Source organism: Ruegeria meonggei (genome assembly GCF_900172215.1).
Classification (GTDB): Bacteria; Pseudomonadota; Alphaproteobacteria; order Rhodobacterales; family Rhodobacteraceae; genus Ruegeria; species Ruegeria meonggei.
Genome location: NZ_FWFP01000005.1, coordinates 283,391 through 338,221, shown reverse-complemented (window position 1 = coordinate 338,221; position 54,831 = coordinate 283,391). Strand labels below are relative to the sequence as shown.

The following is a 54,831-nucleotide window of genomic DNA, read 5'->3' as shown; positions in this document are numbered from 1 at the left end:
CCGACACCACAACTGCGATCATTTCGCGTTCCAGTTTGCTCAGTCCGCTTTCGGCCAGCATCAGATCGTTATACATCGCCGTGAAACCGTTCAGCTTTTCGATGTCGAACGCATAAGCCCGCAGGACATTTGGCACAAAGCCCAGTTTTTCCACGCAGATATCAAAGTACTTTTGCGTCTCGGGCGGCAGGGTATCTGCCATGGGCAGATTCAGTGCGGTAGGCAGGGTTTGGTCGGTCACGTCGGGCTCTCTCCTTGGACAAGCTGACGGTAATGGTATTCTCCGGCGATCTCCATCCCGAGCGTGCGATAAAGCCCGTTGGCCCCCGCATTTGCCTTGGTGCAAATTACGCCAAGGGTGTGTGCGCCATTGTCTCGTGCCCAAAAGGCCGCGGCGCGCATCGCCCATTGCCCCAGCCCTTGACGGCGATGCGTGGGCAGAATTTCCAGCGCGTGTACCACGGCAACACCATCGTGCATGGCCACAAATCCTGTGCCTGCGGGGTGATCCTGATGGCGTATCAACAGGCCGGTTTTAGGACCCTGCACCCGTTCCATCACCGCGAGCCGTTGCGGACCTATACCGCCCTGCGCCCAGATTTCCCGCATGATCGACAACGGCTCCCAGGTGGTGAAAACGGTCACCGGGGGTAGTGGTAGATCGGTCAGGTGATCAACCGGGCAGGTATAGATATTGACCGGGTCCAGAATCTGATACCCGCGGTTTTTCAACTGATCATCCAGCCTCTCATCCCCGGGCCACAGGCAAAAGATGTGCTTTTGGCCCATCGCCTGCATCGCAGCCTCGGCCGTGTTGATATCATCGTTGGTCACCAAACCCTGCGCGTTCGCCGCAGACACGCGAGAGCCGCCGCCCTGCCCCTGGCGCAGTTTAAACGGACCCAGCCGCTGATACCGCGCCGCAGGCCAAGTAGCGTCGACAATGTCAGACCAGCTATCGGTCACAGATCAAGCTCTTTCGCAAGCCGGGTGGTCGCCGCATCAATGCGGGCGCCATCGGTGCCGCGTACGACCACATTGGCACCAAAGACACCGTTGATCTGGAACGGGTAGCAGCCAATGGAGAGGTCCGCGAACGCGTCTGCCACCGCCGAAAGGGTGGCAGCAATGTCGCCTTCACCCCGGTCCACCCGCAAAGTTTGCGACAAAAGAGGGCTGCCCCCAGTCAGGCCGGGCAGCACACTGGCAACCATCGCCTGAAACACCAGCGGAACCCCGGCCATTACATGGACGTTTTCAAGGGTGAACCCCGGCGCGGTCGAGACCGGATTGTCGATCAGCGCCGCCCCGTCGGGAATGCGCGCCATACGCAGGCGGGCGGCGTTCAGTTCCAGCCCCGATTTGTCGTAGTGCGCCTGCAGCAGGGCACGTGCATCGTCGCGGATACCGATATGCGCGCCAAAGGCACGTGCGATGCAATCGGCGGTGATATCGTCATGGGTCGGCCCGATGCCACCGCTGGTGAACACCGTGTCATGGGCCTGGGACAGCGCCTTTACAGCGGCCTCAATAGCAGGGGCATCGTCGCTGACAATCCGTACCTCTTGCAGGTCAATGCCGTGCTTGGTCAGTTCCTGCGCCAGGTAATGCATGTTCGCATCGCGGGTCCGCCCCGAGAGGATCTCATCCCCGATCACCAGCATTGCAGCGGTTGGATTGGCCATGGCGCGCTCTCCCCTTGATCGACCCTTGACGCAGGTATAGGCCCTGAGACATGCGCTTTGAAACCCCCCTTGTCCCCGCCCGCCTGATCCGCCGCTACAAACGCTTTCTGGCGGATTGCAGGCTGGAGGATGGGCAAGAGATCACCGCCCATTGCGCCAATCCCGGCAGCATGATGGGACTGGCCGAACCCGGCGAGAAAATCTGGCTGGAGCCCAACGACGATCCGAAGAAAAAGCTGAAATTCGGTTGGCGGCTCGTGGATCATGAAAACGGCCATTTCACCGGGGTGGATACCTCCGTTCCAAATCGGGCCTTGCGGGCAGCACTGATGGCGCAGGAAATCCCGGAACTGGCCGCCTATGAAACCGTCAAGCCCGAGGTGAAGTACGGCCAGAACAGCCGCATCGACTTTCTGCTGACGCAGCCCGGCCTGCCGGATACGTATGTCGAGGTCAAATGCGTGACCCTGTCACGCCAACCCGGTCTGGCCGAGTTCCCCGACAGCGTCACTGCCCGCGGCACCAAACATCTGGGCGAGCTTGTGTCGATGATAAAACAGGGCCACCGCGCGATCCTGCTGTATCTGGTCCAGCGCACCGACTGCGACCGCTTCGCGCTGGCCGCTGATATCGACCCGACCTATGCGGCGGCCTTTGAGGACGCGCAGGCGCAGGGGGTGGAAAAGCTGATCTATACGACACGGATTTCGCCCAAGGGGGTTTGGGTGAACCTGACCGAGACCGGAGCATTCAGGACGAAGTGAGTGGGGCGATTTTGCGCCCTTTTCTGACACTTTCCCAAAACAGAATTGGACCACAGGTTTGACGAAAATGGCTCGCCGGTTGGCCTTGGTCTCTAGGATTGCTATGCAACCAGAGGAGTATATTTTCGAGCAAAAATTTTGAAGGAGCGTGGCTTTGCGTATCGGAATTTTGTTGATCTTCGTGGTGGTATTGCCTTTGAGCGTCGTCGCCCAGCCACCTACTCTGGGTTGCGGGATTTTTACAGTTCCTCCCGAAAGCGAAGCTCTAGTTTTCGGCAAGGATGGGGGCATAAAGCGAAAGGTGCGCCCCGGCCGACATACATGTGTCCCATTTTTTGAAACCGTTTTGATCGAAAAAACAATACCGGAGAGACGCGAAGATATCGAAAGCTCGCGATCTATTGATGGTTGCAAAGCCACAGTTTCAGTAATCTGGAAAATATCCGATTTGGAGACTTACCATATTGAGGGAAGTGAAACTGCCGCAATCGCTAAAATACAGGATTTGATACAAGAAACTCTAGGATTCCCGGAGGCAGCAATGATTGACCGCGAGACTGTTTCAAGTCACCTGCAGTCTGCCTTTCGCGAAAGGAACCAAGAGTTTGAACAAGTTGGGGTGGATTACATTCGCTCTTTCGTGCGCCTTGAAAACTGTGCCCAAGAGTAGAATATTGATAGGAGCCAACGACAGCTTCGTCCCGCATAGCAGCCGTTTTTACTCCTGTCCTATTTAGCATAGTATTCAGTGAATGCCTCCGCCCGACCGCGACAATCCGACCAATCCTTGAAGTCGTGGCGAATATCCCCATCTAAACCCGCGACCCAACGCCCTCTGGTACTTTCTGCACAAGCAGCGTAAAAGAGGTGCTGCGCGAAATATTTGGAGCTCCGCACCGATGAAAGACCATCGTGGCCGTCTGACCAAGGACGGTATTCGCATCTATGAACAAAGTGACTTTGCTGGCATGCATGCCGCAGGGGCTTTGTCCGCGCGGATTCTTGACGATATCGCCGATCATGTCTTTGTCGGCCAGACCACGGGTGAGATCGACCGGCTGATCACGCAGATGGTCGAAGACGCCGGCGCGACGTCAGCGACCATTGGCTATAAGGGGTATGAGCACGCCAGTTGTATCAGCGTCAATCATGTGGTCTGCCACGGCATTCCCGGTGACAAAAAGCTGAAGGATGGTGATATCCTGAACATCGACGTCACCGCCATCGTGGACGGCTGGTTCGGCGATACGTCACGCATGTATGTGGCCGGAAAACTGCCGCGCAAGGCCGAACGGCTGGTTCAGGTCACCCATGACGCACTGTTCAAGGGCATCGAGATGGTCAAGCCGGGCAATACCTTCGGCGATATCGGCCACGCAATTCAGGCCTATGTCGAGGCGCAGCGGATGAGCGTTGTGCGCGATTTCTGCGGCCACGGTCTGGGTCGGGTGTTTCACGCGCCGCCAAATGTGCTGCATTATGGCCGTCCGGGCACCGGTGCCAAGCTGGAAGAGGGCATGTTCTTCACCATCGAACCCATGGTGAACCTCGGCCGCCCCGAAACCAAAACGCTGGCCGATGACTGGACCGCCGTGACCCGCGACAAGTCGCTGTCGGCACAGTTCGAACACTCGGTGGGTGTGACGGCAGATGGGGTTGAGATCTTTACCCTGTCACCAGGCAACAGGTTCCACCCGACCTATTCGTCCTGATCAGCGGCCTGATCGCGCAGCAGTTTCAGCAACAACGTCTCGTGACCCCATGGCGTGACCGCGTCGTGGATGAACACCGGCGCGCGCCGCGGCTTGGGCGGCGGTCCGGTAGAGGTGTCACTTTGTGGTTTGACGGCCCAGAACGGGCCCGGCAAGGCTCGGTCCATGCCCCGAGCCTAGCACAGATGGATCAACTCTCCAAAACTGTGGGGTATCAGACATCCCGACAGGCAGGCCACATCTTGCCATGTGACCCGCTGGCGCAAAACCTGACCCTCAAGCAACCGTGCATGTCCCCTTGTCGTTTTTCTGGACGGCACCCTTTATCCTCATGTCGTATTCCATTGTTGTGTAATCCACGACAAAGGTGACCACATCACTTCCCTGTATCAACAGGAACGTCATTGTGTTCAGGCCCGGAAAAATACTGGCTTCCCCTTCCAGTGTATCCGTCGCAATGAACCCTTTGTCGGATCCACCGGACCGAGAGAGGGTCACCCCTTTTTGGTCGACGTCGGACACGCAGTTGACGGAAAACTCGTCCAAATTGATTTCCGATTGGGCCAAGGCTGCCGAGGCAGAAAGCCCCCCGACCAACAGCATTGAGACAGTTCTGAGAAGCATTCGCGCACCTTGCAGTTGAGTTAAGTTCAGCGCGTCTAGATGCGAATCTGGTCCGAAATGTGACCGGAAATTGTTAAGAACGGTCTCGTCGGAAAGGCCATCCGGCAACCGGCTATCGCGGCCGGGCTCCAACTGTTGATCCAGATGAAATTACGCGGTCCACATCAGGGAAATATGCGTATCCCCATACTTTCGCGCGCTCTGCAGTGTGAACCCTTCCGGCGCGTCCATCGGGGCGTTTTCCTCCCAGACCAGCAGGGCATCGTCACCAATCCATTGCCCAGCCACCGCCCCTGAGATCGCCTTTTGGCCAAGCGACTTACCATAGGGTGGATCGAGGAAGATCAGATCATAGGGCGGGCCGGGATTGTCGCCCAATCGGGTTGCGTCGCGACGGATCAGATCGGTGCGGTCGGCACTGCGGGTCAGATCGATGTTCTTGAGGATCAACCCCTGCGCCACGCGGCCATCATCCACAAAAGTAACATGGGACGCACCGCGCGACAGGGCCTCAAGCCCCAGCGCGCCGGTGCCTGCAAACAGATCCAGCACGCGCAGACCATCAAAGTCGATCTGATGGGTCAGAACGTTGAACAGGCTTTCGCGCACCCGGTCGGTGGTCGGGCGCAAATGCGCCCCCACATCCCCTTTGCCAACCGAGGCCAAAGCACGGCCCCGGAACTCTCCGGCGATGATCCTCACGCTTTGAGCAGCGGTTTCAGGTCCGCCTCGGGGTCAGCGACAATCTCCGGATCAGCGGTTTTGCCCGCATCAATCAGGCGCTTTCCGACCATGTATGCCCGCGGATCATTCATCGCATCTACCGCGATCAACTGATCGCCCTTGTAGTACCAGAAGGATACGGTCTGGCCCGCGCCCCTGCGGGTCACAACGCGGTCATAGCCCGTGTTCAGGCCAGCGATCTGCAGTTTGACATCGTATTGATCCGACCAGAACCACGGCGTCGCTGTATAGTCCTTGGCCGCGCCCAGCATGTTCTGGGCCACGATCTCGGCCTGATCAATTGCATTGGGGACGCTTTCCAGACGGATGCGGTCGCCCGCGTGTGGGAACGATGCACAATCGCCCGCCGCCCAGATCGACGGATCAGACGTCCGTCCTTGCGCGTCGGTCTTGATGCCGTTCTCCAGCTCCAGCCCGGCCAGTTCAGCCAGATGGGTTGCGGGCGCAATGCCCACGCCGACAACAACGAAATCGACCTGCAATTCGGTGCCGTCGGTCAGCACCGCACCGGTGACTTTGCCCGCGTCACCCACCAGACGATCCAATCCGACGCCCTCGCGGATATCGGCCCCGTATTCCGAATGCAGGGCACGAAAGTAATCGCTGGTCTCGGGCGCAGCGACGCGTTGCAGGATACGGTCGGCCATCTCAACCAACGTGACTTTGACCCCGCGCTTTGCGCATACGGCAGCAGCCTCTAGCCCGATATAGCCGCCCCCTACGATCAACGCGCGGGCACCTTCGGTCACGGACGGCCCCATGTCATCGACATGGGCCAAATCGCGCACCACATGCACGCCGTCAAGATCGCCGCCAATCGCGCCCGGAAGGCGGCGTGGGTCGGATCCGGTGGTCAGGGCCAGCTCGTCATAAGAAATCACCTCATCGCCCAGCGTCACGGTCTTGGCTTGCGGATCAATCGCGGTGACGCGATCCCCAAGCCGCAGGGTGATGTTGTTCTCGGTGTAAAAACTCTCGGGCCGCAGGAACAGGCGTTCCAATTCCATCTCGCCCAACAGATAAGCCTTGGACAAAGGCGGGCGCTGATAAGGCAGATGCGGTTCGGCACCGATCAGGGTGATCTCGCCCTCAAACCCGTCCTTGCGCAGCTTTGCAACAAGCGACGACCCCGCCTGCCCTGCACCGATCACGACAATATGGCTCATGTTCCTCCCACCCTGTCGAATTCCCGTGGTCACATCCACCTGGTCACCTATATTGCGGCAGAGCCCGACTCTGCAAATCCAATCGACAGGAGCATAAAAATGATTTCAACAGGTGACACACTGCCCGATGCCACACTGATCCAGATGGGTGCGAATGGCCCCGAGGAGGTTCGGATTTCAAGCAAGACAAAGGGCCGTAAAGTCGTGGTTTTTGCGGTGCCCGGAGCGTTTACCGGCACCTGCACCACAGCGCATGTGCCCAGCTTCATGCGCACCAAGGATCAGTTCAACGCCAAAGGCGTGGACGAAATCATCTGCGTGGCCGTCAATGATCCGTTCGTAATGGGCGCCTGGGGCGAATCTACCGGTGCAACCGCTGCCGGGCTGACCATGCTATCGGATGCGGCATCGGAATTCACCAAAGCCCTCGGCATGGATTTCGACGCCCCGCCAGCGGGTCTGTTCGCGCGCTCAAAACGCTATGCCATGGTCGTTGAGAACGGCAAAGTGACCGCTCTGAACCTGGAAGAAAACCCCGGCACCTGCGAGATTTCCGCAGGCGAGGGTCTGCTGGACGCGATCTAGAAACGGGTGGCCCCGGTACACCCCGGGGCCATGACCGTTTATTAACTTGATGCACCGCCCTGATCTGCCAATAGTTGTGGCATACAGTCAGGGAGTTCATTTATGAAACAGAAATTAGTTATGCTTTTACTTGGAACTGCGGGGGCATTGGCTGCCTGCGGTCCGGCCCCGACACCGCAGCAGCAAGCCGCACGTCAGCATGAGATCGCCTGCCTAGGCGGCACATTGGGCGGCGCATTGATCGGCGGGGCCATCGGCAACCAGTTCGGTGGCGGCTCGGGCAAAACCATCCTGACGGCGGCAGGCGCTGCCGCGGGTGGTTTCGAAGGTCAGAGATACGCATGCTGAGGAGAACCGGAATGAAACGTGGATTTATCGCTGCTGCAGCCATTCTGCTGGCCGGTGTTGCCTCGGCTGAAACCGTGGCGGAGCTGCATGAGAACGAACTGAAAGCCATAGACACCAACAATGATGGATTTCTGTCGAAAGACGAGTTCAACGCCTTTTCCGATTACGCCTTTCAGACGATGGATGAGGACAAGAACGGAACGCTGGGTCTGGACGAGGCCAAGCCATTTCTGGACATAAAGCAGTTTCAAGGCATTGATCGCGACCGTGACAACGCTATTTCCAGAGCGGAATACGACGCACAGATGAACGATGATTTCCTGGCAGCCGACAAGAACGAGAACGGCCAGCTGGATTAAAACGGACGGCCCTGCATACAGCGGGGCCGGACCATTCAGACAGGGGCTTGCGATGACGAAATGGGCGTTTATTGGCGTTATGGGTATTTTGGCCGCTTGCGATGTGCCACAGGCCCCAGTGGTGACCGGCCCCGACGGTCAGCCACGCATTCAGATCAGTACCAGCGGACTAACCTGTTACAACAATCGCTGTCTGGACATTAACCCAGCCGCGCGCAGTGTCCGTCAGATCGGCAACCGCACGACCCGCATTCCCGGCAATATCGACGTCAGCAGTGGCAGTGTGACACCGGGCGAGTTCCGGCAGATGGCCACCACGGCATCTTTGGCGGGCGGCGAAGGGTCTCAGAGCGACCGCGGCTAAACCAGACTGTCCATCTTGCGCGCCAGCTTGGCATCCAGAGAAGACAGGCCACCCACATCATGGGTGGACAGCACAACCTTGACCGTGCGGTAAACGTTCGACCATTCAGGGTGGTGGTTCCACTTCTCAGCGAAAATCGCGACCTGCGTCATCCAGCCAAAAGCGTGGACGAAATCCTCGAAGATAAAGGTCTTGGTGATCGCGTCCCGGTCTTCGACCATGGTCCAGCCGTTCTTGAACAGCGGGTCCAACAGGGGGCCGCGGGTCTCGGTTGACAATAGTTCGGTCATTGCTGCTCCTCCGGGTTCGATTTTCTGAACGGTCCGTAATCCGTCAGAATCTCGATCTCTTCTCCCACTGCGTGGGCCTCGGCGTCCAGATAATTTTTAATCGCATCCGCAAAGCCCGGGTCGCCGACCCAATGCAAGCTATGCGTGCGTGTCGGTAAGTAGCCACGCGCCAGTTTGTGTTCACCCTGCGCGCCGGCCTCAACCCGGGACAGCCCTTCGGCAATGGCAAAGTCAATCGCCCTATAGTAGCACAGTTCGAAATGCAGACAGGGGTGGTGTTCGACGCAACCCCAATAGCGGCCAAAAAGCGTTTCACGCCCGATAAAGTTCAACGCGCCCGCAATAGGGTAGCCATTGCGCTCGGCCAACACCAGCGCCAAGTCATCCGCCATGGTTTCCTGTGCAATATCAAAGAATTGCCGCGTCAGATAAGGCGACCCCCATTTGCGCGCACCGGTATCCTGATAGAACTGCCAGAAGGCATCCCAATGTTCGGGGCGCAGTGTGGGGCCGGTATAGGTGCGAATCTCGCCGCCGAATGCACAGGCTTGGGCGCGTTCCTTGCGGATATTCTTGCGCTTGCGCGAAGATAGCACATCCAGAAACCCGTCAAAATCCGCATATCCGTCGTTGAGCCAGTGAAACTGTTGCGACGTACGCAGCATCAAGCCCATCTGTTCGCCCGCCAACGCCTCATCCTCGGTACAGAATGTTGCGTGCAGGGATGAGACCTGATTGTCCGCCGCCAGTTGCACCGCCCCCTGCACCAGCGCCGACATGCCGATCCCTTCATAGCCTGGGCGCACCAGAAAACGCCGCCCCGTGGCGGGTGTAAAAGGCACCGCGACTTGCAGTTTCGGATAATACCGCCCGCCTGCATTTTCGTAGGCATGGGCCCAGTTGTGGTCAAAGATATACTCACCCTGGCTGTGCGATTTGGCATACATCGGAGCCGCCGCAATCAGCATCCCGTCCAGATAGGTGGTCAGGTATTGCGGTTGCCAGCCGGTGCCGCGCCCAACCGACCCGCTTTCTTCAAGCGCCAACAGGAACCGGTGTGTGGTGAAGGGATCAAGCGGGCGGCCTCCATCGGCCACCTCAGGACAGGCGCAATTGTCCCACTCGGTCGCAGAAATCTGCGCCAGAGATGCCAGTACCTGAACCTCGATATGTGCCTGATCCATATACCCTCCGCCTGTGGTCTTTATCTGTGACTGCCGGGCGAGGGTTCAACCCGGATGAATGGCCAAATACCCCTCAAAAGTCACATTGTCGGCAATGGTGCGGGCTTCAGCCTCTTGTTTGGGCGAGCGCACGGTCCAGCACAGGATCGGCACGCCCTGCGCCTTTAACGCGGCCACGCGGGGCCGGGCCAGCTCCTTGACCTCATGACTGATGAAACTGGCACCAACGCGGTCGAAATCGGGGATCCCACGCAGGTGATCGCATACATCCTGCGGCAAAAGCTCGACCTTTGGCTGATAAGAGCCCGTCACGATGCCCCGCGGCAGATGAGGGGCCAGCCGTCCCAGTTCAGCCACCGAATGAGGGTTGAAAGACATCACAGCCACAGGGCCGTCATAGCCCTGCAAGGCGCGCACCGCGTCCTGTTCCAACGGGCCGACTGCCGGACCCATTGCGCCATCCTGATCCTTGAGTTCGATCAGCAGCGGCACTTTTCCAGCCACCATCTTAAGCACTTCGTCCAGCGCTGGAATGCCGTCATCCGCGTGCAGCAACGGCGTGTCCAGCGCTTGATCGGCAGTGATCTGCCGGATCGGGCCGGGTTGGCCGGTCAGGCGGGTCATGTCATAGTCATGAAACACCATCGCCCGGTTGTCCGATGTCAGTTGCAGGTCGATTTCAATCCCGTATCCGGCTGCAACGGCGGCCCGAATGGCCGCCCGGCTGTTTTCCGGGCGGTTATCCGAGATGTCGTGCAACGCCCGATGCGCGATCGGGATTTGCAGGAAAACGGATGGCAGGGACGGTGTCATTGAACCTCGAAAATACCTTCGATTTCCACTGCCACGCCCAAAGGCAGTGACGCCGCGCTGACAGCAGACCGTGAATGACGTCCGGCATCGCCCAGCGCTTCGACCAAGAAATCCGATGCACCGTTGATGACCTGTGGTTGCGCGGTGAAATCGGCGGTTGAGTTGACGAAACCGGTCAACTTGATCACCCGCACCAGCTTGTTGATATCACCGTCGCAGGCGGCCTTGACCTGTGCCAACAGGTTGATGGCACAGACTTTGGCTGCGGCCGCGCCAGCCTCGATCTCCATGTCATCGCCCAGCTTGCCGGTGATCAGATCGTCATCCTTCGAAATCTGTCCCGAGACATACACAATATTGCCGAGGCGTACGAAAGGCACATAGTTAGCCGCCGGTGCGGGGGCGTCCGGCAGGGCAACACCCAGGCCTTCTAATCTTGCAGCAATGCTCATCAGGTATCCTCCCAAGCTTTGAGTCGGGGTGAAGCTAACCGGGAAGACAGGGTTCGGAAAGTGCGAAAACGGCGAGGTATCTCGCCCATTTGGTGGGCATAACTCTTCTTATTCCGAAGTGTTGAACTTGTGTCACTTTACCTCTGCCTATCTGGCGGGTTAAACGCTAGCTGTTTCATAATGGCTGTGGAACAGCTATGGACATCGGATTGGGCCGCGTACAACGGCCGCAGGCAGTATTGATTGAAAGTTCGGAAAAACAGTATCCGAGCGGTTTGGAGTGGCAAAGACCGTGTTGAGCAGAATTAGCTTTAAGCACCTGATCGTCCTGTCCCTGATGACAGCTCTCAGCGCCTGCGCAACGCAGCCCACCGAAGAGGCCGCGCGGGGCGAAACCTTCGATCCCTATGAGAATACCAACCGGGGCATCCACAAGTTCAACCTCGGTGTTGACCGGTTCCTGTTCCGCCCGGCCTCGAAAGGCTATGTCAAGATCGTCCCCGATCCGATGGTGACCAGCTTCAACCATTTCGCAGAAAACCTGACGATGCCCGGCCAAGCGGTGGACTACCTGTTGCAGGGTAACATCAAGCAATCGGGCAACGCCTTGCTGCGGTTCCTGATCAACACGACCGTAGGTGGCGCCGGCCTGTCAGACCCGGCCAGCGAACTGAACCTGCCGCCCGTGGATACGGATTTTGGTGAAACCCTGCACGTTTGGGGTGTGGGTGAGGGCGCTTATGTCGAATTGCCCTTTTATGGCCCCTCGACCGCGCGGGATGCAGTGGGTGTTGTGGTGAACCTCTTTTCGAACCCCATCAATTTCAGCCCGGTCCGCCCGGTCGACAATATCGGTGTCTACGCCGAGGTTGTGCGCCGGATGGGCGATCGGGGCCGATTCTCGGACACGGTTGACTCGATCCTGTATGAAAGCGCCGACAGCTATGCGCAGGCACAAACAATTTACCTGCAAAACCGCCGCTTTGAACTGGCAAGGGACGATGAGGACGCCTATCTGGGTCTGTATGACGACCCTTATGCCGAAATTGGGACCGACCCTGTCAGGGACCCCTACCTAGACCCTTACGAGGACCCCTATGCAGAGTAACCATCTGAATCGACGCGGTTTTGTTGCGACCGGCATTGCTGGTTTGGCACTTTCCGCCCTTCCCCTGCCCGCGTTTGCGCAAACCGAAGCCAGCGCCAAGGCGCTGGTGGTCAGTGTTGTTGACGACATCAACCGCGTGATCGCCACAGGCAAATCCGAAAAATCCATGCTGCGCGACTTCGAGAAAATCTTCGTGCAATATGCCGATGTGCCTATCATGGCGCGCTATGTGCTGGGGGCAGACGGCCGCTCGGCCAGCCCCTCACAATTGAAACAGTTCACCAAGGCATTTCAGGGCTATATCTCAAACAAATACGGCCGGCGTTTCCGCGAATTTATCGGTGGCGAGGTTACGGTGCGCAATGCCCGCAAGATCAAGGCCGGTTACGAGGTTCGTACATCGGTCAAACTGCAGGGTTCCTCTCCGTTCGAGGTTACGTTCCTGGTTTCGGACAAGTCGGGGCGCGACAAGTTCTTCAACATGTTCATCGAAGGGGTGAATATGCTGCTGACCGAACGCACCGAGGTTGGCGCGATGCTGGACGCACGCGGTGGAGACCTGAACCGCCTGATCAAGGATATGAACCGAAACAAGGTCACCTGAACCGCTGACGATGGCACCAAGAAACCGCTGCGCAATTGTGTTACGCGGCGGTTTTTCAACCGCTTGGCTCTAGTACGGCTCAGACCAGCGGCCGAAACGCTTGACCAATACCTTCCGCGCTCGTTCGGCGTCCTGCTTGTAATCTCGTTCGAGAGGCAAAGTCAGCAACTTCTCTAAGCTTTTGAGTGGTCCATTCAGGGCCTAAAACTCTCCGTCGCATTCCACGGCCCGCTCCAGGTATTGTTCCATTTGCTCGTCAATCGAGCGAGACATGAAGTCGAAAAGACTGCTGCGTCAGCGGCCACGTTTATCTGAACTCCCAAGGTCACCTCCAGATAAAATTCTGATCCGCGGAACCTGCATTTTTGGCCAATTGGCAACTCAGGTCATATAGCTGCGCACAAGGGCTCCGGCGATCAGCGACCAGCCATCAGCGATGACAAAGAACGCCAGCTTGAACGGCAAAGAGACCGTTGCGGGCGGGACCATCATCATACCCATCGACATCAACACCGCCGCCACCACCAGATCGATGATCAGGAAAGGAAGAAAGATCAGAAAACCGATCTGAAAGGCACGGGCAATTTCGGACAGCATGAACGAGGGCATCAGAATCGACAGGGGTGCTTCTTCAGACAGCACGATCGCCTCTCCGCCCGGGCGTAAGGCAGCCATGGAATGAAACGTGTCGGCGTCCAGCCGTGCGGCCATAAAGGCGCGGAACGGTCGGATGGCGATTTCCAGCGCCGGTTCGACCTCCATGGTTTCTTCAACCATCGGCCTGATGCCGGTTGTCCAGGCCTCGGTAAAAACCGGTTCCATAATGAAATAGGTCAGGAACATCGCCAGGCTGACGATCAGCATATTGGGCGGTGATTGCTGCAACCCGATGCCTTGCCGCAAAATGGCCAGAACCGTGATCAGGAACGGAAAGCAGGTGATCATGATCGCCAGCCCCGGTGCCAGGCTGAGCACAGTAATCAGCAAGATCAACTGAATGCTTCGTGCCGAGATCGATCCCCCCTCACCCAGCGACAGCGACAAGTCCTGCGCCGCAACAAATGAGGGGGTCAGAGCCCCAAGCACCACGACCAGCCACAGCAGAGACCGCATCAACCTATCCCGTTCTGCAGGTCCGTAATTTCGGTCAGACGCACCGCAAGCTGCCCGGCCTGATCACCCTCCATCTCTTCCAGAAGGCCGCAAGCGACCAGTTGATCACCCACATACAGATCGACCGGGTCTTCGATCCTTTTGTCCAGCGTCAGCACGGCGTTTTCACCCATGTTCAGCAAATCACGAATCAACGGCCTTGCCCGTCCGACCGAGACCGTGACTTCGATCGGAACAGCCTCAAACGGGTTTGCCTTGTCGGGTTTCGGGGTCTGTGGATCACTCATCGTTCGCTGCCTCTTTTGCCTCAAATACATATGCGTCGAATGCCCCGGCGACCGAGGCCAGCAGACCACTGCAATCAACTTCTCGTTGGGAAGTGCCGACCTGTAGCCTGGCCTGCCCTGCCTCTAACGCAGGATCCTCGATCACTTGGGTGGGCGCGGACAGATCCTGGGGCACCATCGCCTCAACCTCACCCGCGCGGCCTATGGGAACGAAAATCTGCATCGGCTGACCCAGCTGGTCGCGCGCCATGTCGACCAGTTGTTCGACCAGCCGGGTGGCAAAGCCGCTCTCCAAAGTCTCAGGCAGGACTACGTTGACCAGGCTATTGAACATCGGTTCCAACGACAGGCTCATCCGGGTGACCGCTTCGTGGTAGGTAAAGGACATGTCCTCAAGCGACTTGGCCAGCTCGGCCGAGACCTGCCCGCGGCTTTGCTCCTGCGCCTGAACCGCGTCTTCCCAACCGGCGCTATATCCTTGTTCAAAGGAGGCCAGGCGCTGTTCCTCCAGCGCGTCTTCGTCCAGCAAGTGCAACTTGCCGCCTCCAGACTGCAGCGTGAAATCCTCAAGAAGATGGGCTATCGACATCACACACGCTCCTCACCTTCTTCGAGCCAACTGCGCAGGATCTCGACGGTCTCTTCCTGCTTGTCACCGATCATCGCCCGCAACCGATCAACCGGATCGGCACCGGATTGCGCGGCCAGCACCGGAACGGCCCCAGCGGCCGCACTTCCGGGCAAGGATGTGAATTGCCCGCTGTCCTCAGACGCAATTTCGCCGGTCAGGTAGGATTCGGGCTCGGGCGCATTGTCCGCAGGCAGTAGCGCTGGCGCCAAGGTCGGTTTCGTCAGTATTGGGCGGACCACGAACAGGCCCAGAACCAGCGAAACAATGGCCAGAACCGTGATCTGGATCAGGGACATTGCGTCGAAATGCATTTTTTGCCAGATCGACGATGATGCCACGGTGCCTTCCGGTTCGACCACCGGCAGGTCCAGTGATTTCAGGGTGATGACATCCCCCCGATCCGCATCAAACCCCACCGCCGAAGCGACCAGCTCTTTCAGAGCGCCCATCTCGGCCTTGGGCATCGGTACAAAAGTTTCGGCCCCGGCGGCATCTACTGCGCGCGTTCCGTTGACCAGAACCGCAACCGTCAGTCGTTTGATCGCGCCCGGAGCGTTATGCACCTCAAGCTCGGTTTCCGAGACCTCATAGTTTATCCGTTCGCGGGTTTCAGTGGCATTGGAATTGGACTCGTCCCCACCAGCCCCATCCCCATCAGGCAGGTTCGAGGCCACCGTGACATCCGAAGACTGGTTGCGGGCGCTGTCTGATCGCTCCTCGACATCGGTACTGATGGCGACACGCCCTTTTGGGTCAAAGCGACGTTCGCGGATCGATTCCGTCTTGGTCACGGTATCGACGCTGACCTCTACCACCGCATTTCCGGCCCCTAAGGGCGCTTGAGTTGTTAGGAGAGAAGACGTCCGAAACGGACCGGATTGCGGCCATTGCCCGGGTGCTGGATAAGGATCCATTGACAGACCATAACCCGTTCGCGGACCTCCAGCGTTGCGATAGCGACGTCGCGTTATGGGCCTCGTTGACTGAAGGCAACCTACGGGACGATGCCAACCTGATCGCTATTGAACAGGCATTTGCGCGCCTGCCGGATCATCTGCGTCGACACGTGGGGCCCGGGCTTTCGGACCTTTTCGTAAAAGCGCAAAAACTTGAGGCTGCCCGCCGTGTTTTGCGGTCGGTTGACCGGATCAAAACCCAGACCAGCCCGGCCGTAACCCAGTCCAAGGCCAAAGTTGCCAAGGTCGAGGGGAATGGCCCAAGGACCGAGGCCCTGCTAACCGAAGTACTTTCTGCATCAGGGGCGGCGCTGGAAGCCCCGCTGGCGCTGGCACGTCTGGTCGACAAGCGCTGGACCGACCGCGGTGCCGTGTCTGCGCAAGAGATCGACCTGGCCGAATCCTACACGGTTGAGTTTCGCAGATCCAACATTGGCCCGGTGATGCGGCGAACCCATACCCTTGCCCTGAGCCTGGGGCAGGAATTTGATGCCGCGATGGATTTGGCAACAGACCTGCCGATGGAAGCTGAAAACGCGGAGGCGCTGAATCGTGTGGTGCTGATCCTGACCGAACGGGCCGATGACGAGACGTTTCTGCGGCGTGTTTTGACTTTGCCGCCCAGGTCGTCTCAGGCACTGACGACAGATTCTGCCATTGCTGTGGCGGACAGGTTGTCGTCGCTGGGGTTCTCGAAACAGACCCTGTCTTTGGCAAAACGTCCACAAGACAGGCTCCGAAGGGGAGAGCGAGCCCGGCTGCGCGCAAAAGCGGCCCTGCTGGATCAGCGCCCGCATCAGGCCATCCTGGAACTGGACGATGACCTCTCGGCCACGGCGGTATCGATGCGTGTCGAAGCACTGATGGCGACGCGAGAGTTCAGTGCAGCGGGCGAATTGTTGCACAATTTGGGGCAATTGGATACGGCGAACAGGTTGTTCTGGCTGGCGGATCAGCCTGATCAGGGCGACGCGTTGGATGACCTGAAATACGGCCGGGTTATGCAGGCCACCCAAGGCCTGATGGCTTTGCCGTCTCGGCTACCTGAAAAGCCCTTGGCAGACGCGACGCAGCTGCTTCAGGACAGCGCGGAAACGCGACAAAGGATTGCCGACCTATTCGCGACACTGGGGCAGGAGTAACAGGGCAGATCTCCGCTAACCGGGGAGAGTGGCTTTGTCCGGGTCCAGGCAGCATCACACCTCTGGGCCGTCAAAGATCAAATTTGACAGGTCAGAATACCGCGTGTCGGGGTCGACCCAGCCGAGGATGGTCTTGCGGATCGCATCGGCACGGTTTGAACCGACCACCGGGGCCGCAAATTCTGTGTATTTGCCGATGACCTCATCGCGGTTCATCGGCGCTTCGGGACCGCCGCGCGCATTGACGTCGCCCGACTCAAACACGCGCCCATCGGTGGTGACAACGGTAACATCCGCCCAACGTCCCTGCGGAAAACGCCGGGTGTGGCGGTCGCTTTCGGCTACGCGAATACGAGTCAGCCAATCCGCCACTGCAGGGTCGGCCAAACCAGTGCCTGAGATATGTTCGACCCCGATCCGGCCATAAATGGCCTGAACCGCAACAGCAAAAGGCAGGGAATACTGGGCTTGCGAAGTTGTATCGGGCAGCCCTGCGTAAAGGCAGGCGGCCTGGTGGAAACTGTTGATGTCAACTGACCGGATCTGAGCGTGGGTCAAATCATTGTCGCGCATCACCGTGCGAACCCCGTCGATGGCGGCATGGGCCCAGCGACAGATTGGGTAAGGTTTCACATATTGATGTTCGACCTGCCAAAACTGACCCAGATCGTCCCAATGCGGGGCTGCCGCTGCGGCCTCTATGGTGATGGCGGGGGCGCCGGTAAACCCGCGCTCGGCCAGAATGGCAGAGGACACGCCCACCAGCGCACCCCATCCCGACCCATCATGCAGCATCGTCGGGTTCGCAATTTCGCGCATCATTTGGCTGCGCGGGCCGTGATATTCAGCAATCCCCATAGCCTGCCGCAATTGCTCGGGCGTGTGTCCGCGCAGCCGGGCCGCCATGGCCACAACGCCCAACGCATTCCACGCACCTGAGGTGTGATAGCCGCTAACGGAGGCATGCAGCGACAAGCCGGCTCGTCCGGCGATTTCATATCCTGTAATCACCGCGGCCAGCGCCTCGGGGCCGGTCAGGGCAGGACGATGTTCAGCAAGTGCGATCAGCGTCGGCAGAACCACAACGCCGATATGACCCTTGGTTGGGTTATAACCGTCATGCCCGTCCAGATTGTCGGTTTGCGTTGCCGCCGCATAGACCGCCCCCGCCAGACTGACCGCGCGACCATCAAACATCATCCGCGTGCCATAATTTGGATCAGTGCTGGCATATAGCAGCGCCGCTGTGTCGCGCGCGATCACTCCGGCCTGCATCGGACCCGAAGCGATCAAAATGCCCATCGTGTCCAGCATCATCAGCGCTGCGGCCTCTTTGGCGCTGTCGGGCATGGTATCCGCGGAACGGTTCAGAGCAAATTCGGCGACGCGGTCAAAAGTATCGGTCATTTGACAGGTTCCATCACCGGCGCGTTGATACCGCGCAGGCGATGGCCTGCCGGATCAAACGGCGGCTCAGCCAGTAATTTGGCCTTATGCGGCTTGCCCAGGATAAACACCTCAACGGTATCGCCGGACTGCGCGACCTTTGGATCGGCATAACCAATCGCCAGAGATTTCCCCACCGAGTACCCATACGCCCCTGATGTCACACGTCCGACCGGCGTGCCGTCAGGGGTGAAAATCGGTTCACCACCCGAGGCATCGGCCTCATTTACCGCAACCTCAAAGATCGACAAAACTTCGCGCGGGGGGGTGTCTTTGATGGCCAGATAAGCGTCCTTGTTCAGGAATTCCTTGTCCAGCTTGATCAAACCGTCCAGTCCGACCTCGTGCGGCCAGTATTCCTGAGAATATTCGCGACCCCACGACCCATAACCCTTTTCGATGCGCAACGACCCCAACGCACGGCCGCCGACGGGGCCGCCGTTGAACGCTTTGCTGGCCTCCAATAACTCGGAATAGAGCCTGATCTGATCGGCTTCGGCGCAGTGCAGCTCCCACCCGAGATCTCCGGTAAAGCTGACGCGGATGGCCAGACAGGTTATGCCTGCGACATCAATCGTGCGGGACCGCATGAAGCGGAAACCATCATTGGACAGATCCGCATTGGTCAGCCGTTGCAACAGATCGCGGGACTTTGGACCAGCAACGTTGAAACCGGCGATCCGGTTGGTGGCCACTTCGAATGTGGTTCCTGCCGGCAGATCGACCATGTTGAAGAACCGTTGGTGATAGCGTTCGGCCATGCCGGACCCGATCATCATGTATTCGTCGTCTGCAACCTTGGTGATGGTGAAATCGCCCGCCACGCCGCCACGAACCGAGATCATCGGTGTCAGGCAGGATCGGCCGATTTGGGTCGGCACCTGGTTGGCAACCAGCTGATCCAGCCAGTCATACGCGCCCGGTCCTTTGACCACGTAGTTGGCAAAGTTTGAGATGTCGATGATGCCGACGGTCTCACGCAGCATCCGGGCTTCTTGGCCCACCGGCTGCCACCAGTTCTGGCGGGTAAAGCCGTTGGTCTCAACCATGTGAGGCTGTTCCGCAAACCACAACGGATGTTCCCAGCCGCAGTTCAGGCCAAAGACGCATCCCATGTCTTTTTGCATTTCATAGGCCGGGCGAAGGCGGGCCGGGCGTCCGGCGCTGCGTTCTTCGTTCGGGAAATGTATGGCAAAGCGGTGGGTATAGGCGTCCTCGACCCGAGATTTGGTAAAGGCCTTGTCCGCCCAATCCCCAAACCGCGCCAGATCCCAGGCGAACATGTCGTATTGCGGCTCGCCTTCAATCATCCATTGCGCCGACAATAGGCCCAGACCTCCGGACTGCGAAAAGCCCGGAATGATGCCGGTACAGCAGAAATAGTTCCGCAGTTCCGGGACTGGACCCCAGATCGCATTCGCGTCGGGTGACCAGATCATCGGTCCGTTGATCACCCGTTTAACCCCCGCGGTGGCGGCCACCGGCACGCGTTCGGTCGCGCGTATGACGTTTTCCATGATGCGGTCCAAGTCATCGGGGAACAGGTCATGGGCGAAATCCAGCGGTGTGCCGTTTTCAGCCCAGAACCGCATGTCTTTTTCATAGGCACCAATCAGCAGGCCGTTGCCCTCTTGCCGGAAGTAATATTCACCATCCCGGTCGGCGATTGAGGGCAGGCGACGGCCCAGATTGGCGACCTCGTCGATGGTTTCGGTGACGAAATACTGATGCTCGGTCGGTTGCAAAGGCAGTTCGATCCCGGCCAGCGCGGCCACCTCGCGGCCCCACAGACCACCCGCATTCACCACCCATTGCGTGTGGATTTCGCCCTTTTCGGTGCGCACGATCCAGGATCCGTCAGTTTGTTGTTCAGTCCCTATTACTGGGCAAAACCTCTCAACCGTGGCGCCCATCGCACGGGCACCAGCAGCATAGGCCATGGTCACGCCAGACGGATCGACATTGCCGCCATCGGGTTCAAACATGATGCAGCGGATATCGTCGAACTGCGCCAGCGGGTGCAGTTCCATCGCCTGTTCGCGGCTGACTTCAAAAAAGTTCAGGCCATAGAACTTGGCCTTGGCTTCCTGCAGACGCAGTTGATGTTCGCGGTCCTCAGTTTGCGCCAGATAGAGGGAACCGGATTGAAACACGCCGCAACCCTGCCCGGTTTCCTTCTCCAGCTCTTTATACAGGTTCATCGTATAATGCTGGATGCGGGTGATGTTGTTGTTGTCGTGCAACCCGTGAATGTTAGCCGCCGCATGCCAGGTCGAGCCCGAGGTCAGCTCATCGCGTTCCAGCAGGACCACATCGGTCCAACCAAGCTTGGCCAGATGGTAGAGGATCGAGCAACCGACTAGCCCGCCTCCAATCACAACGGCCTGTGCGTGGGTTTTCATGGGCTTGACCTCCTGTTGCCGGGCGCGTGTGGGGCACCCGTGCAGGAAATTCAGCCACAGGTCAAAGCGGTCTTATACTCTGTTCCCGACGCGGAGTGTCGGAATCAGAGTTTGAAGGGCCGGTTTTGATCAGTAGGGCGCCTCAACATCGTTCATCGAGACATAGACAGTCTTCATCTCGCTGAAATGGTTGATTGCCAGTTTCGAGTTCTCGCGCCCAACGCCGGACATTTTCGACCCTCCAAACGGGGCCTCAACCGGAGCGAGGTTGTAAGTGTTGATGTAACAGGTGCCAGCCTCGAAACCTGCCACGATGCGATGCGCACGCGTTAGGTCATTGGTGAACACGCCAGCGGCCAGACCAAACTCAGTGTCGTTGGCGCGGGCCAGAACCTCTTCTTCGGTGTCAAAATCCAGCACGGACATGACCGGGCCAAAAATTTCCTCGCGGGCGATGGTCATGTCATCGGTTACATCGGCAAAAACCGTCGGCTGCATGTAATAACCTTCGCCATCGACCCGGTTACCGCCAGAGACCAGCCATGCGCCTTCCGATTTGCCCTTTTCAATGTAAGCCAGCGCGATCTTCATCTGGTTTTCACTGACCATAGGACCGAAATTGACCTCTTCATCCAGCGGATCACCGATTTTCGCGGTGGACAGACGTTCGGACAGACGGGAAAGGAAAGCGTCTTTGATGCCCTTTTGCACGAACACGCGGGTGCCGTTTGAACAGACCTGACCCGAGGAATAGAAATTGCCCAAAATCGCGCCCGAAACCGCGTTTTCAATATCGGCATCGTCGAACACGATCATCGGGGATTTGCCGCCCAGTTCCATCGTGACGTGCTTCATGCCATCGGCGGCTGCGGCATAGACCTTGCGGCCAGTGGGCACCGACCCGGTCAACGACACTTTGGCCACGCGTGGATCTGTCACCAGCGATGCGCCCACATCACCATAGCCCTGAATGACATTGTAGACGCCTTTGGGTGCGCCCGCTTCAATCAGAATCTCAGCAACTTTCAGGGCAGACAGGGGCGTGGTCTCGGACGGTTTGAACACCATCGAGTTGCCGCAGGCCAGCGCCGGAGCCCCTTTCCAACAGGCGATCTGGGTTGGATAGTTCCAAGCCCCGATGCCGACACAGACGCCCAGCGCCTCGCGAATGGTATAAACAAAGTCACCGCCGCCCAGCGGGATATGCTCACCGGTGAGTGAGGCGGTCAAGCCTCCGAAATACTCTAACGCATCTGCCCCGCTGGTCGCATCGGCCACCAACGTTTCCTGCAATGGTTTGCCGGTGTCATAGGTTTCCAGAATCGACAGCTCGCGATTGCGGTCGCGCATGATATCGGCGGCACGACGCAGAACGCGACCCCGTTCGGTACCCGACATCGCAGCCCATTCGGATTGTGCCGCTTTTGCACTGCTTAGAGCCTGATTTACGATACCTGGCGTGGCAGAATGCAGCTTTGCTATAACCTCGCCAGTGGCCGGATAGATGACATCAATGGGGGTGCCGCTGGTATCTTCGACATATGCGCCGTTGATGAAATGGCTGGCCTTGGGCTGAAACTTCATGCCGGGTCCTCTTTATTATCTGCGCTGGAATGCCTGGGCGCGGGGACAGTCTGTTTCGCATTTAGCGTTTATTGATTGATCAGTCAATAAACGTTGAAACTGGCAGGCTTTTGCCCAGCCGGCCGGGCGCCCTCTTGAAAAAAAGCGGTTAATGTTCTATTTATGTTCTAAACAGTCAGAGGATCACCCGATGGCCCAGAGCTTGCGAAATTCCGCCCCAGGCGGCCCGATAAATGACTATCACTTGCTGCCAGTCACCGACCGGCAGATGCGGTATGCTCACGCGATCGCGCAACAATCCGCGCTTGAAATTCCGGTCGAGGCGCGGCGCGATCGTCAATCCATGTCCGCGTGGATATCGGCGCATAAGCCTGACGATCCATCCCCTTTTGCAAATTATCCAACTGGCAAACAGGTCGCATTCGCCGAGCGCATCTCGCGCAGCAAACGGCGCCCGATCCCATCCGAGTGTTTTCGCGACAAACAAATGATGTCGCGCTGGATAGATCAGAACAAATAGCCCTGTATCAGTGTCTAATTATGGCCGTGGTTGCGTGAATACAGCGCCACAGCTGCAGCCACAAACATACCCAGCAGGATATAGCCCGTCACAGCCTCGGCTGCGGCCAGCGCCCGGCACAGACCGGTTGGGGACATGTCGCCATATCCAACCGTAGTGAAAGTGACATACGAGAAATACAAGACATCAGCAGGTCTCTGCGCCCCGAACACGCAATTATCTGTGTACCCAAATGCGCCATACACGGCGGCAAACAGGAACGGGACAACCTGGATAAAGGAAATGCCCATCAGAAACAGCAGGCGACGCGGCGACTTTACCTGCGTCATGTAGAACCACGATTGCGAGACCACCCACAGAACCAGCCCGACCGATGCAAACGTGCCAATGGTGTCCCCGGCGGTTGCCTCGCTTAGGCGCGACAGCACGAACCAGGCCAGAAAGCTGGCGACAACCATGCCAACGGCCGCCAGCAGAGTTGATTTCCATTCTTCCAAAGTCGTGGGCTTGCGGGACATTGCGCTTACTCTGCGCTCAGATGTTCTTGCCCACGCTGGCGTGCCAACAGGATCTGTTTCTGACGTTCCCGGAACCGGGCTTTGTCGGCCTCTGATGTCTCATCCACGCAGCGATGACAGGTCACGCCGTGCTCATAGTCGGGGCGTTTCATATCCTCGGGCAGAATCGGGCGACGGCATCCATGGCACAGTTTGTGTGGACCTTCGACCAGCCCGTGACCCACCGACACGCGGTTGTCGAACACAAAACACTCGCCTTGCCAGGCGCTGTCTTCGACGGGCATTTCCTCGAGATATCGCAAAATGCCGCCTTTGAGGTGGTATACATCTTCGACCCCCTGCCCCAGCAGGTAGTTGGTGGATTTTTCACACCGTATTCCACCGGTGCAGAACATGGCGACGCGCTTGTTGTGAAAGCGGTCCTTGTTCTCTTCCCACCAGCTTGGGAACTCGCGGAAGCTGGCAGTTTCAGGGTCTAACGCGCCCTCGAACGTACCTATCGCCACCTCGTAATCGTTGCGCGTGTCGATCACCACCACATCATCGGACCGGATCAGGTCATTCCATTGTGCGGGATCCACATAATTTCCAACCCGCGCACGCGGATCGACATCTGGCTGGCCCATAGTCACGATCTCGGTCTTCAGGCGCACCTTCATCTTGCCAAATGGTGGATGGTCCGAGGTGGCCTCTTTCCATTCCAAGTCGGCGCAACCGGGCAAGGCGCGGATATGCGCGAGAACGGCGTCGATCCCGGCGCGGGGCCCGGCGATAGTGCCGTTGATCCCCTCTTGCGCCAGCAGCAGCGTACCTTTGACCGATTGCGCGTGGCATAACGCCAGCAAAGGGTCCCGCAAGGCAGCGTGATCCGGAAAACGGGTGAAGTGATAGAGAGCAGCGATCGTATACATGCGCGCGGTCTAAACCCGCCAGCGCAGAGGCGCAAGAGACCGCATTGACGCCCCCGTCCCCGCCGCCTACCCATAGTGCAAAAGATGGAGGCCCCTATGACCCACGCCCTGATCGTGATCGACGTCCAGAACGATTTCTGCCCCGGGGGCGCGTTGGCCGTCCCGGGCGGGGATGAGATTGTGGCCCCCATCAACGCCATGATGCCCGATTTCGATGCCGTTGTTCTGACCCAGGACTGGCACCCGGCCCAGCATTCCTCTTTCGCCAGTTCTCACACCGGAAAAAGTCCCTATGACATGACCGAGATGCCCTATGGCCCGCAGGTTTTGTGGCCGGACCACTGTGTGCAAGGCACCAAGGGCGCGGAATTTCATCCCGGCCTGCGCACCGATGGCGACCTGATCATTCGCAAAGGGTTCCGAGGCACGATTGACAGCTATTCGGCCTTTTTTGAAAACGACCAGACCACGCCTACTGGGCTAGAGGGTTATTTGAGAACGCGGGGCATTGGCACGCTGACGATGGTCGGGCTGGCGACGGATTTTTGCGTCCATTTCTCAGCAGTGGACGCGGCGCGCCTGGGGTTTGACGTCACTGTACGAATGGGGGCGTGCAGGGCAATCGACCTAGAAGGGTCTCTGGTCGCTGCGCAAGCGGCAATGCGCGAATCGGGCGTTACCCTGGTCTAAGGTGTGGCACCTGCCGCAGCCAGAAACCTGAGAATCGCAATCACCATCACAGCCAGACCCAGCGCAATTCCAATGCGCCATTGAACCGAGCGTCTTTTCGTAGTGGATGCGTGCGGCTGCCGCATTGCGACCGTCTGATCAACGATATTGGTAGTGATTTCAGGCTCGGGACGTGCCTGTTTTACATCATCGAGAAATTGCCAGATATCGAATTCGCCGAAATACTCGCCCTGGACGCCCATATTACGGATGTTCGCAAACAGGCGCTTTAAGATGCGTTCCCGGTCGACGGCGTCTTCGGGCAGGTAGAGCCCATGCGGCAGACCGCTACTGTGGGTCTCAAGGCTGAACCCCGAATCCACAAAAATCCGACGAATCTTTGGGGATGCGCTGTGCAAGGCCTGAACGGTTCGAATGTCGCGAAACCATGCTCGCACGGCACGGTTTCCGGTCACGGCCGCAACGCCGTGTTCGGGATCCACCTCATCCGGAGCAATAGCTACAATATCAAAGTCGTACTCGAAAACCATTCACTGAATTAACCTTACGCTTCCATCCCTTCTTTTCACTAACCGGTGAAAAGATCACATAATATGCTCGATTTGTGACCTGACCTTGTCATTGTCTTCAATCTAGCGACTCTTGCCATTCCACGCACCTATTGATCTAACAACGGAAATCGCAGGAGTTCCCCATGGTCGATATTGCGACACGCGTGTACAATCATAAATGGAAGATTGACCCAATTGTACGGTCTTTGATCGACACGGACTTCTACAAACTGCTGATGTGCCAGTCAGTGTTTCGAAATAAGCCCCAAACAGATGTGGTTTTTTCCCTGATCAACCGGTCGAATCACATTCCATTGGCTGAATTGATTGATGAGGGCGAACTGCGTGAGCATCTCGATCACATCCGGACGCTCAGCCTCAGCCGGGGTGAAAGCACCTGGCTGCGCGGCAATATGTTCTATGGCAAACGACAGATGTTTCGGTCGGACTTTATGGAATGGTTCGAGAATATGCGCCTTCCGCCCTATCACCTCGAACGCAAGGGCGATCAGTACGAACTGACCTTCGAGGGCAAGTGGCACGAAGTCATGCTGTGGGAAATTCCCGCGCTGGCGGTACTGATGGAACTGCGGTCCCGCGCAGTGTTGAACGACATGCGCCGGTTCGAGCTGCAGGTGCTGTATGCCCGTGCGATGACCCGCGTCTGGGAAAAGATCGAACAATTGCGCGGTATTGACGGGTTGGGCATTGCCGATTTCGGCACCCGTAGGCGGCATTCCTTCCTTTGGCAGGACTGGTGCGTGCAAGCGATGATGGAAGGGCTGGGTTCAGCCTTTACCGGCACCTCGAATTGCATGATTGCCATGCGGCGCGAGGTTGAGGCGATCGGCACCAACGCCCATGAATTGCCCATGGTGTACTCTGCCTTGGCCGACACTGACGCCGAACTTGCCCAGGCGCCGTATGATGTCCTCAGCGACTGGCACGACGAACATGACGGCAATTTGCGCATCATCCTGCCCGATACCTATGGCACGCAGGGGTTTCTGGACAACGCCCCCGACTGGTTGGCGGGCTGGACCGGAATTCGCATCGACAGCGGCGATCCGGCCACCGGGGCGGAAACCGCCATCAAATGGTGGCAGTCGCGCGGCGAGGACCCGAACCAGAAGCGGGTTATCTTTTCCGACGGGCTGGACGTGGACAAGATCCGCGAACTGCACAGCCAGTTTGCCGGTCGCACCAACGTCTCGTTTGGTTGGGGCACGCTGCTGACCAACGATTTCCGCGGGCTTGTACCGAATGACGCGCTGGCACCGTTTTCGCTGGTCTGCAAGGCTGTTTCGGCCAATGGCCGCCCAACTGTGAAATTGTCGGACAACCCGGAAAAGGCGATGGGTCCAACCAGTGAGATTGACCGCTATAAACGAGTGTTCCACGTCGGCGCGCAAGAACCGATCGAGGTGATCGTTTAGGCTCTAACCATGGTGGGCGGCCACAGTTTTGACCTGTGAAAAGCCATACAGGGCCTCAAACCCCTTTTCTCGGCCATGGCCGGACTTGCCGACCCCGCCAAAGGGTAGTTCAACTCCGCCCCCTGCGCCGTAATTGTTGATGAACACCTGACCCGAGCGCAGTTGTTTCGCCAATCGCATCTGCCGTGCGCCGTCGCGGGTCCAAAGGCTGGCAACCAGACCGTATTCGGTGGAATTGGCAATCTGTACGGCCTCTTCCTCGGTTTCGAAGGGGATCAGAACCTGAACCGGGCCAAAGATTTCATCCTGCGCCAGCACGTGATCCGGGGGCACATCAGCAAACAGGGTCGGCCGGACATAGGCCCCGCCCGCAGGCGCATGATCGACGATCCTCCCCTGACCAGCGATGCTGAGATCACTTCCTTTGGCCAAAAACCCCGTCACGATCTGTTGTTGCCGGGCCGAAATTAGTGGGCCAAGGCGCAAATCCTCATGCGCCGGGCCAACGGTCAGATCGGCATAAGCGTCGGCCATGCGGGATTTGACCTGCTCATACACCCCGCGCTGCACCAGAATGCGGGATGAGGCCGAGCAGGTCTGGCCGGCGTTCTGAATGCCCGCATTCACCAGAAACGGCAGCGCCGCATCCAAATCGGCATCGTCGAACACCAGTTGCGGGGATTTCCCACCCAGCTCCAGCGTCACCGGCACCACATTGCGCCCCGCCGCCTGTTGCACCAGCGCGCCGGTGGCAACCGACCCGGTGAACGAGATATGTTGCACGCCCGGGTGCGCCGACAGCGCGGCGCCGGCCTCGGCCCCAATCCCCGGCACCACATTCAGCGCCCCGGCGGGCAGACCGGCCTGTTGCGCCAGATGGGCAAAGGCCAGCGCCGTCAGACAGGCCTCCTCCGCTGGTTTCAGCACACAGGCATTGCCCATCGCCAGCGCCGCCCCGACCGAGCGGCCAATGATCTGCATCGGGTAATTCCACGGCACGATATGGCCCGTCACCCCATGCGGTTCGCGTAGGGTATAGACGGTATAGCCGTCCAGATACGGGATCGTCTCGCCCATCACCTTATCCGCCGCACCGCCGTAAAACTCGCAATACCGCGCCAGGGCCACCGCATCCGCCCGCGCCTGGGTCAGCGGCTTGCCGACATCCATCGCCTCAAGCGCCGCCAGATCATCGACCCGTTCCAGCACCATCCGACCCAGCCGCGTCAGGATACGCCCGCGTTCCAGCGCGGTTTTGCGACCCCAGTCGCCCGACAGCGCTGATTGAGCCGCAGTGACGGCGGCATCTATGTCGCTGGCCTGCCCCCGCGCAATCCGGGCAATCTCGGACCCGTCTGAGGGGTTGATCAGCGACAAGCCCTGTTGTGACGCAGGTTTCACCCAAGCGCCGCCAATCAGGCACAGGCCGGGATCGAACCAGAGGGGGTGGGTCATGTCAGGCTCCATTTCGTCTCTAACTCTTGGGATTATGCCACGTATTGACCGATATCCGGCAGGGTCGGCGCGGCGTCGATCAGGGTGCGAGTGTAAGCGTGTTGGGGGCTGGCAAAGACCTGCTCGGTTTCGCCCTGCTCAACGATTTGTCCTGCCTGCATCACCAGCACCCGGTCGGTGATGGTGCGCACAACACTCAGGTCATGGCTGATGAACAGATAGGTCAGGTCGTAGGCGGCGCAAAGCTCGACCAGCAGATCCAGAATCTGCGCCCGGACCGAGACATCAAGGGCTGAGACCGCCTCATCGAACACGATCAACTCGGGGCGGATGATCAGGGCTCGGGCGATGGCGATCCGTTGCCGTTGGCCACCCGAAAACTCATGGATGTACTTGCCTGCATCATCGGGGCTGAGACCCACGGCGGTCAGCATCTCGGCAATGCGATCCTGCTTTTCCGAGCCAATGGGCTGGGGCTTGAGCAGATGGAAGGGTTCGGTGATCAGGCGCGATACGCGGTGGCGGGGATTGAAGCTGCCATAAGGGTCCTGAAACACCACCTGCATCTTACGGCGCACCGCCAAATTGGGCTTGTGACCGGTGAATACGGGCTGGCCGTTCAGCTGAATCTCGCCTTCCTTTACGTCCTCTAGTCCTAATATCGCCCGTGTTAGGGTCGATTTTCCACACCCAGACTCGCCCACCAGGCCCAGACGTTCCCCGCGGTTGAGGGTAAAGCTGACCCCGTCCACCGCGCGGTGATGGCCCGGCGCATCGAACAGGCGTTTCCGGGGCAGGCGGTAATCGCGAACCACTTGCGTCACCTGCAACAGGGGTCGTGGGTCGACAGGGTCAGGCAGGATCACCTGATGGTCCGACGCCTCGAACAACATCCGTGTATAGGGGTGCTTCATATGTTTCAGCAAATGGGTGGTGGCACCGCTTTCAACCACCTCGCCCTGGCGCATCACGACAATCTGGTCCGCCATATCCGCGACCACAGCCAGATCATGGGTGATCATCAGCAGGCCCATATCGTATTCCTGTACCAACCCTTTGAGAAGGTCGAGGATCTGCGCCTGCGTGGTCACGTCCAGCGCCGTTGTCGGTTCATCCGCGATCAAAAGCTTGGGGCGCAGGGCGATTGCCATGGCAATAACGACGCGCTGGCGCTGGCCACCGGACAACTCGTGCGGATAGCGTGACAAGGGGAACCGGTCGGGCGGCAAGCCCACGCGGGTCAGAACCTCTTGTGCGCGTTCGGTGGCCTGCAGGCGGGGCATGGCCTTGTGGATCAGGATCGTTTCGGTCACCTGATCGCCGATGGTTTTCACCGGGTTGAGCGCGGTCATCGGTTCCTGAAACACCATGCCAACCGCGGCCCCGCGCAAGGCGCACAGCGCTGCCTCAGAGAGGGTCAGGAGGTCTTGCCCTTTAAACCGGATCGCGCCGTCAATACTGGCCCCGATTGGCAGCAACTGCATGACAGCCAGCGCCGTCATCGACTTGCCCGAGCCGCTTTCACCTGTGACGGCCACGATCTGACCCGGATCAATGGTCAGGCTGACCCGCTTCAGGATATCTGTGCCATGGATGGACAGCGAAAGGTCTTCGATCTGCAGCAAGCTCATGCGCGGGCCACCCGGATCCGAGGGTCCAGCCAGTCACGCAACCCGTCACCCAGCAGGTTCAGCCCCAGCACCGTCACGATGATTGCAAATCCCGGAATCAGAGCCAAATGCGGGGCAAAACTGACCATTGTCTGTGCATCCGCCAGCATTCGGCCCCAGCTGGGTGTCGGCGGCTGTGCGCCGAGGCCAACATAAGACAGGCCCGCCTCGGCCAGAATGCCAAGGCTGAACTGGATCGTGCCCTGAACGATCAACAGGTTGGCAACGTTGGGCAGGATATGCTCCAGCGATATTCGCGCCGCACCCTTGCCCGAGACGCGGGCGGCGAGGATGAACTCGCGCTCCCACAGCGACAGCGCGGCGCCGCGCGTGATGCGGGCGAAGACGGGGATGTTGAAGATGCCGATGGCGATGATCGCGTTGATCGCGCCGGCGCCAAAGACGGCGGTGATCAGGATAGCAATGACCAGCGAGGGGAAAGCAAAGACCAGATCATTGCCGCGCATGATCACCTCATCCAGCCAGGATCCCCTGCGCGCCGCCGCCGTCAGACCCAGCGGCACGCCAAAGCCGACGCCAATCCCCACCGCCACCAGCGCCACTGCAATGGACGTCCGCGCGCCCACCATGATCATCGAGAACATGTCGCGCCCAAAATGATCCGTACCGAACCAGTGCTGCGCGTTGGGCGGCTGCAGCTTGGCCGGGATGTTCAGCGCCGCATGCTCATAGGGCGTCCAGACAAAGGACACCAACGCTGCCAACACAACCAGCGACGACAGCGTCGCGCCAAGGATCAGGTTGCGGTTCATGTCCGACCCCTCAGCCTTGGGTCGACGGCGGCATAGGCCAGATCGACCAGAAAGTTCACCGTGATCACCGCAAAGACCAGCAGCATGACCACCGATTCCACCACGATCAGGTCGCGGGCCGAGATGGCCTGAAACACCAGCCGCCCGAGGCCGGGCAGGTAGAACACCTGCTCAATGATGATCGACCCAGCCAGCAGAAAGGAAAATTGCAACCCGATGATGGTCAGCACGGGGATCAGTGCATTGCGTACCCCGTGCCGCCACAACGCTTGACGACGTGACAGGCCTTTGGCGCGGGCGGTGCGCATGAAATCTTCGCCCAGAATGTCCAGCAGCGAGGATCTCATGACCCGCGCCAGAATCGCCGCCTGCGGCAGCGCCAGTGCGATGGCCGGCAGGGTCAGCGAATGCAGCCCGGTCCAAAAACCGTTGTCCCATCCTGCGAACCCGCCCGCGTTGAACCAGCGCAGATTGATGGCAAAGATCAGCACCAGCATCATGGCAACCCAGAAATTGGGCACCGCGATGCCCAGCTGTGTCGCGCCCATCACGGTCAGATCCCCGGCCTTGCCCCGGCGGGCGGCGGCATAAATCCCGGCGGGGAAGGCAATCAGGGTCGACAGCGCCAGCGCATAAAGCGCCAGCGGCAGGGACACCCACAAGCGGTCTGCAATCATCTGCGCCACCGGTGTGCGATAGGTGTAGGAAGTGCCGAACTCCCCGACCAGCATGCCGCCGACCCAGTTGAAATACCTCTGCACTTTCGAGACATCCAACCCCAGCTCAGCCCGCAGGGCTGCCAACGTGTCTTCCTGAGCGTTCACCCCCAGCATGAACGAGGCCGGATCGCCGGGTGCTACTTCGATCACCGCGAAAATGACCACCGAGGCCACGGCCAAGCTGATCATCAGCGAAATCAGACGTTTGAGGGCATAGCGGAGCATCAAAGCCACGTTACGGGCGCTTGCGCTGCGGGTCCAGCACGACCTTTCAGCCAGCAGGGAAACAGGAGAAACTTGCGACACCCCACCCTGCGCCTTAGGCTTTCGGTATTGATTTAGGAGGTTTAGCTATGGATTGTACAAAACTGGCTCTGACACTGGTGTTTTTGGCAGGAACAGCCGCCGCGCAACAATTGGATCAGGATTTCACAATCATCGAGGACGATCAGGCGGCGGGCTGCGCAGGCAGCATCGTCTCGGGCCTGGATCCCAATGGTGACGGGTTTCTGTCCGTGCGCACCGGACCGGGGTCGCAATTCAGTAAGATCGACGAGTTGCACAATGGCGACCTGGTCAGAACCTGCACCCGGGACGGCAAGTGGTACGGTGTGTATTATGGCCAGCCCCGTCGCAAAGGCTGGGTACATGGCAACTGGCTGATCGACGGGGCCGGATAAAAGCCGGGGATTTGATCCCCGGCTATCGGGTCACTCGGACCAGCTGATCTGTGTCAGATCAATTGCAGCTGTGGGTGCGTTTTCCCACAGGCCCTGCACGCCCGCTTTGGCAACGCCCAGCTTGGCCAGCTGGAATAGATAGCCGTTGACATAGTCGTTTGCGATCAGGCGCTGCGCCTCACCCATCAGCTTGGTGCGCTCATCGGGATCAGTGGTTGTGTTCAACGTCTCCATCAGCGCCTGGAAATCGGTGCTGTCATACTGGAAGTAGTAATCGGGCCGCGCATAGATGCCGATATCCATCGGTTCGGTATGGCTGACGATGGTTAGGCCGAAATCCTTACCCTTGAACACCGATTCCAGCCACTGTGCCCATTCCACATTTATGATCTCGGCTTTGATACCAACCTCGGCCAACTGAGCGGCAATGATTTCACCGCCGCGACGGGCATAGGATGGAGGTGGCAGATGCAGGGTAGTTTCGAACCCTTCTGCATAGCCCGCGTCCGCCAACAGTTCGGCGGCTTTTTTGGGGTCATATGCTGAATTTCCGGTCAGATCGACATAAGCTGGATTGTGCGGCGCGAAATGGGTGCCGATTGGCGTGCCGTATCCAAACATCGCGCCGTCAATAATTGCCTGACGGTCGATGGCATGGGCCAGCGCCTGCCGAACGCGGATGTCATCGAGCGGCGGCTGCTTGTTGTTGGTGGACAGGATCGTCTCACCTTCGGTTGACCCCACCAGGACCTGAAACCGCGGATCGGCCTCGAACTGCGGCAGGTTTTCGGGCGCGGGAAAATTGTCGAACACGTCCACATCCTCGGCCATCATCGCCGCAAACGCGGCCGTAGGGTCCGAGATAAATTTGAACGTGGCGGTTTCCAGCGCCGGTTGATCACCCCAATAATCAGGGTTGCGGTTCAGCGTGATGCTGTCGCCCTGCACCCAATCGCCAAAGGTAAAGGCACCGGTGCCCACCGGGTTGGTCTTGATACCTTCAATGCTCTCCGACGCGACTATCACTGCGTCGCCCCAGGCCATGTTGAACAGAAAATTGCCGTTGGGCTCGGACAGGGTGACCTTGACGGTAAGGGGGTCAACAACCTCGACGCTGGCAACTGCGTCGAACAGCGCCTTTTGCGCATTGGCGCTGTCCTCAGCCATCGCCCGGTCAAGGCTGAATTTGACGTCCTCGGCATCCATCGCGGTGCCGTCATGAAAGGTCACGCCATCGCGCAGCTTGAAGGTATAAACGGTACCATCCTCCGTGATCTCCCAGCTTTCAGCCAGGCCGGGCACCACTGATCCGTCACCCATGAACCGGGTCAAACCTTCGAATATGTTGGTATACACCACCGAATCGATAGCCTGCGCCGCGGCGCTGGTTGGGTCCAGATGCGGTGGTTCCAGCTGCATCGCGATGGTGATGTCGGATTTGGCCAGAGCTTGCGTGGCAAACAGGCTGGCCCCGACTGCAAGAACCGACGCAAAGGACCGAAATGTCTGCTTTGTCATAAAAATCTCTCCCCACTGAATATTTGTGGCCCCGTGTTTTCAGGGGCCGTTCTATCGGTAATGTCCCTTTAAACCTTGGGTCAATCAAGGAAATGTTCGCGCAACCGGGGTTTCTATGGCCCGGTCCGATCTGTTATGCCGCGCTGCAACATGAACCCCGGAGGAGCGATCATGAGCGCCACAGCCCGCAAAACGGCCCCGAATGCCCAGGATATCCGTGCCCGCAAAGGCGGCGAACCTTTGGTCAGCCTGACCGCCTATACCACGCCAATGGCGCGGCTGATGGATGATCACTGCGATTTCGTTCTGGTGGGCGACAGTGTCGGCATGGTGCTGCACGGGCTGACCTCGACCCTTGGGGTGACGATGGAGATGATGATCCTGCACGGACAGGCCGTTGCGCGCGGGCTGGACAACGCGATGATGGTCGTCGACATGCCCTTTGCCAGTTACGAGCATTCGCCCGCTGACGCCTTCCGCAACGCCGCCCGCCTGATGGCGGAAACCGGGGCCGGGGCGGTCAAACTGGAAGGTGGTGTCGAAATGGCCGACACCATTCGCTTTCTGGTCCAGCGCGGCATCCCGGTGATGGCGCATATTGGCCTGACGCCGCAATCGATCAATACGCTGGGCGGCTATAAGGTTCAGGGCCGCGACGATCAGGGTCAGACGGTTCTGGCCGATGCCCATGCGGTGACGGCAGCCGGCGCATTTGCCGTCGTATTAGAGAAGGTTCCCCAAGGTCTGGCCGACCGGATCACCGCCGAGATCGCGATCCCCACTATCGGTATAGGCGCATCAGCCGGGTGTGACGGGCAGATTCTGGTGGTGGATGACATGGTCGGCTTTTTTACCGCGTTCAAACCGAAATTCGTCAAACGCTATGCCGAGCTTGGCCAACAGGCCGAAGCCGCCATTGCCGAATACGCCGCTGAAGTGCGCGCGCGCAGCTTTCCCGCATCCGAACATGTGTTCGCCGATCAGGCCCCGGTCAAGGGTCCCAAGACATGACTGCGCCAATCTTGCGCCGGTTAAGCGATCTGCGCACGCTGACGACGCAATGGCGCCGCCAAGGCGAGGCTATCGGCGTGGTTCCCACCATGGGCGCGCTGCATCAGGGTCACCTATCACTGGTTGAAGCCGCAAAGGGGGATTGTGACCGGGTGATCGTGACCATTTTTGTGAACCCCAAACAGTTCAACAACCCCGAAGATCTGGCCAATTACCCGCGGGCCGAACACGAAGACGCGCAAAAGCTGCTGCCCTTTGGTGTCGACGCGATTTATGTACCTGATCCCGAAGAAATCTATCCGCAGGGTTTTGCCACGACGGTATCGGTTGCAGGCCTGACCAATGTGATGGAGGGCGAATTTCGCCCCGGCCATTTCGACGGTGTCGCCACGGTGGTTGCGAAGCTGTTTCTGCAAACTCAGGCAGACAGAGCCTATTTCGGGGAAAAAGACTATCAGCAGTTGATGGTCGTGCGCCGGATGGCACGGGATCTGGACATCCCGGTCCAGGTGGTCGGCTGCCCGACCATGCGCGAAGCCTCGGGCCTTGCGATGTCATCACGCAATCTGCGCCTGTCACCCGAAGGGCTGGAGGTCGCCGCGCACAAGCATAGGATCATGCAGAACCTGGCCCAGGCGCTGAAAAACGGCGATACCTTTGGTCCGCTGGCCACGCAGGCGGAAACGCAGTTGCTGGCCGCAGGATTTGCACAGGTGGAGTATATCCAACTGCGCTGCGCCGAAACGCTGGACCCGTTGACCCACGCCACCCGTCCCGCGCGACTGTTTGCGGCAGCCTGGGCTGATGGCGTGCGCCTGATCGACAATATTCCTGTCTGAACGCTCTGGAACCTGCGTCACTGTTTGCGCTAAAGTCCCGCAAAGCCAAACGGGAGGGGCACGAGGGATGACCTTTATTCTTGCCATTGATCAGGGCACCACATCTTCACGGGCCATTCTGTTCGACGCGAACATGAAGCGCGCGGGCACCGCGCAGCATGAATTTACCCAACATTTCCCGCAGGAAGGCTGGGTCGAACACGACGCTGAGGAAATCTGGGACAGTGTTCTGCGCGTCTGCCGCGAAGCCATGGAGACAACCGGCGTCACCCCTGACCAGATCGCCGGTATAGGCATCACCAATCAGCGCGAAACCACCGTCATCTGGGACCGCGCCACCGGTGCCCCCATCCACAACGCCATCGTCTGGCAGGACCGCCGAACCGCCGATATCTGCGCGCGCTACAAGCAGGCCGGATGCGAAGATGACGTGACCCACCAGACCGGGTTGTTGCTGGATCCGTATTTCTCAGGCACCAAGGTTAAATGGCTGCTGGACAATGTGCCCGGTGCCCGCGACCGCGCCGACGCTGGAGAGTTGATGTTCGGCACCATCGACAGCTTTCTGATCTGGCGCCTGACCGAAGGGCGCAGCCACGCCACCGACGCCACAAACGCTGCGCGCACGCTGCTGTTCGACATTCACAAAGGGGATTGGAGCGCCGAAATTTGCGACCTGCTGGACGTGCCGATGAGCATGCTGCCTACGGTACATGACTGCGCCTCCGATTTCGGCACCACAACCCTTTTGGGAGGGGATATCCCGATTTTGGGCGTCGCGGGCGATCAGCAGGCCGCCACGATCGGACAGGCCTGTTTCCACGCCGGCATGATGAAGTCGACCTATGGTACGGGGTGTTTTGCGCTGCTGAACACTGGCGACAAACCGGTTGAGTCGAAAAACCGCCTGCTGACAACGATTGCCTATCAGCTGGACGGTCAGCGGACTTATGCGCTGGAGGGGTCAATTTTTATCGCGGGTGCGGCGGTTCAATGGCTGCGCGACGCGCTGCAGATCATCGACAACGCTGCCGAAAGCGGCGAACTGGCCGAAAAAGCGGACGCGAACCAACATGTAGTGATGGTGCCCGCCTTTACCGGGCTTGGAGCGCCTTATTGGAACCCTGAATGCCGCGGGGCAATCTTTGGTCTGACGCGCAATTCCGGCCGGGCAGAGATTGCCAACGCAACACTGGAAAGCATCGCCTTCCAGACCCGCGATCTATGGCACGCCATGCAGGGCGACTGGGACGACAACGCCGAGGTGATCCTGCGGGTCGATGGTGGGATGAGCGCCTCGGACTGGGCTATGCAGGGATTGGCCGATCTTTTGGGCGCGCCGGTGGATCGTCCGATGATGCAGGAGACCACCGCGCTGGGGGCCGCCTGGCTTGCGGGGATGCGGGCCGGTGTCTACCCAGACCAGCAGGGATTCTCTGAGACCTGGGCGCTGGATCAGCGGTTTGAACCTGTCTTGTCAGCCGACGAGCGCGACGCCGCCTATACCCGCTGGCAACGTGCGGTGTCCGCAGCGATGGCGTTCTAGAGCGGGCGCAGGATCAGTTGTGATCCTTCATCAGCCGCTGTTTCTGACGTGACCAGTCGCGCTTGGCCTGGGTTTCGCGTTTGTCGTGGTTTTTCTTACCCTTGGCGATGCCGATTTTGATCTTGGCCAGGCCTTTGTGGTTGAAATACATAACCAGCGGCACCAGCGTCATGCCCTTGCGCTGGGTCGCGTTCCACAGATTCGACAGCTCTTTGCGCGACACCAGCAGTTTGCGGCGGCGGCGCTCTTCGTGTTTGAAAGACTTGGCTTGTTCGTAAGGGGCGATATAGCTGTTGACCAGCCACAGCTCTCCGTCATCGACCGAGGCATAGCTTTCGGCGATGTTCGTGCCACCCACACGCAGGGATTTGACCTCGGACCCTTCCAGCATGATGCCGCATTCGAGATCGTCTTCGATTGCGTAATCGAAGCGCGCGCGCCGGTTTTCGGCGATGACTTTGTAATTCGGGTCTGTCTTTTGCTTGGCCATGACGCGTTGATTTAGGCGGCTTAGGCCGCCCTTGCAAGCCGAAGCCGTCAGGACGTGGCCGAGATGATCAAATCGGGGCCAAAAATCGTGTCGGCGTGATTGTGCAGATAAATCTTGAGCCAGGGTGTAAACCGCGCCGGATGGCGCTGCACTTCGGCCAGAAGATCGTGGTAATCGATCCAGCGGATATCCATGACCTCGTCCGGGTTAGGCTCGATCTTGAGCGGGCCACGAACATGGGCCAGAAACACATCGACCACTTCATGTTCGATCATGTTGTTGCCGACATCGGCGTGGTACTCCAGCCGGTGACGATACTCGGGATAAAGACCGGTGATCCCCAGTTCTTCATGCAAACGACGCACAGCGCATTCCGATGGTGTCTCACCCCAGTCGGGATGGGTACAGCAGGTGTTCGCCCACAGGCCCGGCGTGTGGTATTTGCCCATGGCCCGACGTTGCAGCAAAATCTCGGTGCCGCGCACAACAAAGACTGACACTGCCTTGTGCTTGAGGCCTTTTTCATGCGCTTCCAGCTTTTCTACGGGGGTCAATTCACCATCAACCCAGGCTGGGATCATGATTCCCATCTGTCATCTCCTGCTGCCGATCCGCCTGCATGGCCGGGTGTTTCATAGCTGCGGCCTGATCGGCTTGGCTTGGCAAGACGCGCGAATACTGGTCTGAGCCGCGCAGACCCAAAGTGGCGTTGATCCGTCCGTTTTTCAATCGCACGAAAGGCCGCAGGGGCTGCGGCCTTTCGTGGTCTTTCTGAACAGCTGGGATCAGGCGTTATTCGCCAGAGACGCTGACGATATAAGCATAGACGTCTTCACCACCTTTTTTCAGCTTGAAGGTCATTTTGGACTTGGCTGAAGTCTCACCGAGGTAGTCCTTCAGGAACGCCTTGGGATCAACTGCGTATTCAACAAAGGTCGCCTCGTCCCAAACTAGACCATTTTCGCCGGCTGCAACGATGCTGTCGCCATATTTGAACCCTTCCAAGGTGCCGGCGGTGCGGCCATCGATGCCGTACAAATTCGGGCCGGTCTTACCACCTTTGACAATCACTTCGCCTTCGGGATCAGCAATCATGTGGCAGGACTTGCATTTGTTAAAGGTCTTCTTCCCGGCTTCTGCATCACCTTCGGCGTAAGCAGGCATGGCCATCAGGCCCAAAATTGCGGTAGCGAGGATGCGATTCATAGGTTTTGCTCCGATACATATTGGCTGCACCAAATGGAACCTTGGCGCAAGAAAGAGTCAACGCGCAGATTGCCGCGCGAGGACACTGTGTCACCCCGGCCTAGGGGTCGTCCTTAACTTATGTCATATACTTCGGGCCAACATGGTAACAGATCCCCAGGCGCCGGTGTGGCAAGATACACGGCCCGCGCAATCGCCCGGGACAGGCACAGCGCAGCAGCGTGACCCACCATCGCCAGCTCGGCCTCTGCCTGCAATGGCCGCGCGCCCGTGCTGACGCCAAAAACCAGATCGCCATCCCCTGGCGTGTGTGCAGGCAGGACAGCGCGAGCAATACCGTCATGCGCGGCCACGGCCAGCCGCTGACATTGCGGTTTGGTCAAGTTTGCGTCAGTGGCGACAATGGCGATGGTGGTGTTGGTCTTGTCCGGTGCGGCGGGACGCATCGCCTGAGCCTTGCGGCTGGCGGTTGGCAGACCCAAACCAGCGGTGGGGTCCGGCCCCAGCCCACCGAATTCCCCCCCGACCTCGAACGGCGCCGCCCAAAAGTGGCGGTCGCCGGGTGTGGTGACACTGCCCAGCGGATTGGCCGCGACCAGAGCCCCCACCGTCGCACCAGATTCCAGCACCAGCGAAGCCGACCCCAGCCCGCCTTTGTGCATCGCCGCCAGAGCGCCCGTGCCCGCACCAGCGGTGCCCAGAGCAAACTCCACGGCCACGGTTTCCAACGCTGTTCGCCCCAAAGCGCGATAGGGATTATCGGCCCAGTCCTTATTACCGCCATTGAGCAGATCAAACAGGATCGCACCCGGAACGATCGGCACCCTGACGGAGCCGACCTTAAAGCCGCGCCCTTGCGCGCGTAGCCCATCCGAGACACCAGAACAGGCGTCCAGTCCAAAGGCGGACCCGCCGGACAACGTAATGGCATCAACTTGTGTCACCGTTTTATCAGCGGCCAGCAGATCAGTTTCTCGCGTGCCGGGTGCGCCGCCCATGACGTGAACGGACGCCACAAAGGGGTGTTCGGCGGTCAGGACCGTAGTGCCGGATTTCAGCGCAATGTCCTGTGCGTTGCCGACACGCAGGCCGGGGACATCGGTGATCAGGTTTCTGGGTCCGGGGGTCATTGCGATCTCGGGTGTTGGTGTGAAAAAGCGCGCGGGCGCGCTGCCTCCGGCGGGGATATTATCAGCCAGATGAAGAGCGGATCAGATGCAGCGGCCACCGTCGACCTCCAGCGCTGTGCCGGTGATCATGCTGGCCTCGTCCGAGCACAGAAAGCAGGCGGCGTTGGCCATGTCTTCGGGGGTTGAGAAGCGGCCCAGCGGGATGGTCGACAGGAATTTGGCGCGAACCTCGGGCGTGTCTTCACCCATGAAGGATTTCAGCAACGGCGTTTCCCCTGCCACCGGGCAGATCGCGTTGACACGCACGCCGGAAGACGCGAGTTCCACGGCCATTGTCTTGGTTGCCGTGATCATCCAACCTTTGGAGGCGTTGTACCAGTTCAGGTTCGGGCGCGGCGACAGACCCGCGGTTGAGGCGACGTTCAGGATCGCTCCGGTGCCACGGCCTTTCATCTGCGGGACAAACGCACGAGCGGTCAGGTAGACGGATTTCATGTTCACGTTGAACACCCGGTCGAAGTCATCCTCGCTGACTTCTTCCAAAGGGGTCGGCAGATGGGTGACGCCTGCATTGTTGACCAGAATATCGAGCGAACCAAACTGATCGCGGACGGCCTCTGCCATCGCCTGCACCGACGCAGCATCCGCCACATCGACTTGATGCGCGATGGCCTGCGGGCCCAGAGTGGTCGCCATATCGCGGGCCGCATCGCCATTGATATCAGCAATCATGACACGCGCGCCTTCGGTCAGGAATTTCCGTGCAATACCTGCGCCAAATCCAGATGCGCCGCCCGTCACAATCGCGGTTTTTCCATCAAGCCGCATGGCCTTACCCCTTAGATCCTCTTTGCGTGGCAGAGTAGCAAGGCGGCGCGAAACTACCAGATCAATCTTCGGGCACCTGGCCCCGTAATGCCTTGACGTTTGAACGCGCCTTTTTAGACGCCAACCGCCGCTTGACCGACCCATAGGTAGGCTTGGTGGCAATGCGCCGTTTGGGTTTGATCAGCGCGCGGGCGATCAGCTCGGCCAGTCGGGCGCGAGCGATCTCACGGTTACGGGCCTGTGATCGGGTTTCCTCGCACTGGATGATGATCGCGCCCTCTTTGGTCCAGCGCCGCCCGGCCAGCCGTTTCAGACGCGCCTTGATCGGATCAGGCAGCGAGGGCGAGCGCGCCGCCTCGAACCGCAATTCCACGGCGGTGGACACTTTGTTGACGTTCTGCCCGCCGGGACCGGACGAACGCACAAAGCTCTCGGTCAGTTCCCAGTCTTGCAGGGTGATATCGTCGTTGATGCGCAACATGTTGGCGACCTTACAGGCGGCGTGCAGAAACAAAAAGGGCCGCCCCGGCGGGACGGCCCTTCGAAAGTTCAGGAGGTGGGGTCGGTTAGATCAATCGACCAGCCGGAGCGAGCGCTCCGCCAAGGGCTGCCCTAACGGGCGATCCCCCCGGTTGTTCCGACACCTCTCTCCAATCTCTTTCTCGACACTGGATCACCTCCTTTTCTATCTGTTGCGGTTGAAAAGAAGCGTGCCACAAGTTGTGCCATTCTCAAAGCGTTTTTTATGCCGGCTGTGCGGTCAGGCGGGCAACGATCATCTTGAAGGGGATCAGCGCCACCAGCGCCAGTGATAGTTTCACCAACCAATCGGCAAAGGCCAGCGTCACCCACAGCGGAGCCATCGGACCAGACAGCATGAAGGGCACAGGCTCCCACGCCCAGCTGATTGCGGCGTCGGCATTGGCACCAAAGATCGCAACCGAGGCGGAAAAGGCGATGGTGAAGAACAGTGCAGTGTCCAGTGCGGAACCAACCAGGGTCGAGACAAGCGGCGCACGCCACCAACGACCGCCGCGCATGGCGTTGAACACGGTGACGTCGGTCAGCTGTGCCAACAAGAACGCAGTTCCCGAGGCGACAGCGATCCGCAGCGGCACGGCGGCATAGGTGAACCCATCCCCCTGCAGCATGATCTGGCTGCCGATCAGCGAACAGATGATGCCGGTGACAAACCCGGCCAACACGACCTTGCGGGCGGTGGCCACGCCATAGATGCGATTCATGATGTCAGTGACCAGAAAGGCCAGAGGATAGGTGAAGGCACCCCAGGTCAGCAGGCCGTCAAGGATCAGGAACTGGACCAGAATGTTCGAGGCCACAACAATGGCGGCCATGGCAAGAATGCCGGGAATGAAAGCGCGTTGCATATTTTGATGCCCGTTTTGACAAGGTAGCGGCGACTTGGCCAAGGGACCGTCCCAAGGCAAGCCGTGCGTTTAGACCTTTGCTTAGGCCCTGTCAATCGGGCAGCAGATATTCCACGAGTTCAGTGCGCTGCAGGGCCAGAAAGTTGTCATCCGAAATCATTGTTCCGCGCAACCTCCCCTGTGTATCGCGCCACACGGACAGACCTTCGAGGTTGTCATGTGTGCCAGTGCCGGTTTCGAACAGGATCTCCTCGGCACCCGGTCCATCGTCAGCGATCTGCCAACGACGCAGGCGTGATCGGAACCCAATCAGCGACAAAGCCCGTTCCAGTACATAAAACCGACCATCGGGGCCGAAATCCGCGGCCACGGGCAGGAATCTGCCCCGTTGAGGCAGAACAAATGGCGTCGCCCATGTCTGGCCATCCCAACGATAGACCGGGATGTCACCCTGCGCGGTGCGGTTTTGTTCAGGCATCGTGTAAAGCCGACCGCGACCATCAATCGCCAGCGCTTCGAAGGCGCCGTTGCCCTCAAGCCCGCGGAACGCTGCAGGTCGGGGCAGCACCCGCGCTTTTGCACCGGGTGAGGCGTAATAGGCCACGCGATGAACTCCTTCGAAGGACACATAGAACCCACCATTTGGCGCCATAGCGATGCCCTCGGAATCGCCTACATAGCCCGGCAATTTTTGCCCGGTGCTGGACAGAACCGGCCAATGCCCGGTGGTTTGAATTCCGGTGATCAAGTCCTCGTCCCGGTCAATCCTGGCATGGACAAGGACCGCGCGGTCGCTCAGCGCGACCATGCGGCGACCGTCGTCATAGATATGAACCGCCGAGAACCCGCCAAACCAGTCCGCTGTGCCGCGCCAGGCAAAGCTGTTCAGATGGTTGGCCGTCCGGACCTCAACCGCCCAAACCGTTCCCGCCAGAACCAGCGCTGCGATCAGTTGGACTGCAGGACCTGGGCGCATTGCTGGGGCAAATCTGCCATCCGATACTCACGACGTTTCTTGGGCGCAGGTGCGTTTGGATCGGGCGGCGGTGGGTTAAGGATGTTGTTTACCCATTGCTGCGCGTCGGCACATCCGTCCCCCTTGGGCGGCGGGTCCTGATTGACGCAACCGCGCGATCCTCTGGGGCATTTCAGTCGAACATGGAAGTGATAGTGATGCCCCCACCAGGGTCGGATTTTGCGTAGGTAGGCCCGGTTTCCCTTTTCCTCGTTACACATTTGCACCTTGGCGCCGGGAAACACGAAAATCCGCGCGACACGCTTGTCCTTGGCGGCCTCACGCAGCACCGCGTGGTGCTGTTTGGTCCAGTTGCCGTTGATAAAGGCTCCATTGGCCCGACGCAGGGAAATGGACGAGATATTCTCGCGCGCTTTGCGGCTGAGCCTCATGTTGTCCCCGGGCAACATCCAGATATCGATATCCAGCCCCAACTGGTGACTGCGATGGCCTGAGGTCATCGGCCCACCGCGCGGCTGGCTAATATCCCCAATATATAGACCATTCCATCCCGGTTGTTTCGACGCAAACCGGCTGAGGTCCTGCACATAATCAATCGCCTCGGGGTGGCCCCAGTTGCGATTACGCGACAGGCGCATGGCCTGCCATGTCGGTCCGGTTTCGGGCAGTTGCACCGACCCGGCCGCACATCCGCGCGAATAACTGCCGAAGGCGGCCGGCTTTTGTTGTGAGTTCTGCTTTTGCGCCCCGAACAATTGCTTGGCCAGCGGTTGCGCCGTAGCCGTGCCTGCCCATGCGATCGCGGCCAAAACGGCCAAAAAACGTAGTAAAATCATCTGCTCTGATCCCCTTCCGGTTTCACCCAGCGCATCAGGATTAATCCCACAATAAACAACAGAATGATCGGTGACACCCCCAGACGTGCACTGCCGGTCACGGCTGTGGCAATACCGATCAACAGTGGCGCAGCAAAAGCGGTGGCACGACCCGACAGGCCATAAAGACCAAAGCTTTCGACCGGGGCCTTGGGGTCGGTATGGCGCACCATCAGCGATCGGCTGGCGGATTGTAGGATGCCGCCCATACCGCCAATCAGAACACCGCACCCGAAAAACACCAGATCCGGCAGACCGGACCCATCCGGCAGGGCGATCCCGTAAACTTGCGTCCGGTCCATCGACACAACGGTCACACAGACAAAGATCAGCACCCAGATCGCCACCAGAATGACCGGTTTAGGGCCGTGTTTGCGATCCAGCTTACCCCCGATCCACGCAAAGATGGCCGACGCCAGAACGCTGACAATCCCGAACACACCGATCTTGATCAAGTCCCATTCCAACACCAGCGCTGCATAGACGCCGCCGAAACTGTACAGCCCGTTCAGCGCATCGCGGTAGAACATGGAGGACCCCAGATAGCTTGCCAGGCTAATCCGGTGGCGCAGGTCCGACACTGATTTGGCCAACAGACCCAACGCCGCGCGCAAACTGCCCTGTTTGTTCGTATCCGGATCATCGCGAACCCACAGAAAATAGGGCACCATGAACAGGATGAACCATCCGGCCGTGAACGGCCCAACAAAGCGGGTGCCCTCTCGCATAGCGGCGTCCAGGCCGAATATCGGATCCATCCCGATCAGCGTCTTGCCATTGGGCTGTTCGACAAACAGCGCCAGCATAATCGCCAACGAGATCAGGCCGCCAAAGTACCCAAAAGCAAAGCCTGAACCCGAAATCTCGCCTACTTCGTCATCATCACCCAGCTCGGGCAGTTGCGAGTTGATGAAGATCAACGCGTATTCCGCACCCACAAAACCCAGACCAAAGGCCGACAACATCAGCCACATGTTTGACCCATCGGGCAACGTGTACCACAGCGCCGCCGAGCCCACGGCATACATCACTGAAAAGGCAAATATCCAGGGGATACGCCGCCCCGACACGTCCGCCATCGCCCCCAACAAGGGCGCGCCAAAGGCGATGATCAACCCGGTGATGGTCAGGCAATTCGCCCAGACCGTTTGTGCCTGCGCGGCCGCCGCCTGCGCGTCCAGACCAGTATTGGCATAATACCCGGCGGCAACCCCGGCGAAGTAGGGCCCAAAGACAAAAGTGACCAAAAGCGAATGATAGGGCTGACTGGCCCAGTCGAAAAACCACCAGCCCCAGATGCGCCTGCGCTTGGAAATCTCTGCCATCACTGCCTCTGTTTATTGTTGCTTTCATATGACGAGGCTTTGGGCCAATTCGCAAGCGTTCTGTTGGTGCGGGCTTGCTCTTTACCGCAGGGGTGCTTAGGTCTCAGCAAATGTGAAATCCGGAGGCCCCATGCTGTCGCTGATCCAAATTCTGCTGCTGATCCTGGACATTGTCTGGTTCATCATTCTGGCCCATGTGATCATGAGTTGGCTGATCAACTTTCAGGTGCTCAACCTGCATCAACAACTGGTCGCGCAAATCTGGTACGGTCTGAACCGCATTCTGGAACCGATCTACGGCCCGATCCGGCGGGTTCTGCCCAACATGGGCGGGCTGGATCTGACGCCTCTGGTGGTTTTGATCGGCGTCTATGCGCTGCGGATCATCCTGATCAACAATGTGGGCTATTTCGTCTGACCACTTGTTCCCCGATTCTTAGTATGTGATTGTCCTGTTTAAGAGCAGATAAACCTTAAAACAGGGTCACCCCGCATATGTTCGACGCCGCACCCTTGCTGCGAGATGTCTTTGGATTCGATGACTTCCGACCCGGTCAGGAGGAGATCGTCGATGCCGTGACCGCAGGCGAAAACGTGCTGGCCATCATGCCGACCGGGGGTGGTAAATCCCTGTGTTTTCAGCTGCCTGCGCTGCTGCGCGATGGGGTCACGGTGGTGATTTCCCCGCTGATCGCCCTGATGCGCGATCAGGTGCGCGGGCTGCAAGAGGCCGGTGTCGAGGCGGGCGCTTTGACATCCGGCAACACCCCCGAAGAAACCGACGCTGTGTGGGAAGCGCTGGAAGCCGGGCGGCTCAAGCTGCTTTACATGGCCCCCGAACGGCTGGCCGCCGGGTCGGCGATGGGGATGCTGCGCCGGATCAATGTCAGCCTGATTGCGGTGGACGAGGCCCATTGCGTCAGCCAATGGGGCCATGATTTCCGACCCGACTACCTTCGGATCGGAGAACTGCGGCGCGCGTTGGATGTTCCGCTGGCGGCCTTCACCGCCACGGCGGATGCAGAAACGCAGGACGAGATTGTTGAAAAGCTGTTTGATGGCAGCGCCCCGCGCAAATTCCTGCGCGGGTTCGACCGACCCAATATCCATCTGGCCTTTGCCGCCAAGGACGGACCGCGCAAACAGATCCTCGACTTTGCCGCTGCCCGCAAAACCCAGTCGGGCATTGTCTATTGCGGCACTCGCAACAAGACCGAGGTGCTGGCACAGGCCCTGCGTGCCGAAGGGCATTCGGCCTGTCACTATCACGGCGGGATGGAGGCCGAGGATCGCCGCATCGTCGAGACCCGTTTTGCCCGCGAAGATGGCCTGATCGTGGTTGCAACTGTCGCCTTTGGCATGGGCATCGACAAACCCGATATCCGCTGGGTCGCCCATTCCGACCTGCCCAAATCGATCGAGGCCTACTACCAGGAAATCGGCCGTGCGGGCCGTGATGGCGGACCTGCTGAAACCCTGACCCTGTTTGGCGCGGATGATATCCGCCTGCGTCGGTCGCAGATCGACGAAGGGCTTGCACCGTCCGAACGGCGCATGGCCGACCACGCGCGGCTGAATTCTCTGCTGGGACTGGCCGAGTCGCTGGCCTGTCGCCGCCAGACTTTGCTGGGGTATTTCGGCGAACAGACCGAATCTTGCGGCAAATGTGATCTGTGCGACACGCCGCCCGAAATCTTTGATGGCACAACCCCTGTCCGCATGGCCCTGTCCGCAATCCTGCGCACCGAAGAATGGTTCGGTGCAGGCCATCTGATCGACATCCTGCTGGGAAACGAGACCGACAAGATCCGCGCCCGTCGCCATGATGCGCTGTCCACCTACGGTATCGGCAAGGACTGGTCGCGGCCCCAGTGGCAAGCGATTTTCCGGCAAATGATGGGCCATGATCTGGTTCGCCCCGACCCTGACCGCCACGGCGCGTTGCGCATGACCGAGGCCGCGAAACCGATCCTGAAAGGTGAAGCCCAGATCAACCTGCGCAAGGACACGCTCCGCAAGGCCACGCGACGCCCTGCCGTCAAGGCCATGGTGTCCGAGGAAGACGCGCCGCTGCTATCTGCGCTCAAGGCCAAGCGCCGCGCGCTGGCCGAATCCGCACGCGTTCCGGCCTATGTTATCTTCCCTGATCGCACCCTGATCGAGATGGCCGAAACCCGCCCCGCCAATCTGGACGACATGGCCCGAATCAGCGGGATTGGCGCAAAAAAGCTGGAACGCTACGGAGTCACATTCCTTGAGGTTCTGACCGGCGCGGTCGAGGAACTGCATCCGGCGCGGCGCAAACTGGCCGGGCGCGATCAAGGCGAGATCTACGACCGGCTGCTGGAAGTGCAATCGCAACTATCGCGGGGACCCGACGGGATAGACAAGCCACTGACCTGTTCAGCCTCGCAACTGGCCAAGGTCGCGCAACTGCGCTCTGACGATCCGCAAGCGATCGAAAAGCTGCTGGGCGACCGTCGTCACGAAAGGTTTGGCGCGGCCTTTCTGGACGTGCTGCGCGTGGCGGGCTAGATATCCCGATACAGGCAAGAAACGAGGGCGGATATGCTGGTAGTGATTTCCCCGGCCAAACGGCTGGACTGGGCAGAACGGGATGTCGAGGCCACCCAACCCGACTTTCAGGACGACGCGATCCGGTTGTCGAAAACCGCCCGCAATCTGACGCTGGGCGATCTGAAAAACCTGATGGATCTGAGCGATGATCTGGCACGGTTGAATCGCGACCGGTATCGCGCCTTTTCTGATGCGCCCGCCGCAGATGCGACCCGTCCCGCCGCGCTGGCCTTTGCTGGCGACACCTATCAGGGGCTTGAGGCCACCTCGCTGGATGCGGATGAGATGGCCTGGGCGCAGGATCATCTGCGCATTCTGTCCGGCCTTTACGGCGTGTTGCGTCCGCTGGATGCGATTCAGGCCTATCGTCTGGAAATGGGCAGCAAGCTGAAAACCCGCCGCGGCAAGAACCTGTATGAATATTGGCGCGATCAGTTGAGCAAGGCGCTGAACGCCCAAGCCGAGGAAGTTGGCAGCAATGTCCTGATCAACTGCGCCAGTCAGGAATATTTCGGGGCTGTCGACCTGAGGGCGCTCAAACTGCGGGTCATCACGCCGGTTTTCATGGAAGACAAAGCAGGCACCCCCAAGATCGTCAGTTTTTTCGCCAAAAAAGCGCGTGGAGCGATGGCACGCCATGTCATTCAGCACCGCCTGACCGATCCCAAAGGCTTGCTGGAATTCGATTCTGGCGGCTATGCCTACCGCCCGGATCTGTCAGAACAAGACAAACCCGTCTTCGTGCGCCCCTATCAGGCCTGATCCAGCATCGAAGGATCATAGGCGACCAGTTCGACCGTATTGCCCTCGGGGTCTTCAGTGAAAATACCGCGCCAGCCGATCCAGCCGAATTGCTCCACGCGGTAGGGCTGACCGATCTTGTTATACCAACGCTTCACAGCGTCTTGTTCGGCAAAAGACAGCGACAGAGCTATGTGATGCAGCGATGAGCCCGCACCGGTCGCTGGCCTCTGTGCACCGCTGGGGTGCAGACCAGGGCGTGGGGCGGCGGAATGGTGAAACAGCGCCAATACCTGCGTATGACCGCCAAACCCTTCGGCAATGCGAAAGAACGTGATGGCGCTGTTATGATCGCCGCTCAGGCGCTCCAGCCCGATCACGTCTTCATAAAACGCCACCATCGCCCCCATATCGGCACAGCGAATGGCGATCTCGCCCAGGGCGCGCGGCTGAAATCCACGATTGTCTGACATGGGATCAGCCTAGTCGGGCAACGCATCCTCGGCAATGACGGGCAGAGCAACTTCGGGCTGGTGATCCAAGATCATCCGTTGGATTTTCCGCTTTTGCAGCGGCTTCGTCAGATAATGATCCAGCCCGGCGGACAGAATACCCTGATCATCCCCCGCCATGGCATGCGCCGTCAGGGCAACAATCGGCACGTGACGCCCGGTTTCAACTTCGCGCCGTCTGATCTCGACCGTGGCCTGTTTGCCGTCCATTTTGGGCATCGAGATATCCATGAAGATCAAATCCGGATCAAAGTCGAGATGGGCTTGCACCGCTTCAACCCCGTTGCTGACGAATTTCAGATCGATGTTCAGATCTTTCACCATCTTTTTCAGGATCAATTGATTGGTCCGGTTATCCTCGGCCGCCAGGACCCGCATCAGCCGGAGGGTTTTGGGCACTTCGACCGGCATTGGGGTTTCCGGCTCGGCCGCTGACGCGCGCGGCCCATGGCTTAGGGCGGTCAGGCGGGAATATAGCTCGGCCCGCGGGATCGGTTTCTGCAAGACCCCGTCGATCAGGTGGCGCGCCGGGTTGGCGTGAACAACGCCGGGATTGACCGACATCACCACTACGGGCAGATCGTCCCAGCCCCGTTTTTGTAGCGTGCTTGCCAGTTCCAGACTGTCCATATCCGGCAGGTCGTGATCGCACAGCAAAAGATCCACACTGTCATCTACGGCGTCCAGCGCCTCTCCCCCCGTTGCGCAGACGGTCACGTGAGAGCCCAACCGACCCAGCTGTTTGGACAGGATGGCGCGGTTGACGGCCATATCCTCGACCACGATCACATGGCGCAGGCAATCTGCCAGATCGGGCGGCGCTGGTTGCGGGCCTTCTGCCGTGGGCAGCGAAATACGGAACCCGAAACACGACCCCTGCCCCGGCTCGCTTTCGACCCACACAGCTCCGCCCATCAGCGTGATCAGACGTTTGGTGATGGACAGACCAAGCCCGGTGCCTTCAAACTGACGGTTGCGCTCATCCTCGACCTGGTTGAATTCGCCAAAGATGTGCCCGATTTTGTCCGCATCGATCCCGATACCAGTGTCTTCAATCGCCACATGTATGTCACACGTGTCGGGCTCTGCGTTGGGCACACCGGTGACGCGGATCAGGACGTGACCCTCTGAGGTAAATTTGACCGCATTGCCCACCAGATTGGTCAGAACCTGCCGCACGCGACCGGGGTCGCCCACAAACAGGGTGGGCAGGAACAGGTCATAATCGACCAGCAACGACAGCCCCTTGTCCCGTACGCTGGGCTGCAACAGCATCGCCACCTCAAGAATGCAGCGTTCGAAATCAAACTGTTCGGGGTGCAGGATCAGCTTGTCGGCCTCGATCTTGGAGTAGTCCAAAACGTCGTTGATGATCACCAGCAACGCCTCACCGGAATTGCGGATCGTATTGAGGTAGAGCCGTTGTTCATCGTCCAGTGGCGTTTCCGACATCAACTCGGTCATCCCGACAATGCCGTTCATCGGGGTTCGGATCTCGTGGCTCATATTGGCCAGAAAGGCCGATTTCGCACGGTTGGCAGCCTCCGCCCGTTTGCGGGCGGTCTTCAACTCGGTCTCATGCCGGACCGAGGCGGTGATATTCAGGCCCAGACTGACCGTGTCGCCGCCATTGCCGCGCTGATCGATCAACTTGAAATACTGACCATTCCACAGCTTGATCACAACGGATTCAGGGTGTGGTTCCGCCCAGCGCGCCAGCATTCTGGCCTGCCATTCAGCCGGCGGCTCCGAGCCGATATCAATCAGCCCCTCGGCCATCAAAACTTCTAGAATGCGGGCATAGGCAATGCCCGGCGCAACCTCGTCCACACCCTCAAACACACGCAGATAGGCCGCGTTGGCCCCAATCAGGCGGTTCTGGTCGTCAAAAAAGGCAAAGCCGTCCTGAATGGTCTGAATCGAATGCCATAACCGGCGCTCAGCCACTTCGATCTTGGCATGGGCCACGGTCAGGTCGGATTTGACCTTTTCGTTTTCGTCGCGCACCGTTTCAACCTCGGCCTGCGTTTCGCCGATACGTTTGGTCAGTGCCACAGCGTGCAAACCCAGTTTGCGGTTGGCCGCTGACAGTTCGGTCTGCTTCATTTCCAACAACCGCTCAGCCGCCAGCCGCGCGCGTCTTTCCTGTGCCAGTTTGGTTACAAGACTCATCTGCCGATCCCGGAATTACCCGCACCCAGCATCCCGACAGAGCGTGAAAAAGTGTTTAAGCCGTTGCCTCTGTTTTGGTGCACGCCCGATGTTTGCGGCCGATCTGGTGTTGGTCGTTGGCGATAACCCGAGCGCTGGCGGATATGTCCGTCAAACTCAGCGCCGCCCTTCGCGTAACCAGCCGCCCAGCAGGAAACCACCTGCAAGCAACAGAACCAACCAGGGTGGCAACAGCCCGGCCTGGGTTACGTCGCGGGTTTCATAGGCGTTGCGTGGGGTCAGCCCGATCCAGCCGCGCCCCGCGGCCGGGCGCCCAGCGCGCACGGTGCGGATCGAGGGCAGACCGTTTTCAAGCGCGATAACCCCGCCGCGCAGGTCGGCCAATACGGGCGCAAGCACCTCACCTGTTGCGATGGTCTGTTCGAACTCTTTTGGTGCTGCAGGCCCCAACCCGATCACCGCCGTTTGTTCACCTTCCTGCAGGCGATAAAGGCCAATCTCAGGCCCGAAATACAACGCTTCGAACCGACCCGGTGAGACCTCTTCCAGCGTGATCTCAAGCGTTTCACCGTTCGGGCGGGTTACAGTCACCGGCCCGACCTCATCCTCAAGCGTCTGGCGGATGATGCGCATGACCCGGCCGTTGGCCTCGGCCCATAGGGCTTCTTCCTCAAGCTCGGGCTCTTTCATCATCCAGTGGGCCAGACGCCGCAGCAGCTCCAACTGCGGACCGCCGCCCTCAAACCCCCGGCTCCACAACCAGGCGTGGTCCGAAGCCAGCAGCGCCACACGCCCCTCACCAACCCGGTCCAGCACCAGAAGTGGCCGGTCATCCACGCCGGTCATCAACAGCTCACCCGAGCGGTGTTTGACATCGATCTGGCGCAACCATGCGCCCCAATCCTCGGAATCGCCCAGATTCGTGGTCACCGGGTGCCGATGGCCCAGATCCGTGACCATCGGCACAAACCGTTCCTCAATCACGCGCGCAGTGGGTTGTGCCGGCAGGATCGGGGCCAGGGGCGAGCGAAAAATGCTGTCAGCGGTGGCAAAATCCGGCCCCGCAGCGATCAGCACCGCGCCGCCGTCGTTGATATAGTTGGTGACATTGTCCAGATAGATTGCGGGCAGGATGCCGCGGCGCTTGTAGCGGTCAAAGATGATCAGGTCGAAATCGTTGATCTTTTCCAAAAACAGCTCGCGGGTCGGGAAGGCGATCAGAGACAGCTCATCCACCGGCACACCGTCCTGTTTTTCCGGCGGGCGCAGAATGGTGAAATGCACCAGATCGACCGAGCTGTCGGATTTCAGCAGGTTACGCCATGTCCGCCCGCCCGGATGCGGCTCGCCCGATACCAGCAAAACCCGCAGACGGTCGCGCACACCGTTCATCTGAATCAACGCGGTGTTGTTGCGATCGGTCAATTCGCCCTCGGCCTCGGGCACGGTGAACTGGATGACATTGCGCCCGCCATGGGGCAGAGAGATCGGCAATTCCACATCCACGCCAAGCGGGATGGTGAATTGTTCCGGTTCTCCCCCATCCACCGAAATCTCAAGCGGGGCAGAGATCGCGCCGGTGGGGGCAGCGCCGCTGTCTTCGACCCGCAAGGTCAAAGTGACCGGCTCGCCAATAATGGCAAAGGCCGGTGCGTTGCGGACAATCAGGCGACGATCCCAATCCGCGGCGCGCCCGGTTTGCAACAGATGCATCGGCGCGGGCAGATCAGGGGCCTGATCCACGTCGTGCACGATACCATCGGACACCACAAGGATACCTGCGATCCGGGCGCGGGGTTCCTCGGCCAGAGCCGCGTTCAGTGCCGCCATGACCTGCGTGCCCTCGTCGCCATCGCCGTCGCCAACCTTGATCCGGCGCAGCTCGGTATTGGTGCGGGATTCGATCTCGGTGGCCAGTTCTTCGGCGGCCTGCGCGGTTTGCACGGCCCGGTCCGACAGGGTCTGGCTGGCGCTCTCATCCTCGATCATCAGGACAATATCAGTCAGCGGTGCGCGATCTTCGACCTGATAGACCGGCCCCGACAGTGCCGCGATTACCACCAGCGCGGCCAGCCCGCGCAACGCCCAGCCTGACAAGCCGCGCCACAGGGCCAGAAGGACACCCGCAACTGCAATCGCAGCCACAATGGCCAGAACGGGCCACGGAATCAGCGGATCGAATATGACGGTTCCTGTCATTGTCCCAACCTGTCCAACAGAGCAGGCACATGGACCTGATCGGATTTGTAATTCCCGGTCAGCACGTGCATCACCAGATTGACGCCAAAGCGATTGGCCAGCTCGCGCTGACGTTCACCGGCATAGCCGCGCCCCACCGGCAGCAGCGCCTGGCCGTTGCGATCCACGGCCCAGGCCCCGGCCCAGTCGTTGCCACCGATCACCACAGGGGTCACGTTGTCGTTGAGATTGCGGAAGGGCATGCCTTCGATCTGTTCTGCATCCATCGGCGCAGCCTCGACCCAGACCTCAGTGCCTGCGTAACGGCCTGGGAAGTCCTGCAGCAGGTAAAAGGCGCGGGTCAGCACGTGGTCACGGGGAACGGGCTCTAACGATGGGATATTCAGCGGTGCGGCCAACTGTTGCAACTTGCGCCCATTGGGGCTGGCGGCCCCGAACCGGGCGATATCGGCGTCGCGGGTGTCAAACAGGATCATGCCACCGGACCGCAGATAAGCGTTCAGCTTGGCGTAAGCCTCGGCTGAGGGTTGCGGTTGATCCGGGGTAACAGGCCAATAGAGCAGCGGGAAAAAGGCCAGCTCGTCACGTTCCAGATCAACGCCGATGGGATTTGCAGGTTCGACCGAGGTGCGGAAAAACAGCGTCTGCGCCAGACCGCGCATCCCCGCACCGGCAATATCATCCACTTCGGCATTGCCGGTCATGACATGGGCCAGAACCAGCTCATGCGTAGCGCTGAGCGCGAAGTCTGTTTCCTCGGGTGTCTGCGCTTGTGCTTCGGGCACCAGAAAGGCCGCGCCCAAGGCCACCGCTGCGGCCTTAGCCAGCCCCAGCCGCCCCGACAGCGCCAGAGAGGCGATCACGTCCACCGTCAGCAACAAAAGCGCAAGGCTCAGCAGCAGGCCTCCGATCGGCGTCTCAGTGTTCACTTCCTGCCCTTTGACAGTAACGTCCGAGGGCCAGGTCACCGGGCGCAACACCGTGTCCGCAGACAGCACATTCAGCGCCAATTTTTGTTTACCGCTTTCGTACAAGCCGGGCCGCAGATCCGGACCAATTGTACCCGTCACCAGCTCAACCCCATCCACACCGACCAGATTGCCCGCATCAGACAAGGTTCCAAAGCCATCCATGACCTGAATCGGTGCCCAAGTGGTGCCTTGCAGTTGCGATTCCTGCCGCGATTTCGCCGCCGAGGCCACGGCCAGCCGG

61 protein-coding genes (2 of these 61 only partly in view) are annotated in these 54,831 nt (G+C 59.4%); 20 read left to right on the top strand and 41 right to left on the bottom strand.

The features are described 5' to 3' along the window. The 3 genes in view from RUM8411_RS10725 to RUM8411_RS10715 are tightly spaced (each overlapping or abutting the next) and all read right to left on the bottom strand, a layout consistent with a single transcriptional unit that may run on beyond the window. On the bottom strand, positions 1-241 hold the 5' portion of the coding sequence (locus RUM8411_RS10725; RefSeq protein WP_085822677.1) for a peroxidase-related enzyme. It extends 332 nt beyond the left edge of the window; the window shows 241 of its 573 coding nt (coding positions 1-241); the start codon lies at positions 239-241; its stop codon lies beyond the left edge, outside the window. Next, positions 238-966: a GNAT family N-acetyltransferase gene (locus RUM8411_RS10720; RefSeq protein ID WP_085822676.1), complete on the bottom strand. Its 729-nt coding sequence runs from the start codon at positions 964-966 to the stop codon at positions 238-240. Before RUM8411_RS10720 ends, RUM8411_RS10725 begins: the two co-directional genes overlap by 4 nt. Beyond that, positions 963-1,685, bottom strand: coding sequence for a competence/damage-inducible protein A (locus RUM8411_RS10715; protein WP_085822675.1), 723 nt, complete (start codon positions 1,683-1,685; stop codon positions 963-965). Before RUM8411_RS10715 ends, RUM8411_RS10720 begins: the two co-directional genes overlap by 4 nt. Positions 1,686-1,735: 50 nt before the next feature. Here RUM8411_RS10715 and sfsA point away from each other — a divergent pair, with 50 nt between their 5' ends. The 3 genes from sfsA (at position 1,736) to map (ending at position 4,161) form a co-directional block, all read left to right on the top strand. Next, positions 1,736-2,449, top strand: a complete 714-nt coding sequence (gene sfsA / locus RUM8411_RS10710; protein ID WP_085822674.1) for a DNA/RNA nuclease SfsA — start codon at positions 1,736-1,738, stop codon at positions 2,447-2,449. A 154-nt stretch (positions 2,450-2,603) separates the two neighbouring features. Continuing rightward, positions 2,604-3,119 carry an SPFH domain-containing protein gene (locus RUM8411_RS10705; RefSeq protein WP_159453882.1) on the top strand — a complete coding sequence of 172 codons (516 nt, stop codon included), beginning with the start codon at positions 2,604-2,606 and terminating at the stop codon, positions 3,117-3,119. A 229-nt stretch (positions 3,120-3,348) separates the two neighbouring features. Next, positions 3,349-4,161: a type I methionyl aminopeptidase gene (gene map, locus RUM8411_RS10700; RefSeq protein ID WP_085822672.1), complete on the top strand. Its 813-nt coding sequence runs from the start codon at positions 3,349-3,351 to the stop codon at positions 4,159-4,161. On the opposite strand, the gene RUM8411_RS10695 is transcribed toward map, so the two are convergent. The 4 genes from RUM8411_RS10695 to RUM8411_RS10680 all read right to left on the bottom strand — a co-directional run bounded on the left by RUM8411_RS10695 (position 4,149) and on the right by RUM8411_RS10680 (position 6,695). After that, positions 4,149-4,328, bottom strand: a complete 180-nt coding sequence (locus tag RUM8411_RS10695) for a hypothetical protein (RefSeq protein ID WP_085822671.1) — start codon at positions 4,326-4,328, stop codon at positions 4,149-4,151. The two genes, map and RUM8411_RS10695, sit on opposite strands and share 13 nt — an antisense overlap. Positions 4,329-4,437: 109 nt before the next feature. Next, positions 4,438-4,785, bottom strand: coding sequence for a hypothetical protein (locus RUM8411_RS10690; RefSeq protein ID WP_143534873.1), 348 nt, complete (start codon positions 4,783-4,785; stop codon positions 4,438-4,440). Positions 4,786-4,935: 150 nt separating this feature from the next. Beyond that, positions 4,936-5,487: a 16S rRNA (guanine(966)-N(2))-methyltransferase RsmD gene (gene rsmD, locus RUM8411_RS10685; protein ID WP_085822669.1), complete on the bottom strand. Its 552-nt coding sequence runs from the start codon at positions 5,485-5,487 to the stop codon at positions 4,936-4,938. Further along, a complete protein-coding gene (locus tag RUM8411_RS10680) occupies positions 5,484-6,695 on the bottom strand; it encodes an NAD(P)/FAD-dependent oxidoreductase (protein WP_085822668.1) in 1,212 nt (403 codons plus the stop codon). Before RUM8411_RS10680 ends, rsmD begins: the two co-directional genes overlap by 4 nt. A gap of 99 nt (positions 6,696-6,794) precedes the next feature. Here RUM8411_RS10680 and RUM8411_RS10675 point away from each other — a divergent pair, with 99 nt between their 5' ends. From RUM8411_RS10675 to RUM8411_RS10660, 4 genes are all read left to right on the top strand, one after another. Further along, a complete protein-coding gene (locus RUM8411_RS10675) occupies positions 6,795-7,280 on the top strand; it encodes a peroxiredoxin (RefSeq protein WP_085822667.1) in 486 nt (161 codons plus the stop codon). A gap of 102 nt (positions 7,281-7,382) precedes the next feature. Next, entirely contained in the window at positions 7,383-7,628 is a 246-nt protein-coding gene (locus RUM8411_RS10670; protein ID WP_085822666.1) for a glycine zipper 2TM domain-containing protein, read from the top strand. A gap of 11 nt (positions 7,629-7,639) precedes the next feature. Next, positions 7,640-7,987: an EF-hand domain-containing protein gene (locus RUM8411_RS10665; protein WP_234995193.1), complete on the top strand. Its 348-nt coding sequence runs from the start codon at positions 7,640-7,642 to the stop codon at positions 7,985-7,987. 52 nt (positions 7,988-8,039) lie between these two features. Next, the gene (locus RUM8411_RS10660; protein WP_085822664.1) at positions 8,040-8,351 is read left to right on the top strand and encodes a hypothetical protein; all 312 of its coding nucleotides are present in this window, start codon (positions 8,040-8,042) and stop codon (positions 8,349-8,351) included. On the opposite strand, the gene RUM8411_RS10655 is transcribed toward RUM8411_RS10660, so the two are convergent. From RUM8411_RS10655 to RUM8411_RS10640, 4 genes are read right to left on the bottom strand one after another with little or no spacing between them, the layout of a single operon-like run. Beyond that, on the bottom strand, positions 8,348-8,641 hold the full coding sequence (locus RUM8411_RS10655) for a 4a-hydroxytetrahydrobiopterin dehydratase (RefSeq protein ID WP_085822663.1): 294 nt from the start codon (positions 8,639-8,641) through the stop codon (positions 8,348-8,350). The two genes, RUM8411_RS10660 and RUM8411_RS10655, sit on opposite strands and share 4 nt — an antisense overlap. Next, on the bottom strand, positions 8,638-9,825 hold the full coding sequence (locus RUM8411_RS10650) for a GNAT family N-acetyltransferase (protein ID WP_085822662.1): 1,188 nt from the start codon (positions 9,823-9,825) through the stop codon (positions 8,638-8,640). The genes RUM8411_RS10655 and RUM8411_RS10650 overlap by 4 nt, the downstream gene beginning before the upstream one ends. Before the next feature lie 45 nt (positions 9,826-9,870). Next, positions 9,871-10,638: a glycerophosphodiester phosphodiesterase family protein gene (locus tag RUM8411_RS10645; protein WP_085822661.1), complete on the bottom strand. Its 768-nt coding sequence runs from the start codon at positions 10,636-10,638 to the stop codon at positions 9,871-9,873. Further along, on the bottom strand, positions 10,635-11,090 hold the full coding sequence (locus RUM8411_RS10640; protein ID WP_085822660.1) for a RidA family protein: 456 nt from the start codon (positions 11,088-11,090) through the stop codon (positions 10,635-10,637). The genes RUM8411_RS10645 and RUM8411_RS10640 overlap by 4 nt, the downstream gene beginning before the upstream one ends. Positions 11,091-11,427: 337 nt before the next feature. Here RUM8411_RS10640 and RUM8411_RS10635 point away from each other — a divergent pair, with 337 nt between their 5' ends. Beyond that, on the top strand, positions 11,428-12,198 hold the full coding sequence (locus tag RUM8411_RS10635) for an MlaA family lipoprotein (protein ID WP_085822780.1): 771 nt from the start codon (positions 11,428-11,430) through the stop codon (positions 12,196-12,198). Next, positions 12,188-12,802, top strand: a complete 615-nt coding sequence (locus tag RUM8411_RS10630; RefSeq protein ID WP_085822659.1) for an MlaC/ttg2D family ABC transporter substrate-binding protein — start codon at positions 12,188-12,190, stop codon at positions 12,800-12,802. The genes RUM8411_RS10635 and RUM8411_RS10630 overlap by 11 nt, the downstream gene beginning before the upstream one ends. 381 nt (positions 12,803-13,183) lie before the next feature. On the opposite strand, the gene fliP is transcribed toward RUM8411_RS10630, so the two are convergent. The 4 genes from fliP to RUM8411_RS10610 are packed head-to-tail and all read right to left on the bottom strand — an operon-like array spanning position 13,184 to position 15,648. Continuing rightward, a complete protein-coding gene (gene fliP / locus RUM8411_RS10625; protein ID WP_085822658.1) occupies positions 13,184-13,915 on the bottom strand; it encodes a flagellar type III secretion system pore protein FliP in 732 nt (243 codons plus the stop codon). Continuing rightward, positions 13,915-14,202, bottom strand: coding sequence for a FliM/FliN family flagellar motor switch protein (locus RUM8411_RS10620; protein ID WP_085822657.1), 288 nt, complete (start codon positions 14,200-14,202; stop codon positions 13,915-13,917). The genes fliP and RUM8411_RS10620 overlap by 1 nt, the downstream gene beginning before the upstream one ends. After that, a complete protein-coding gene (locus RUM8411_RS10615; protein ID WP_085822656.1) occupies positions 14,195-14,791 on the bottom strand; it encodes a FliH/SctL family protein in 597 nt (198 codons plus the stop codon). Before RUM8411_RS10615 ends, RUM8411_RS10620 begins: the two co-directional genes overlap by 8 nt. Beyond that, positions 14,791-15,648 carry a flagellar M-ring protein FliF C-terminal domain-containing protein gene (locus tag RUM8411_RS10610; protein WP_370738036.1) on the bottom strand — a complete coding sequence of 286 codons (858 nt, stop codon included), beginning with the start codon at positions 15,646-15,648 and terminating at the stop codon, positions 14,791-14,793. Before RUM8411_RS10610 ends, RUM8411_RS10615 begins: the two co-directional genes overlap by 1 nt. A gap of 29 nt (positions 15,649-15,677) precedes the next feature. Here RUM8411_RS10610 and RUM8411_RS10605 point away from each other — a divergent pair, with 29 nt between their 5' ends. After that, complete coding sequence (locus RUM8411_RS10605) at positions 15,678-16,931, top strand: hypothetical protein (protein WP_200818568.1); 1,254 nt, start codon at positions 15,678-15,680, stop codon at positions 16,929-16,931. 54 nt (positions 16,932-16,985) lie between these two features. Here the strand turns inward: RUM8411_RS10605 and RUM8411_RS10600 are convergent, their stop codons facing one another. The 3 genes from RUM8411_RS10600 to betB form a co-directional block, all read right to left on the bottom strand. Further along, positions 16,986-18,338: an MmgE/PrpD family protein gene (locus RUM8411_RS10600; protein ID WP_085822654.1), complete on the bottom strand. Its 1,353-nt coding sequence runs from the start codon at positions 18,336-18,338 to the stop codon at positions 16,986-16,988. After that, positions 18,335-20,779 (bottom strand): GcvT family protein, encoded by a 2,445-nt coding sequence (locus tag RUM8411_RS10595; protein ID WP_085822653.1) that lies wholly within the window; start codon positions 20,777-20,779, stop codon positions 18,335-18,337. Before RUM8411_RS10595 ends, RUM8411_RS10600 begins: the two co-directional genes overlap by 4 nt. A gap of 129 nt (positions 20,780-20,908) precedes the next feature. Further along, positions 20,909-22,363 (bottom strand): betaine-aldehyde dehydrogenase, encoded by a 1,455-nt coding sequence (gene betB, locus RUM8411_RS10590; RefSeq protein ID WP_085822652.1) that lies wholly within the window; start codon positions 22,361-22,363, stop codon positions 20,909-20,911. Between the two features lie 190 nt (positions 22,364-22,553). Here betB and RUM8411_RS10585 point away from each other — a divergent pair, with 190 nt between their 5' ends. Further along, a complete protein-coding gene (locus RUM8411_RS10585; protein ID WP_085822651.1) occupies positions 22,554-22,883 on the top strand; it encodes a hypothetical protein in 330 nt (109 codons plus the stop codon). Between the two features lie 14 nt (positions 22,884-22,897). Here RUM8411_RS10585 and RUM8411_RS10580 read toward each other — a convergent pair whose 3' ends face one another. Further along, positions 22,898-23,401 (bottom strand): potassium channel family protein, encoded by a 504-nt coding sequence (locus tag RUM8411_RS10580; RefSeq protein ID WP_085822650.1) that lies wholly within the window; start codon positions 23,399-23,401, stop codon positions 22,898-22,900. Between the two features lie 5 nt (positions 23,402-23,406). After that, positions 23,407-24,312, bottom strand: a complete 906-nt coding sequence (gene trhO, locus RUM8411_RS10575; RefSeq protein WP_085822649.1) for an oxygen-dependent tRNA uridine(34) hydroxylase TrhO — start codon at positions 24,310-24,312, stop codon at positions 23,407-23,409. Positions 24,313-24,408: 96 nt separating this feature from the next. Between trhO and pncA the strand changes: the two genes are divergently transcribed. Beyond that, positions 24,409-25,002, top strand: a complete 594-nt coding sequence (gene pncA / locus RUM8411_RS10570; RefSeq protein WP_085822648.1) for a bifunctional nicotinamidase/pyrazinamidase — start codon at positions 24,409-24,411, stop codon at positions 25,000-25,002. On the opposite strand, the gene RUM8411_RS10565 is transcribed toward pncA, so the two are convergent. Then, complete coding sequence (locus RUM8411_RS10565; protein WP_085822647.1) at positions 24,999-25,532, bottom strand: hypothetical protein; 534 nt, start codon at positions 25,530-25,532, stop codon at positions 24,999-25,001. The genes pncA and RUM8411_RS10565 overlap by 4 nt on opposite strands. Before the next feature lie 164 nt (positions 25,533-25,696). Between RUM8411_RS10565 and pncB the strand changes: the two genes are divergently transcribed. Next, positions 25,697-26,989, top strand: coding sequence for a nicotinate phosphoribosyltransferase (pncB, locus tag RUM8411_RS10560; RefSeq protein ID WP_085822646.1), 1,293 nt, complete (start codon positions 25,697-25,699; stop codon positions 26,987-26,989). A gap of 3 nt (positions 26,990-26,992) precedes the next feature. On the opposite strand, the gene RUM8411_RS10555 is transcribed toward pncB, so the two are convergent. From RUM8411_RS10555 to RUM8411_RS10540, 4 genes are read right to left on the bottom strand one after another with little or no spacing between them, the layout of a single operon-like run. Beyond that, entirely contained in the window at positions 26,993-28,444 is a 1,452-nt protein-coding gene (locus tag RUM8411_RS10555) for an aldehyde dehydrogenase family protein (protein ID WP_085822645.1), read from the bottom strand. A 32-nt stretch (positions 28,445-28,476) separates the two neighbouring features. Continuing rightward, positions 28,477-30,075, bottom strand: coding sequence for an ABC transporter ATP-binding protein (locus RUM8411_RS10550; RefSeq protein WP_085822644.1), 1,599 nt, complete (start codon positions 30,073-30,075; stop codon positions 28,477-28,479). Then, positions 30,072-30,887, bottom strand: coding sequence for an ABC transporter permease (locus RUM8411_RS10545; protein ID WP_085822643.1), 816 nt, complete (start codon positions 30,885-30,887; stop codon positions 30,072-30,074). The genes RUM8411_RS10550 and RUM8411_RS10545 overlap by 4 nt, the downstream gene beginning before the upstream one ends. Then, positions 30,884-31,831, bottom strand: coding sequence for an ABC transporter permease (locus RUM8411_RS10540; RefSeq protein WP_085822779.1), 948 nt, complete (start codon positions 31,829-31,831; stop codon positions 30,884-30,886). Before RUM8411_RS10540 ends, RUM8411_RS10545 begins: the two co-directional genes overlap by 4 nt. A gap of 128 nt (positions 31,832-31,959) precedes the next feature. Here RUM8411_RS10540 and RUM8411_RS10535 point away from each other — a divergent pair, with 128 nt between their 5' ends. After that, a complete protein-coding gene (locus RUM8411_RS10535; RefSeq protein ID WP_085822642.1) occupies positions 31,960-32,286 on the top strand; it encodes an SH3 domain-containing protein in 327 nt (108 codons plus the stop codon). Positions 32,287-32,316: 30 nt separating this feature from the next. Here the strand turns inward: RUM8411_RS10535 and RUM8411_RS10530 are convergent, their stop codons facing one another. Continuing rightward, complete coding sequence (locus tag RUM8411_RS10530) at positions 32,317-33,804, bottom strand: ABC transporter substrate-binding protein (RefSeq protein WP_085822641.1); 1,488 nt, start codon at positions 33,802-33,804, stop codon at positions 32,317-32,319. A 171-nt stretch (positions 33,805-33,975) separates the two neighbouring features. Between RUM8411_RS10530 and panB the strand changes: the two genes are divergently transcribed. The 3 genes from panB to glpK all read left to right on the top strand — a co-directional run bounded on the left by panB (position 33,976) and on the right by glpK (position 37,200). After that, complete coding sequence (gene panB, locus RUM8411_RS10525) at positions 33,976-34,815, top strand: 3-methyl-2-oxobutanoate hydroxymethyltransferase (protein ID WP_085822640.1); 840 nt, start codon at positions 33,976-33,978, stop codon at positions 34,813-34,815. Further along, a complete protein-coding gene (panC, locus tag RUM8411_RS10520; RefSeq protein WP_085822639.1) occupies positions 34,812-35,654 on the top strand; it encodes a pantoate--beta-alanine ligase in 843 nt (280 codons plus the stop codon). The genes panB and panC overlap by 4 nt, the downstream gene beginning before the upstream one ends. A gap of 67 nt (positions 35,655-35,721) precedes the next feature. After that, positions 35,722-37,200, top strand: coding sequence for a glycerol kinase GlpK (gene glpK / locus RUM8411_RS10515; protein WP_085822638.1), 1,479 nt, complete (start codon positions 35,722-35,724; stop codon positions 37,198-37,200). Positions 37,201-37,213: 13 nt separating this feature from the next. Here glpK and smpB read toward each other — a convergent pair whose 3' ends face one another. The 11 genes from smpB to RUM8411_RS10465 form a co-directional block, all read right to left on the bottom strand. After that, entirely contained in the window at positions 37,214-37,690 is a 477-nt protein-coding gene (smpB, locus tag RUM8411_RS10510) for an SsrA-binding protein SmpB (protein ID WP_085822637.1), read from the bottom strand. Positions 37,691-37,737: 47 nt separating this feature from the next. Then, positions 37,738-38,280 (bottom strand): isopentenyl-diphosphate Delta-isomerase, encoded by a 543-nt coding sequence (idi, locus tag RUM8411_RS10505; protein ID WP_085822636.1) that lies wholly within the window; start codon positions 38,278-38,280, stop codon positions 37,738-37,740. Then, positions 38,252-38,425 carry a hypothetical protein gene (locus tag RUM8411_RS22710; protein ID WP_159453881.1) on the bottom strand — a complete coding sequence of 58 codons (174 nt, stop codon included), beginning with the start codon at positions 38,423-38,425 and terminating at the stop codon, positions 38,252-38,254. Before RUM8411_RS22710 ends, idi begins: the two co-directional genes overlap by 29 nt. A gap of 57 nt (positions 38,426-38,482) precedes the next feature. Then, positions 38,483-38,896, bottom strand: a complete 414-nt coding sequence (locus RUM8411_RS10500) for a c-type cytochrome (RefSeq protein WP_085822635.1) — start codon at positions 38,894-38,896, stop codon at positions 38,483-38,485. A gap of 113 nt (positions 38,897-39,009) precedes the next feature. Further along, positions 39,010-40,026 carry a P1 family peptidase gene (locus RUM8411_RS10495; protein ID WP_085822634.1) on the bottom strand — a complete coding sequence of 339 codons (1,017 nt, stop codon included), beginning with the start codon at positions 40,024-40,026 and terminating at the stop codon, positions 39,010-39,012. A gap of 81 nt (positions 40,027-40,107) precedes the next feature. Further along, positions 40,108-40,854: an SDR family oxidoreductase gene (locus RUM8411_RS10490; RefSeq protein WP_085822633.1), complete on the bottom strand. Its 747-nt coding sequence runs from the start codon at positions 40,852-40,854 to the stop codon at positions 40,108-40,110. Positions 40,855-40,915: 61 nt separating this feature from the next. Further along, the gene (gene arfB, locus RUM8411_RS10485) at positions 40,916-41,335 is read right to left on the bottom strand and encodes an alternative ribosome rescue aminoacyl-tRNA hydrolase ArfB (RefSeq protein WP_085822778.1); all 420 of its coding nucleotides are present in this window, start codon (positions 41,333-41,335) and stop codon (positions 40,916-40,918) included. 262 nt (positions 41,336-41,597) lie between these two features. Then, a complete protein-coding gene (locus tag RUM8411_RS10480; protein WP_085822632.1) occupies positions 41,598-42,242 on the bottom strand; it encodes a queuosine precursor transporter in 645 nt (214 codons plus the stop codon). A gap of 91 nt (positions 42,243-42,333) precedes the next feature. After that, entirely contained in the window at positions 42,334-43,218 is an 885-nt protein-coding gene (locus RUM8411_RS10475) for an esterase-like activity of phytase family protein (RefSeq protein ID WP_085822631.1), read from the bottom strand. Then, entirely contained in the window at positions 43,191-44,054 is an 864-nt protein-coding gene (gene mepA, locus RUM8411_RS10470) for a penicillin-insensitive murein endopeptidase (RefSeq protein ID WP_085822630.1), read from the bottom strand. Before mepA ends, RUM8411_RS10475 begins: the two co-directional genes overlap by 28 nt. Then, complete coding sequence (locus tag RUM8411_RS10465; RefSeq protein ID WP_085822629.1) at positions 44,051-45,418, bottom strand: MFS transporter; 1,368 nt, start codon at positions 45,416-45,418, stop codon at positions 44,051-44,053. Before RUM8411_RS10465 ends, mepA begins: the two co-directional genes overlap by 4 nt. 130 nt (positions 45,419-45,548) lie before the next feature. Between RUM8411_RS10465 and RUM8411_RS10460 the strand changes: the two genes are divergently transcribed. The 3 genes from RUM8411_RS10460 to yaaA all read left to right on the top strand — a co-directional run bounded on the left by RUM8411_RS10460 (position 45,549) and on the right by yaaA (position 48,757). Next, entirely contained in the window at positions 45,549-45,836 is a 288-nt protein-coding gene (locus tag RUM8411_RS10460) for a YggT family protein (RefSeq protein ID WP_085822628.1), read from the top strand. A gap of 77 nt (positions 45,837-45,913) precedes the next feature. Continuing rightward, positions 45,914-47,953, top strand: a complete 2,040-nt coding sequence (gene recQ, locus RUM8411_RS10455; protein WP_085822627.1) for a DNA helicase RecQ — start codon at positions 45,914-45,916, stop codon at positions 47,951-47,953. Positions 47,954-47,986: 33 nt separating this feature from the next. Then, complete coding sequence (gene yaaA, locus RUM8411_RS10450; protein ID WP_085822626.1) at positions 47,987-48,757, top strand: peroxide stress protein YaaA; 771 nt, start codon at positions 47,987-47,989, stop codon at positions 48,755-48,757. Here yaaA and RUM8411_RS10445 read toward each other — a convergent pair. The 4 genes from RUM8411_RS10445 to RUM8411_RS10430 form a co-directional block, all read right to left on the bottom strand. After that, positions 48,748-49,209, bottom strand: a complete 462-nt coding sequence (locus RUM8411_RS10445) for a VOC family protein (protein ID WP_085822625.1) — start codon at positions 49,207-49,209, stop codon at positions 48,748-48,750. The two genes, yaaA and RUM8411_RS10445, sit on opposite strands and share 10 nt — an antisense overlap. Before the next feature lie 9 nt (positions 49,210-49,218). Next, positions 49,219-51,420, bottom strand: a complete 2,202-nt coding sequence (locus RUM8411_RS10440) for a response regulator (RefSeq protein ID WP_085822624.1) — start codon at positions 51,418-51,420, stop codon at positions 49,219-49,221. A gap of 156 nt (positions 51,421-51,576) precedes the next feature. Beyond that, the gene (locus RUM8411_RS10435) at positions 51,577-53,619 is read right to left on the bottom strand and encodes a hypothetical protein (RefSeq protein ID WP_085822623.1); all 2,043 of its coding nucleotides are present in this window, start codon (positions 53,617-53,619) and stop codon (positions 51,577-51,579) included. Beyond that, a protein-coding gene (locus RUM8411_RS10430) for a DUF4159 domain-containing protein (RefSeq protein WP_085822622.1) crosses the window boundary here: on the bottom strand, positions 53,616-54,831 show its end. 1,547 nt of this gene lie beyond the right edge of the window; 1,216 of the gene's 2,763 nt are visible here — the last part of the coding sequence; its start codon lies beyond the right edge, outside the window; the stop codon is at positions 53,616-53,618. The genes RUM8411_RS10435 and RUM8411_RS10430 overlap by 4 nt, the downstream gene beginning before the upstream one ends.

What these genes read in the sequence shown, in the direction of transcription:
- RUM8411_RS10715 (WP_085822675.1), bottom strand. Translation starts at nt 1,685, where the DNA reads ATGGCCAATCCAACCGCTGCAATGCTGGTGATCGGGGATGAGATCCTC.
- sfsA (WP_085822674.1), top strand. Translation starts at nt 1,736, where the DNA reads ATGCGCTTTGAAACCCCCCTTGTCCCCGCCCGCCTGATCCGCCGCTAC.
- map (WP_085822672.1), top strand. Translation starts at nt 3,349, where the DNA reads ATGAAAGACCATCGTGGCCGTCTGACCAAGGACGGTATTCGCATCTAT.
- RUM8411_RS10695 (WP_085822671.1), bottom strand. Translation starts at nt 4,328, where the DNA reads ATGGACCGAGCCTTGCCGGGCCCGTTCTGGGCCGTCAAACCACAAAGT.
- RUM8411_RS10690 (WP_143534873.1), bottom strand. Translation starts at nt 4,785, where the DNA reads ATGCTTCTCAGAACTGTCTCAATGCTGTTGGTCGGGGGGCTTTCTGCC.
- RUM8411_RS10680 (WP_085822668.1), bottom strand. Translation starts at nt 6,695, where the DNA reads ATGAGCCATATTGTCGTGATCGGTGCAGGGCAGGCGGGGTCGTCGCTT.
- RUM8411_RS10675 (WP_085822667.1), top strand. Translation starts at nt 6,795, where the DNA reads ATGATTTCAACAGGTGACACACTGCCCGATGCCACACTGATCCAGATG.
- RUM8411_RS10670 (WP_085822666.1), top strand. Translation starts at nt 7,383, where the DNA reads ATGAAACAGAAATTAGTTATGCTTTTACTTGGAACTGCGGGGGCATTG.
- RUM8411_RS10665 (WP_234995193.1), top strand. Translation starts at nt 7,640, where the DNA reads ATGAAACGTGGATTTATCGCTGCTGCAGCCATTCTGCTGGCCGGTGTT.
- RUM8411_RS10660 (WP_085822664.1), top strand. Translation starts at nt 8,040, where the DNA reads ATGACGAAATGGGCGTTTATTGGCGTTATGGGTATTTTGGCCGCTTGC.
- RUM8411_RS10655 (WP_085822663.1), bottom strand. Translation starts at nt 8,641, where the DNA reads ATGACCGAACTATTGTCAACCGAGACCCGCGGCCCCCTGTTGGACCCG.
- RUM8411_RS10650 (WP_085822662.1), bottom strand. Translation starts at nt 9,825, where the DNA reads ATGGATCAGGCACATATCGAGGTTCAGGTACTGGCATCTCTGGCGCAG.
- RUM8411_RS10645 (WP_085822661.1), bottom strand. Translation starts at nt 10,638, where the DNA reads ATGACACCGTCCCTGCCATCCGTTTTCCTGCAAATCCCGATCGCGCAT.
- RUM8411_RS10640 (WP_085822660.1), bottom strand. Translation starts at nt 11,090, where the DNA reads ATGAGCATTGCTGCAAGATTAGAAGGCCTGGGTGTTGCCCTGCCGGAC.
- RUM8411_RS10635 (WP_085822780.1), top strand. Translation starts at nt 11,428, where the DNA reads ATGACAGCTCTCAGCGCCTGCGCAACGCAGCCCACCGAAGAGGCCGCG.
- RUM8411_RS10630 (WP_085822659.1), top strand. Translation starts at nt 12,188, where the DNA reads ATGCAGAGTAACCATCTGAATCGACGCGGTTTTGTTGCGACCGGCATT.
- fliP (WP_085822658.1), bottom strand. Translation starts at nt 13,915, where the DNA reads ATGCGGTCTCTGCTGTGGCTGGTCGTGGTGCTTGGGGCTCTGACCCCC.
- RUM8411_RS10620 (WP_085822657.1), bottom strand. Translation starts at nt 14,202, where the DNA reads ATGAGTGATCCACAGACCCCGAAACCCGACAAGGCAAACCCGTTTGAG.
- RUM8411_RS10615 (WP_085822656.1), bottom strand. Translation starts at nt 14,791, where the DNA reads ATGTCGATAGCCCATCTTCTTGAGGATTTCACGCTGCAGTCTGGAGGC.
- RUM8411_RS10600 (WP_085822654.1), bottom strand. Translation starts at nt 18,338, where the DNA reads ATGACCGATACTTTTGACCGCGTCGCCGAATTTGCTCTGAACCGTTCC.
- RUM8411_RS10595 (WP_085822653.1), bottom strand. Translation starts at nt 20,779, where the DNA reads ATGAAAACCCACGCACAGGCCGTTGTGATTGGAGGCGGGCTAGTCGGT.
- betB (WP_085822652.1), bottom strand. Translation starts at nt 22,363, where the DNA reads ATGAAGTTTCAGCCCAAGGCCAGCCATTTCATCAACGGCGCATATGTC.
- RUM8411_RS10585 (WP_085822651.1), top strand. Translation starts at nt 22,554, where the DNA reads ATGGCCCAGAGCTTGCGAAATTCCGCCCCAGGCGGCCCGATAAATGAC.
- RUM8411_RS10580 (WP_085822650.1), bottom strand. Translation starts at nt 23,401, where the DNA reads ATGTCCCGCAAGCCCACGACTTTGGAAGAATGGAAATCAACTCTGCTG.
- trhO (WP_085822649.1), bottom strand. Translation starts at nt 24,312, where the DNA reads ATGTATACGATCGCTGCTCTCTATCACTTCACCCGTTTTCCGGATCAC.
- pncA (WP_085822648.1), top strand. Translation starts at nt 24,409, where the DNA reads ATGACCCACGCCCTGATCGTGATCGACGTCCAGAACGATTTCTGCCCC.
- RUM8411_RS10565 (WP_085822647.1), bottom strand. Translation starts at nt 25,532, where the DNA reads ATGGTTTTCGAGTACGACTTTGATATTGTAGCTATTGCTCCGGATGAG.
- pncB (WP_085822646.1), top strand. Translation starts at nt 25,697, where the DNA reads ATGGTCGATATTGCGACACGCGTGTACAATCATAAATGGAAGATTGAC.
- RUM8411_RS10555 (WP_085822645.1), bottom strand. Translation starts at nt 28,444, where the DNA reads ATGACCCACCCCCTCTGGTTCGATCCCGGCCTGTGCCTGATTGGCGGC.
- RUM8411_RS10550 (WP_085822644.1), bottom strand. Translation starts at nt 30,075, where the DNA reads ATGAGCTTGCTGCAGATCGAAGACCTTTCGCTGTCCATCCATGGCACA.
- RUM8411_RS10545 (WP_085822643.1), bottom strand. Translation starts at nt 30,887, where the DNA reads ATGAACCGCAACCTGATCCTTGGCGCGACGCTGTCGTCGCTGGTTGTG.
- RUM8411_RS10540 (WP_085822779.1), bottom strand. Translation starts at nt 31,831, where the DNA reads ATGCTCCGCTATGCCCTCAAACGTCTGATTTCGCTGATGATCAGCTTG.
- RUM8411_RS10535 (WP_085822642.1), top strand. Translation starts at nt 31,960, where the DNA reads ATGGATTGTACAAAACTGGCTCTGACACTGGTGTTTTTGGCAGGAACA.
- RUM8411_RS10530 (WP_085822641.1), bottom strand. Translation starts at nt 33,804, where the DNA reads ATGACAAAGCAGACATTTCGGTCCTTTGCGTCGGTTCTTGCAGTCGGG.
- panB (WP_085822640.1), top strand. Translation starts at nt 33,976, where the DNA reads ATGAGCGCCACAGCCCGCAAAACGGCCCCGAATGCCCAGGATATCCGT.
- panC (WP_085822639.1), top strand. Translation starts at nt 34,812, where the DNA reads ATGACTGCGCCAATCTTGCGCCGGTTAAGCGATCTGCGCACGCTGACG.
- glpK (WP_085822638.1), top strand. Translation starts at nt 35,722, where the DNA reads ATGACCTTTATTCTTGCCATTGATCAGGGCACCACATCTTCACGGGCC.
- smpB (WP_085822637.1), bottom strand. Translation starts at nt 37,690, where the DNA reads ATGGCCAAGCAAAAGACAGACCCGAATTACAAAGTCATCGCCGAAAAC.
- idi (WP_085822636.1), bottom strand. Translation starts at nt 38,280, where the DNA reads ATGGGAATCATGATCCCAGCCTGGGTTGATGGTGAATTGACCCCCGTA.
- RUM8411_RS10500 (WP_085822635.1), bottom strand. Translation starts at nt 38,896, where the DNA reads ATGAATCGCATCCTCGCTACCGCAATTTTGGGCCTGATGGCCATGCCT.
- RUM8411_RS10495 (WP_085822634.1), bottom strand. Translation starts at nt 40,026, where the DNA reads ATGACCCCCGGACCCAGAAACCTGATCACCGATGTCCCCGGCCTGCGT.
- RUM8411_RS10490 (WP_085822633.1), bottom strand. Translation starts at nt 40,854, where the DNA reads ATGCGGCTTGATGGAAAAACCGCGATTGTGACGGGCGGCGCATCTGGA.
- arfB (WP_085822778.1), bottom strand. Translation starts at nt 41,335, where the DNA reads ATGTTGCGCATCAACGACGATATCACCCTGCAAGACTGGGAACTGACC.
- RUM8411_RS10480 (WP_085822632.1), bottom strand. Translation starts at nt 42,242, where the DNA reads ATGCAACGCGCTTTCATTCCCGGCATTCTTGCCATGGCCGCCATTGTT.
- RUM8411_RS10475 (WP_085822631.1), bottom strand. Translation starts at nt 43,218, where the DNA reads ATGCGCCCAGGTCCTGCAGTCCAACTGATCGCAGCGCTGGTTCTGGCG.
- mepA (WP_085822630.1), bottom strand. Translation starts at nt 44,054, where the DNA reads ATGATTTTACTACGTTTTTTGGCCGTTTTGGCCGCGATCGCATGGGCA.
- RUM8411_RS10465 (WP_085822629.1), bottom strand. Translation starts at nt 45,418, where the DNA reads ATGGCAGAGATTTCCAAGCGCAGGCGCATCTGGGGCTGGTGGTTTTTC.
- RUM8411_RS10460 (WP_085822628.1), top strand. Translation starts at nt 45,549, where the DNA reads ATGCTGTCGCTGATCCAAATTCTGCTGCTGATCCTGGACATTGTCTGG.
- recQ (WP_085822627.1), top strand. Translation starts at nt 45,914, where the DNA reads ATGTTCGACGCCGCACCCTTGCTGCGAGATGTCTTTGGATTCGATGAC.
- yaaA (WP_085822626.1), top strand. Translation starts at nt 47,987, where the DNA reads ATGCTGGTAGTGATTTCCCCGGCCAAACGGCTGGACTGGGCAGAACGG.
- RUM8411_RS10445 (WP_085822625.1), bottom strand. Translation starts at nt 49,209, where the DNA reads ATGTCAGACAATCGTGGATTTCAGCCGCGCGCCCTGGGCGAGATCGCC.
- RUM8411_RS10440 (WP_085822624.1), bottom strand. Translation starts at nt 51,420, where the DNA reads ATGAGTCTTGTAACCAAACTGGCACAGGAAAGACGCGCGCGGCTGGCG.
- RUM8411_RS10435 (WP_085822623.1), bottom strand. Translation starts at nt 53,619, where the DNA reads ATGACAGGAACCGTCATATTCGATCCGCTGATTCCGTGGCCCGTTCTG.